The 54534-nt window shown below is 57.8% G+C and carries 58 protein-coding genes and 1 tRNA gene (1 of these 59 only partly in view); 25 read left to right on the top strand and 34 right to left on the bottom strand.

The features are described from left to right. From ychF to ACJSDX_RS14040, 8 genes are all read right to left on the bottom strand, one after another. Positions 1–203 carry the 5' portion of a redox-regulated ATPase YchF gene (gene ychF, locus ACJSDX_RS14075; protein ID WP_407995224.1) on the bottom strand. 883 nt of this gene lie to the left of the window's left edge, so 203 of the gene's 1086 nt are visible here — the first part of the coding sequence; it begins with the start codon at positions 201–203; its stop codon lies beyond the left edge, outside the window. A 27-nt stretch (positions 204–230) separates the two neighbouring features. Next, positions 231–815 (bottom strand): aminoacyl-tRNA hydrolase, encoded by a 585-nt coding sequence (gene pth, locus ACJSDX_RS14070; RefSeq protein WP_407995223.1) that lies wholly within the window; start codon positions 813–815, stop codon positions 231–233. Positions 816–892: 77 nt separating this feature from the next. After that, positions 893–1516, bottom strand: a complete 624-nt coding sequence (locus ACJSDX_RS14065; RefSeq protein WP_407995222.1) for a 50S ribosomal protein L25/general stress protein Ctc — start codon at positions 1514–1516, stop codon at positions 893–895. 108 nt (positions 1517–1624) lie between these two features. Next, positions 1625–2560, bottom strand: coding sequence for a ribose-phosphate pyrophosphokinase (locus tag ACJSDX_RS14060; protein ID WP_309565115.1), 936 nt, complete (start codon positions 2558–2560; stop codon positions 1625–1627). A 141-nt stretch (positions 2561–2701) separates the two neighbouring features. Further along, positions 2702–2778, bottom strand: a tRNA-Gln gene (locus tag ACJSDX_RS14055). Positions 2779–2795: 17 nt separating this feature from the next. After that, positions 2796–3665, bottom strand: coding sequence for a 4-(cytidine 5'-diphospho)-2-C-methyl-D-erythritol kinase (ispE, locus tag ACJSDX_RS14050; RefSeq protein WP_407995228.1), 870 nt, complete (start codon positions 3663–3665; stop codon positions 2796–2798). Between the two features lie 20 nt (positions 3666–3685). Beyond that, entirely contained in the window at positions 3686–4294 is a 609-nt protein-coding gene (gene lolB, locus ACJSDX_RS14045) for a lipoprotein insertase outer membrane protein LolB (protein WP_407995221.1), read from the bottom strand. A gap of 1 nt (position 4295) precedes the next feature. Next, entirely contained in the window at positions 4296–5984 is a 1689-nt protein-coding gene (locus tag ACJSDX_RS14040) for a tetratricopeptide repeat protein (protein ID WP_407995220.1), read from the bottom strand. A gap of 355 nt (positions 5985–6339) precedes the next feature. On the opposite strand from ACJSDX_RS14040, the gene ACJSDX_RS14035 reads away from it, so the two are divergent. From ACJSDX_RS14035 to ACJSDX_RS13980, 12 genes are all read left to right on the top strand, one after another. Beyond that, on the top strand, positions 6340–7275 hold the full coding sequence (locus tag ACJSDX_RS14035) for an ABC transporter ATP-binding protein (protein ID WP_309564619.1): 936 nt from the start codon (positions 6340–6342) through the stop codon (positions 7273–7275). A gap of 31 nt (positions 7276–7306) precedes the next feature. Further along, positions 7307–8053 carry an ABC transporter permease subunit gene (locus ACJSDX_RS14030; protein WP_407995219.1) on the top strand — a complete coding sequence of 249 codons (747 nt, stop codon included), beginning with the start codon at positions 7307–7309 and terminating at the stop codon, positions 8051–8053. Positions 8054–8065: 12 nt separating this feature from the next. Further along, positions 8066–9439: a GldG family protein gene (locus tag ACJSDX_RS14025; RefSeq protein WP_309564621.1), complete on the top strand. Its 1374-nt coding sequence runs from the start codon at positions 8066–8068 to the stop codon at positions 9437–9439. Further along, a complete protein-coding gene (locus tag ACJSDX_RS14020; protein ID WP_407995218.1) occupies positions 9436–10317 on the top strand; it encodes a DUF4340 domain-containing protein in 882 nt (293 codons plus the stop codon). The genes ACJSDX_RS14025 and ACJSDX_RS14020 overlap by 4 nt, the downstream gene beginning before the upstream one ends. Positions 10318–10328: 11 nt before the next feature. Continuing rightward, complete coding sequence (mutM, locus tag ACJSDX_RS14015) at positions 10329–11141, top strand: bifunctional DNA-formamidopyrimidine glycosylase/DNA-(apurinic or apyrimidinic site) lyase (RefSeq protein ID WP_407995217.1); 813 nt, start codon at positions 10329–10331, stop codon at positions 11139–11141. 109 nt (positions 11142–11250) lie between these two features. Then, positions 11251–11841, top strand: coding sequence for a PEP-CTERM sorting domain-containing protein (locus tag ACJSDX_RS14010; RefSeq protein ID WP_407995216.1), 591 nt, complete (start codon positions 11251–11253; stop codon positions 11839–11841). A 264-nt stretch (positions 11842–12105) separates the two neighbouring features. Continuing rightward, positions 12106–13137 carry an AAA family ATPase gene (locus ACJSDX_RS14005; RefSeq protein WP_309564625.1) on the top strand — a complete coding sequence of 344 codons (1032 nt, stop codon included), beginning with the start codon at positions 12106–12108 and terminating at the stop codon, positions 13135–13137. A gap of 16 nt (positions 13138–13153) precedes the next feature. Next, a complete protein-coding gene (locus tag ACJSDX_RS14000) occupies positions 13154–14017 on the top strand; it encodes a DUF58 domain-containing protein (RefSeq protein ID WP_407995215.1) in 864 nt (287 codons plus the stop codon). Next, on the top strand, positions 14014–14913 hold the full coding sequence (locus ACJSDX_RS13995) for a nonribosomal peptide synthetase MxaA (protein WP_407995214.1): 900 nt from the start codon (positions 14014–14016) through the stop codon (positions 14911–14913). Before ACJSDX_RS14000 ends, ACJSDX_RS13995 begins: the two co-directional genes overlap by 4 nt. Continuing rightward, complete coding sequence (locus tag ACJSDX_RS13990; protein WP_407995213.1) at positions 14910–15890, top strand: vWA domain-containing protein; 981 nt, start codon at positions 14910–14912, stop codon at positions 15888–15890. Before ACJSDX_RS13995 ends, ACJSDX_RS13990 begins: the two co-directional genes overlap by 4 nt. Then, entirely contained in the window at positions 15875–16411 is a 537-nt protein-coding gene (locus ACJSDX_RS13985; RefSeq protein ID WP_407995212.1) for a hypothetical protein, read from the top strand. The genes ACJSDX_RS13990 and ACJSDX_RS13985 overlap by 16 nt, the downstream gene beginning before the upstream one ends. Next, positions 16408–17382 (top strand): vWA domain-containing protein, encoded by a 975-nt coding sequence (locus ACJSDX_RS13980; protein WP_407995211.1) that lies wholly within the window; start codon positions 16408–16410, stop codon positions 17380–17382. Before ACJSDX_RS13985 ends, ACJSDX_RS13980 begins: the two co-directional genes overlap by 4 nt. A gap of 102 nt (positions 17383–17484) precedes the next feature. On the opposite strand, the gene ACJSDX_RS13975 is transcribed toward ACJSDX_RS13980, so the two are convergent. Continuing rightward, positions 17485–17949 (bottom strand): Cd(II)/Pb(II)-responsive transcriptional regulator, encoded by a 465-nt coding sequence (locus ACJSDX_RS13975; protein WP_407995210.1) that lies wholly within the window; start codon positions 17947–17949, stop codon positions 17485–17487. 94 nt (positions 17950–18043) lie between these two features. On the opposite strand from ACJSDX_RS13975, the gene ACJSDX_RS13970 reads away from it, so the two are divergent. Then, positions 18044–18874, top strand: a complete 831-nt coding sequence (locus tag ACJSDX_RS13970; protein ID WP_510355941.1) for a cation efflux transmembrane domain-containing protein — start codon at positions 18044–18046, stop codon at positions 18872–18874. Positions 18875–18909: 35 nt separating this feature from the next. Here ACJSDX_RS13970 and ACJSDX_RS13965 read toward each other — a convergent pair whose 3' ends face one another. The 5 genes from ACJSDX_RS13965 to ACJSDX_RS13945 all read right to left on the bottom strand — a co-directional run bounded on the left by ACJSDX_RS13965 (position 18910) and on the right by ACJSDX_RS13945 (position 23836). Next, the gene (locus ACJSDX_RS13965) at positions 18910–20385 is read right to left on the bottom strand and encodes a high affinity choline transporter 1 (RefSeq protein ID WP_407995209.1); all 1476 of its coding nucleotides are present in this window, start codon (positions 20383–20385) and stop codon (positions 18910–18912) included. 142 nt (positions 20386–20527) lie between these two features. Continuing rightward, on the bottom strand, positions 20528–22072 hold the full coding sequence (gene ubiB / locus ACJSDX_RS13960; protein WP_407995208.1) for a ubiquinone biosynthesis regulatory protein kinase UbiB: 1545 nt from the start codon (positions 22070–22072) through the stop codon (positions 20528–20530). An 11-nt stretch (positions 22073–22083) separates the two neighbouring features. Then, the gene (locus ACJSDX_RS13955; RefSeq protein ID WP_407995207.1) at positions 22084–22671 is read right to left on the bottom strand and encodes a ubiquinone biosynthesis accessory factor UbiJ; all 588 of its coding nucleotides are present in this window, start codon (positions 22669–22671) and stop codon (positions 22084–22086) included. A 34-nt stretch (positions 22672–22705) separates the two neighbouring features. Continuing rightward, the gene (ubiE, locus tag ACJSDX_RS13950) at positions 22706–23446 is read right to left on the bottom strand and encodes a bifunctional demethylmenaquinone methyltransferase/2-methoxy-6-polyprenyl-1,4-benzoquinol methylase UbiE (protein WP_407995206.1); all 741 of its coding nucleotides are present in this window, start codon (positions 23444–23446) and stop codon (positions 22706–22708) included. Between the two features lie 15 nt (positions 23447–23461). Continuing rightward, positions 23462–23836, bottom strand: coding sequence for a gamma-butyrobetaine hydroxylase family protein (locus tag ACJSDX_RS13945; protein WP_407995205.1), 375 nt, complete (start codon positions 23834–23836; stop codon positions 23462–23464). A gap of 192 nt (positions 23837–24028) precedes the next feature. Between ACJSDX_RS13945 and ACJSDX_RS13940 the strand changes: the two genes are divergently transcribed. From ACJSDX_RS13940 to ACJSDX_RS13930, 3 genes are read left to right on the top strand one after another with little or no spacing between them, the layout of a single operon-like run. Next, positions 24029–25990, top strand: a complete 1962-nt coding sequence (locus ACJSDX_RS13940; protein ID WP_407995204.1) for a dynamin family protein — start codon at positions 24029–24031, stop codon at positions 25988–25990. Beyond that, the gene (gene ccoS / locus ACJSDX_RS13935; RefSeq protein WP_309564637.1) at positions 25987–26193 is read left to right on the top strand and encodes a cbb3-type cytochrome oxidase assembly protein CcoS; all 207 of its coding nucleotides are present in this window, start codon (positions 25987–25989) and stop codon (positions 26191–26193) included. The genes ACJSDX_RS13940 and ccoS overlap by 4 nt, the downstream gene beginning before the upstream one ends. A 17-nt stretch (positions 26194–26210) precedes the next feature. Further along, entirely contained in the window at positions 26211–26342 is a 132-nt protein-coding gene (locus ACJSDX_RS13930; RefSeq protein ID WP_407995203.1) for a hypothetical protein, read from the top strand. A gap of 61 nt (positions 26343–26403) precedes the next feature. Here ACJSDX_RS13930 and rpoH read toward each other — a convergent pair whose 3' ends face one another. The 7 genes from rpoH to ACJSDX_RS13895 all read right to left on the bottom strand — a co-directional run bounded on the left by rpoH (position 26404) and on the right by ACJSDX_RS13895 (position 33633). Further along, positions 26404–27261 (bottom strand): RNA polymerase sigma factor RpoH, encoded by an 858-nt coding sequence (gene rpoH / locus ACJSDX_RS13925; RefSeq protein ID WP_309565117.1) that lies wholly within the window; start codon positions 27259–27261, stop codon positions 26404–26406. Positions 27262–27422: 161 nt separating this feature from the next. Beyond that, on the bottom strand, positions 27423–28037 hold the full coding sequence (locus tag ACJSDX_RS13920; RefSeq protein ID WP_407995202.1) for a DUF3299 domain-containing protein: 615 nt from the start codon (positions 28035–28037) through the stop codon (positions 27423–27425). A gap of 34 nt (positions 28038–28071) precedes the next feature. Continuing rightward, positions 28072–29346: an ABC transporter permease gene (locus ACJSDX_RS13915; RefSeq protein WP_407995201.1), complete on the bottom strand. Its 1275-nt coding sequence runs from the start codon at positions 29344–29346 to the stop codon at positions 28072–28074. Continuing rightward, positions 29343–30041 carry an ATP-binding cassette domain-containing protein gene (locus tag ACJSDX_RS13910; protein ID WP_407995200.1) on the bottom strand — a complete coding sequence of 233 codons (699 nt, stop codon included), beginning with the start codon at positions 30039–30041 and terminating at the stop codon, positions 29343–29345. Before ACJSDX_RS13910 ends, ACJSDX_RS13915 begins: the two co-directional genes overlap by 4 nt. 2 nt (positions 30042–30043) lie before the next feature. Further along, on the bottom strand, positions 30044–30574 hold the full coding sequence (locus tag ACJSDX_RS13905; protein WP_407995199.1) for a DUF2796 domain-containing protein: 531 nt from the start codon (positions 30572–30574) through the stop codon (positions 30044–30046). 38 nt (positions 30575–30612) lie between these two features. Next, the gene (locus ACJSDX_RS13900) at positions 30613–31359 is read right to left on the bottom strand and encodes a ZIP family metal transporter (RefSeq protein WP_407995198.1); all 747 of its coding nucleotides are present in this window, start codon (positions 31357–31359) and stop codon (positions 30613–30615) included. Positions 31360–31440: 81 nt separating this feature from the next. Beyond that, on the bottom strand, positions 31441–33633 hold the full coding sequence (locus tag ACJSDX_RS13895) for a TonB-dependent receptor (protein ID WP_407995197.1): 2193 nt from the start codon (positions 33631–33633) through the stop codon (positions 31441–31443). A gap of 156 nt (positions 33634–33789) precedes the next feature. On the opposite strand from ACJSDX_RS13895, the gene ACJSDX_RS13890 reads away from it, so the two are divergent. From ACJSDX_RS13890 to ACJSDX_RS13880, 3 genes are all read left to right on the top strand, one after another. Then, positions 33790–34551 carry a PEP-CTERM sorting domain-containing protein gene (locus ACJSDX_RS13890; protein ID WP_407995196.1) on the top strand — a complete coding sequence of 254 codons (762 nt, stop codon included), beginning with the start codon at positions 33790–33792 and terminating at the stop codon, positions 34549–34551. 61 nt (positions 34552–34612) lie between these two features. Next, positions 34613–35434 carry a PEP-CTERM sorting domain-containing protein gene (locus tag ACJSDX_RS13885; protein WP_407995195.1) on the top strand — a complete coding sequence of 274 codons (822 nt, stop codon included), beginning with the start codon at positions 34613–34615 and terminating at the stop codon, positions 35432–35434. Between the two features lie 348 nt (positions 35435–35782). Then, complete coding sequence (locus tag ACJSDX_RS13880; RefSeq protein WP_309564647.1) at positions 35783–36055, top strand: hypothetical protein; 273 nt, start codon at positions 35783–35785, stop codon at positions 36053–36055. A 428-nt stretch (positions 36056–36483) separates the two neighbouring features. Here the strand turns inward: ACJSDX_RS13880 and ACJSDX_RS13875 are convergent, their stop codons facing one another. After that, positions 36484–36696: a DUF3820 family protein gene (locus ACJSDX_RS13875; protein WP_407995194.1), complete on the bottom strand. Its 213-nt coding sequence runs from the start codon at positions 36694–36696 to the stop codon at positions 36484–36486. 3 nt (positions 36697–36699) lie between these two features. Next, complete coding sequence (locus tag ACJSDX_RS13870) at positions 36700–37086, bottom strand: DUF4144 family protein (protein WP_407995193.1); 387 nt, start codon at positions 37084–37086, stop codon at positions 36700–36702. 119 nt (positions 37087–37205) lie between these two features. On the opposite strand from ACJSDX_RS13870, the gene ACJSDX_RS13865 reads away from it, so the two are divergent. Next, entirely contained in the window at positions 37206–37535 is a 330-nt protein-coding gene (locus ACJSDX_RS13865) for a cupin domain-containing protein (protein ID WP_407995192.1), read from the top strand. Positions 37536–37571: 36 nt separating this feature from the next. On the opposite strand, the gene ACJSDX_RS13860 is transcribed toward ACJSDX_RS13865, so the two are convergent. Both ACJSDX_RS13860 and ACJSDX_RS13855 read right to left on the bottom strand, forming a co-directional pair. Then, positions 37572–38756 carry an MFS transporter gene (locus ACJSDX_RS13860; protein ID WP_407995191.1) on the bottom strand — a complete coding sequence of 395 codons (1185 nt, stop codon included), beginning with the start codon at positions 38754–38756 and terminating at the stop codon, positions 37572–37574. After that, positions 38753–39259, bottom strand: coding sequence for a MarR family winged helix-turn-helix transcriptional regulator (locus ACJSDX_RS13855; protein WP_407995190.1), 507 nt, complete (start codon positions 39257–39259; stop codon positions 38753–38755). Before ACJSDX_RS13855 ends, ACJSDX_RS13860 begins: the two co-directional genes overlap by 4 nt. A 167-nt stretch (positions 39260–39426) precedes the next feature. Between ACJSDX_RS13855 and ACJSDX_RS13850 the strand changes: the two genes are divergently transcribed. After that, a complete protein-coding gene (locus ACJSDX_RS13850; protein ID WP_309564653.1) occupies positions 39427–39738 on the top strand; it encodes a hypothetical protein in 312 nt (103 codons plus the stop codon). 1 nt (position 39739) lies between these two features. Here ACJSDX_RS13850 and ACJSDX_RS13845 read toward each other — a convergent pair whose 3' ends face one another. Both ACJSDX_RS13845 and ACJSDX_RS13840 read right to left on the bottom strand, forming a co-directional pair. Then, positions 39740–41080 carry a sensor histidine kinase gene (locus tag ACJSDX_RS13845; RefSeq protein WP_407995189.1) on the bottom strand — a complete coding sequence of 447 codons (1341 nt, stop codon included), beginning with the start codon at positions 41078–41080 and terminating at the stop codon, positions 39740–39742. An 18-nt stretch (positions 41081–41098) separates the two neighbouring features. Then, on the bottom strand, positions 41099–41797 hold the full coding sequence (locus ACJSDX_RS13840) for a response regulator transcription factor (protein ID WP_287112190.1): 699 nt from the start codon (positions 41795–41797) through the stop codon (positions 41099–41101). Between the two features lie 195 nt (positions 41798–41992). Here ACJSDX_RS13840 and ACJSDX_RS13835 point away from each other — a divergent pair, with 195 nt between their 5' ends. Beyond that, positions 41993–42490, top strand: a complete 498-nt coding sequence (locus ACJSDX_RS13835; protein WP_287112032.1) for a Spy/CpxP family protein refolding chaperone — start codon at positions 41993–41995, stop codon at positions 42488–42490. A gap of 207 nt (positions 42491–42697) precedes the next feature. Here ACJSDX_RS13835 and ACJSDX_RS13830 read toward each other — a convergent pair whose 3' ends face one another. The 6 genes from ACJSDX_RS13830 to ACJSDX_RS13805 form a co-directional block, all read right to left on the bottom strand. After that, positions 42698–42919, bottom strand: a complete 222-nt coding sequence (locus ACJSDX_RS13830; RefSeq protein WP_405029480.1) for a formate dehydrogenase subunit delta — start codon at positions 42917–42919, stop codon at positions 42698–42700. After that, positions 42916–43752, bottom strand: coding sequence for a formate dehydrogenase accessory sulfurtransferase FdhD (gene fdhD, locus ACJSDX_RS13825; RefSeq protein WP_407995188.1), 837 nt, complete (start codon positions 43750–43752; stop codon positions 42916–42918). Before fdhD ends, ACJSDX_RS13830 begins: the two co-directional genes overlap by 4 nt. Positions 43753–43754: 2 nt before the next feature. Continuing rightward, the gene (gene fdhF / locus ACJSDX_RS13820; RefSeq protein WP_287112034.1) at positions 43755–46604 is read right to left on the bottom strand and encodes a formate dehydrogenase subunit alpha; all 2850 of its coding nucleotides are present in this window, start codon (positions 46602–46604) and stop codon (positions 43755–43757) included. Between the two features lie 81 nt (positions 46605–46685). Continuing rightward, a complete protein-coding gene (locus tag ACJSDX_RS13815; RefSeq protein WP_407995187.1) occupies positions 46686–48236 on the bottom strand; it encodes a formate dehydrogenase beta subunit in 1551 nt (516 codons plus the stop codon). Next, complete coding sequence (locus ACJSDX_RS13810) at positions 48233–48703, bottom strand: formate dehydrogenase subunit gamma (RefSeq protein ID WP_309564657.1); 471 nt, start codon at positions 48701–48703, stop codon at positions 48233–48235. Before ACJSDX_RS13810 ends, ACJSDX_RS13815 begins: the two co-directional genes overlap by 4 nt. 555 nt (positions 48704–49258) lie before the next feature. Next, positions 49259–49702: a winged helix-turn-helix transcriptional regulator gene (locus tag ACJSDX_RS13805; RefSeq protein ID WP_407995186.1), complete on the bottom strand. Its 444-nt coding sequence runs from the start codon at positions 49700–49702 to the stop codon at positions 49259–49261. A gap of 97 nt (positions 49703–49799) precedes the next feature. Here ACJSDX_RS13805 and ACJSDX_RS13800 point away from each other — a divergent pair, with 97 nt between their 5' ends. Beyond that, a complete protein-coding gene (locus ACJSDX_RS13800) occupies positions 49800–51083 on the top strand; it encodes an MFS transporter (protein ID WP_407995185.1) in 1284 nt (427 codons plus the stop codon). On the opposite strand, the gene ACJSDX_RS13795 is transcribed toward ACJSDX_RS13800, so the two are convergent. After that, complete coding sequence (locus ACJSDX_RS13795; RefSeq protein ID WP_407995184.1) at positions 51052–52461, bottom strand: D-2-hydroxyglutarate dehydrogenase; 1410 nt, start codon at positions 52459–52461, stop codon at positions 51052–51054. The genes ACJSDX_RS13800 and ACJSDX_RS13795 overlap by 32 nt on opposite strands. 233 nt (positions 52462–52694) lie before the next feature. Here ACJSDX_RS13795 and serA point away from each other — a divergent pair, with 233 nt between their 5' ends. Together serA and ACJSDX_RS13785 are read left to right on the top strand one after the other, a co-directional pair. Then, the gene (gene serA, locus ACJSDX_RS13790) at positions 52695–53927 is read left to right on the top strand and encodes a phosphoglycerate dehydrogenase (protein WP_407995183.1); all 1233 of its coding nucleotides are present in this window, start codon (positions 52695–52697) and stop codon (positions 53925–53927) included. Positions 53928–54297: 370 nt separating this feature from the next. After that, positions 54298–54534: hypothetical protein (locus ACJSDX_RS13785; protein WP_407995182.1), on the top strand; the 237-nt coding region annotated here is incomplete at its 3' end.

Raw genomic sequence — 54534 nt, 5'->3', positions numbered from 1 at the left:
AACTCGACGATCGCGGGCTGGATTTTCTGCGGGTTGACGATCTCGATCAGCGGCTTGAGGCGCGGGTCGGGAACTTCAACGATGCCGACATTGGGTTCTATGGTGCAGAACGGGTAATTGGCGGCTTCGATGCCTGCGCGGGTAATCGCATTGAAGAGGGTGGATTTTCCTACGTTGGGTAGGCCAACAATTCCGCATTTCATGGTGATCTGCCTGTTCTTGGTTAAAGGTTAATTCTGCTTGGTTTTGGTGTGCAGCTTGAGCATGGCTTCCTCGAACTTGCCTTCGAGCAGTTGCGGCAATACGAGCGTACTGTCGTCCATGGCATATTCTATCTGCTGCAATTCGTCGCGCAGCGGCGCGTGCAGCACATAATTGACCACCGCGCTGCGGTCGCCTGGATGGCCGATGCCCAGGCGCAGGCGCCAGAAGTCATTGGTGCCCAGTTGCGCGGCGATGTCCTTGAGGCCGTTATGGCCGCCGTGGCCGCCGCCTTTCTTGAGGCGGGCAGCGCCGGGGGGCAAATCCAATTCGTCATGGATGACCAGGATTTGCTCGGCCGGAATCTTGTAAAAACGCGCCAGTGCCGCCACGGCGCGGCCGCTGGCATTCATGAAGGTAGTCGGCTTGAGCAGCCAGGTGTCGGCATGGCCGTTGAGCCGGCCGCTGAGGCCGAAGAATTTGGCTTCCAAAGCGGTTTTGCTGGAAGTCTGCGCGCAGACCTGGTCTATCCACCAGAAGCCTGCATTGTGGCGGGTGTCTTCATATTGGGCGCCGGGATTGCCGAGGCCAACAAAAAGGCGGATACCGTTCATTATGATGATGTGACTCTTTAAAATGAATACGCGCGCCCCGGTCGCCCGGAGCGCGCGTTCAAGCATTGACGCCGGTATTACTCGGCTGCAGCTTCGCCTTCAGCATCCGCTTCGCCTTCAGCAGCAGCGCCGCCGCGTGGCTTGGCGATCGATGCGACAGCCGAGTCGTTGTCATGTGCCAGCTGGACGAACTCAACGCCCTTGGGCAGCTTGATTTCGGACAGGTGGATAGAGTGGCCGGCTTCCAGCTTGCCCAGGTCCACTTCGATGAACTCCGGCAGGTCCTTAGGCAGGCAGCTCACGTCCGCTTCTGTCAGGATGTGGGTCACAATGCCGCCGCCCAGCTTCACGCCAGGTGCAACGTCGGCGTTGATGAAGTGCAGAGGCACCTTCACGTGCACCTTCTCGCTCGCGCTGACGCGCTGGAAGTCGATGTGCTGAATGGTGTTGCGGACCGGGTGCAGTTGGTAGTCACGCAGAACGACTTGTTCCTTCTTGCCGTCCACTTCCAGGTTCAGGATGGAAGCGTGGAATGTTTCATGACGGAATTCGAGGAACAGTTCCTTGTGGTTGAACTCAAGGCTGACAGCCTCCTTGTCGCCACCGTAAACAACACCTGGAACGTTGCCAGCGCGACGGAGACGGCGGCTCGCACCCGTACCTTTGCCTTCGCGTTTGGCTGCTTTGATTGTAATTGCCATTTTACTACTCCTAAAAAAGGCCTGTCGGCCTTGGGTTTGCCTGTTATCCGCGACCAGATAACAGAAAGGGCGGGTGGGCATGCCCATCCGCCGGAACCGTGCTCCCGCCTAATCTACGAACAGGGAGCTCACTGAATCTTCATTGCTGATGCGGCGTATGGTTTCCGCAAACAGCTCGCCCGCGCTGACCACGCGTATCTTCGGCGATTGCTGCGCATTCGGGCGCAATGGAATCGTGTTGGTGACCACCAGTTCGTCCAGTTCGGAATTGGTGATGCGCGATACCGCCTCGCCGGAAAGCACAGGGTGGGTACAGTAGGCCACGACTTTCTTGGCGCCTTGCTGCTTCAACGCAATCGCGGCCTCGCACAAGGTATTGGCGGTATCCACCATGTCATCCATCAATACGCAGGTGCGGCCGGAAACATCGCCGATGATATTCATCACCTTGGCCACGTTGGGCTTTGGGCGGCGCTTGTCGATAATCGCCAGGTCGACGTTGAGGTGCTTGGCCGCAGCGCGGGCGCGTACCACGCCGCCGACGTCGGGCGATACCACCACCAGGTCGTCATGCTTCTGCTGGGTCAAGTCATGAAGCAGGATAGGGGTGGCGTAGATGTTATCCACTGGAATATCGAAAAAGCCCTGGATCTGGTCGGAATGCAAATCCATGGTCAGCAGGCGGTTGACGCCTACCGTCGTGAGCATGTTGGCGATCACCTTGGCGGTGATTGCGACCCGTGCGGAACGCGGGCGCCTGTCCTGGCGTGCATAGCCGAAATAAGGAATCGCTGCGGTGATACGCGCGGCGGAGGAGCGGCGCAGGGCGTCGACCATGACCATCACTTCCATGAGGTGGTCGTTGGTCGGCATGCAGGTGGATTGCAGGATGAACACGTCCTTGCCGCGGACATTGTCCAGCAGCTCGATCATCACTTCGCCGTCGCTGAAGCGGTCAACGGTGGCCCTGCCCAGCTCTATGCCCAGGTGGCTCACTACCTCTTCGGCAAGCGCACGGTTGGCGTTGCCGGTAAATACCATCATGTCGCCCTTGGCCACAGTTGGAATCCTTATCTCTAACATAAACCGCGAGAAGTCGCTTCTATAAAAACCGCGAGATATCGCTTGTATAAATCGCGTGCAAAAAACAAAAGCGTGTAATTTTTAAGTTACACGCTTTTATTCTGGCTGGGGAGGAAGGATTCGAACCTTCGCATGCCGGAATCAAAATCCGGTGCCTTAACCAGCTTGGCGACTCCCCATTTGATCGTTGTTTCCATCAGGCTGCAAAACTGCGCAGGGGATGTTGATCCAGCCCTTTTGCATGGAATCCTGAAACTTCGCAACCCGCATATTGTTGCAATTCGCGCGTTTCATTCATTCTTGCCAGCACAGCTTCCGCAGCTTCCTGGTCGTCGAATGCTGCGAATACCGAAGCGCCAGAACCGCTCATGCGAGCCTTGGAGAATTGAGACAGCCATTGCAGGCATTTTTCAACTTCCGGGTACTGCCGTCTAACTACGGTTTCGAGATCGTTGTGAACCAAGTCCCTCAGAAAGGCCGCTATTGTCGTGGGATTCGTGTCCCTTGTCAATTGCTTCGATGCAAAAATTTCTGCGGTCGAAATATGGACGCGCGGGGTGATGACCAGATAATGGGTTTGAGGCAATTGAATTGATTGCAGTTTTTCGCCAACTCCCTCCACCCAGGCGTTTTCTCCGAAAATGAAGAAGGGGACGTCCGCTCCCAGTTTCAGGCCCAGGGAGATAAGCTCTTCGCGGCGCAAACCGAGACTCCACGATCGGTTGAGGGCCAGCAAAACGCTGGCAGCGTCGGAACTGCCTCCGCCCAGCCCGCCCCCCATAGGGGTGCGCTTGGTGACGTAGATATCGGCTCCCAGCTTGCAACCCGCATGCTGTTGCAGCAATTTCGCCGCGCGGATGCACAAATCGCTTTCTTCAGGTACGCCGGGCGTATTTTCCGTGCGCCGGATGGTATGGTCGGTTCGTGGCCTGATATGCACGGTATCGCCAAAATCCAGCAGGCGGAACACGCTTTGCAGCAGGTGGTAGCCGTCAGGCCGGCGGCCTGTGATATGCAGGAACAGGTTGATTTTGGCCGGTGCGGGGTAAGCGTGGAAATCTTGCATGGTCTTGAGGAGGCTGTTGCTTAACGCGATGGCAACTGCCATTGCTGCACGATCAGCTTGAGCGTGAGCCTGCTGGCATTGCGCAGGGTGATGCGCATAGGGAGCTGGTAATGGTTGACGGTAGCATATTGGCCGTACTCGATATCCCAGCCGTCCTGCCTGAGCTTGACCAGGCGCCCGGCATCGTCCCATTGGGCGGCTTCTACCGGCTCTTTGCCTGGGCGTCCCAGCACCCAGTCCGACAGCCCGTTCATGGGCAGGCGCCAGCCCAGGTTCTGCTCGGTCAGGGTTTCGGCGTCCATGGCTTCGTAGCGTTTGTTGTCATTGGTCACCAGGCTGACATTCCCGCTGGTGCGCTCAATGGCGGCGACCTGGCTGCCCAGCGGAGAAAACAGCGAAATAGTGTCCTGCCGGGGAGTATGCTGCCACTGCGTCGAACCGGAAAAGCCCTTGGCTTCGGTCTGTACGCCGATACGCCCGTTCAGGCTGAACTGGTCGATCCCGGCAACGTTAGCCAGGTGTTGCTGATGAACCTCGGGCGCGCTCGGGACGGTGGCGGGGGGAATGCTGGCGCAGCCCGGGACTGCCAATATGGCGCCCAGCAGCAGCCAGCGCTGTGCAGCTTGCATCTTAACGATTGAATTTCCTGTTGGTGCTAATCAGGACTTCGTTTTCAGGAAAGGCTGAAAGCGCTGCCTCCCAGGTCTTGACCGCCTCGTCGTGCTTGCCTTGCTTCCACAGCACCTCGCCCAGGTGGGCGGCGATTTCCGGATCCGGTTGCTGCGAATAGGCGCGGCGCAAGTATTCCAGGGCCTTGTCCAGGTTGCCCAGGCGGTAGTGTACCCAGCCTAGGCTGTCGAGTATGTAGTGGTCCTCGGGGCTTAGCTCGTGCGCTTTTTCAATCATCACCCTGGCTTCCTCGAGGCGGACATTGCGGTCCGCCAGCGAATAGCCCAGCGCGTTATACGCCTGCGCAAATTCAGGCTGTATCTTGATCAGCTTGCGCAGCTCGCGCTCCATCACGTCCACCTTGTTGACGCGTTCCGCCGCCATGGCAAAGTCGTAGACCAGTTCGGGCGAGTTGGGCAGGGTGTTGATGGCGTTTTCCAGGCGCGAGTAGGCTTCCTGGTGGCGCTTGGCCTGGGTCAGGACGTTGGCTTGCGCGTGCACGACCGCTGCGCGCTGCGCATCGGTCAGGTCCGGCAAATTCTCCAGCGATTGGATGGCGGCGTCGATGCCTTCCCGGCGCGAAATGACGTTGGCAACGCCGAGCTGCGCGTCGACATAGCGCACTTCTCCAGGGGCGACCTTGCTATACCATTGCAACGCTTCGTCGTCGTTGCGCTTCTTCTCGGCAATCTGGCCGAGATAGATGTAAATCTGGTCCTTGTCCTTGAATCCCTTGCCCAGGGCGTCCTTGAAATATTTTTCGGCATCGGGCAGTTCGTTCGCCTGCAGCGAGAGCAGGCCCACCACCACCAGGATTTCCGGGTTGCCGTTGGAGGCCTCGATCAGCTTGATGAACTCGTTCTTGGCTTCGTCGAATTTCTTTTGTCCGGCCAATATCCGGGCCAGGGCTAGGCGCACTTCATTGGCATCCGCGTGCGTGGAAAGGAAGTCGCGGTAAAAATCCACGGCCTGTTCCGGAGACTTGCCCAGCAGCACCTGGCCTTGCATCAGCGCGGCCATTTCCCAGCCCGGGCGCAGCTTGTTCGCCTGGTTGAGTTCATTAAGGGAAAGCTCGGTATTGCCTGCGTTCCAGGCGGCATGCGCGATTGCGAAATGCGCTTCGGGAAGGTCCGGGTAATCGCGCGCGAGTTCCTGTACCAGGCTCAGCACCGCGACCTTGTTCTGTTGGCGGGAAAGCAGGTTGTTGAGGAACATGAAGCCGCTGGCGCGGCCTTCTTCATTGGCAAGCAAGGCTTTGAGGTGCGGCTTGGCCTCGTTCAGCTTGCCGGTGTTGATCAGCATCTGGGTCAGGGCCTGGTGTGCCTCCGTGGAACCGGGGTCAAGCTGCGACCAGAGGTTAGCCGCATCGATCGCGGTACGTCCGTCGTTGCCCATCACGGCGGTCTTGGCTGCACGCTCCGCAAGGCGCGAGTCCTGGTTGGTCTGGGCCAGGTCGAGGAACAAGGCGCTTGCCAGGTCGAATTGGCCGCGTTGCCCGGCAATTTCCCCGATCAGATATTTATAGACGAATTCGCCCGTGAGCGCAGGCGAGGGGCTTTCTGCCTTGTTTGCCGCAGTGGCGGCATTCCCCATGCCCAGCGTCATTGCTGCGCAGGCAACTGCAATTGCGATCTTTTTGCTAATAAGCATTTTCAAGGAAATCTCGTAGCGGGTTGATAATTAGCATATTGAGGCCTGCTGAGCTTGTTTTCAATGGGGTAGGCGCAAGTTTTGCACGATTTTGCACCGTCTTTCTTAGTCCGTGACAGTGTGCACAAGTTCACCCATAATGCGCGATGCTATCAACCGGATGCCGTATGGTTTACGTACCTGTATGCTTTAGGGCGCGGCCTCATGTCCGGCTATAGCGGTTTTAAACATGATAATTCAACAGCGTCGGGCTTGTTCTTGCGTTTTCGCGATGCCGAAAAGGCGAGACAAACTTGACAGGCGAGTGATGTTTTTCTAACTTAGCACCCCTTAAAACCGGATAATTCACTCATATATGACGACTATTACCGTAGAGGCTTCAGAGTTAACCCGTAAATATGGCAGCCGTGCAGCGGTCAACGACGTCAGTTTTACCCTGAACAAGGGAGAAGTGCTGGGTTTCCTCGGGCCGAATGGCGCAGGCAAGTCCACCACCATGAAGATGCTGACAGGCAATCTTGCGCCTAGCAACGGTTCGGTGAAGATTTGCGGTATCGACATGATGGAGCGTCCCAAGGATGCCAAGGCATTGATCGGCTACCTGCCCGAGCAGCCTCCTTTGTACCGTGAATTGACCGTGGACGAGTTCCTTACGATTGCGGCCCGCCTGCATCGCGTCAGCCGCCAGCATATCAGGAAGGCGGTCGACATTGCCAAGCAGCGCTGCGGCCTGACCGAAATGGGCAAGCGCCTGATCGAGAACCTCTCCAAGGGTTACCAGCAGCGTGTGGGTATCGCCCAGGCCATCATCCACAACCCGATGGTGGTGATCCTGGACGAGCCGACCGTGGGGCTGGACCCGATCCAGATCCGCGACATCCGCGCCTTGATCAAGGAGCTGGGCGGCGAGCACAGCGTGATTCTTTCCACCCATATCCTGCCGGAAGTCGAAATGGTCTGTGACCGCGTGCAGATCATCCACAAGGGCAGCCTGGTGTTCAATGGCGGCATCGATGTCCTCAAGCAGCAGCGCCACGGCAACCGCCTGCTTCTCGGGCTCAGGCAGCCGCCCCCCCATGAGGCATTGCTGGGCATTCCCGGCGTGGAGTCGGTCGAGGCGCTGGAAGGTAACCTGCTGCGCATCCGGCATACGCCGGGCGAGGCGCCGTCCGAGGCGCTGGTGCAGGCCGCCGTCAGCCAGAACTGGGGCCTGTTCCAGATCAATCCTGACCAAACCTCTCTGGAAGAGGTCTTCGTCCAGCTTACATTCCAGGAAGCTGCCGCTGCCTGATGGCAGGCAGCCTGAGTTTTAAGGACTTCTTATGATCGTCAATATCGCCAGAAAAGAATTGAAGGGCCTGTTTTCCTCGCCCATGGGCTGGGTGATCCTCGCCCTGCTGCAATTCGTCTTTGCTACCTTCTACTTGATGGGGGTCGACCAGTACTTCCTCACCATGTCGGGCGCCATGCGGCCGGATCAGCGCATGGGCGTGACCGAGTTCGTCGGCGGCAGCGTGTTCGGCATTGCGCCTTTCATCATGCTGTTCGCCGTGCCTTTGCTCTCGATGCGCCTGATCAGCGAGGAGCGCCGCCAGCAAACATTGCCTTTCCTGTTCAGCGCGCCCTTGTCGCTGACCGAGATCGTCCTGGGCAAGTTCGTCGGCTTGCTGTCGTTCCTGTCCCTGAGCGTATTGCTGATCGGCGCCATGGTGTTCTCGCTCAACTTGTGGGCGGATATCGATTTTGGTTATTTGCTCGCCAATCTGCTGGGCCTGTTCCTGCTGGTGGCAAGCTACTGCGCGTTGGGGACTTATGTATCCAGCACCACGCAGCAGCCGGTGGTCGCCGCGATCATTACCTTCGTCGCATTGCTGGCCTTGCAGTTGATCGAGTATTTCCTCGCGGGCGATCCGAGCAATACGATCGCCAACCTGTCCCTGATGCGCCACTTCGAGCCTTTCTCGCGCGGCATGCTGGATACCCGCGACATTGCCTATTTCCTGTTGTTTATCATTGCCTTTCTGACCCTGACTGTTCGTAGGCTGGATGCAGATCGCTTGCGTGGCTGATCGAGAGACTTTATGAAAACCAATCGCAAACTACGCTTTCAATTATTCGTGCAGAACAGCTTCTTTGTGGTGCTGTTCCTGGTGCTGGTGTTCCTGCTCGGTTTCCTGACGTATCAATACCACGTCAGCCGCGACGTGACGCAGGGCGGCCGCAATACCCTGACCGAGGGCAGCGTCAATGTCCTCAAGGAGATGGAAGGGCCGATCAATATCACGGCCTACGTCGTCAAGGATAACGACACGCGCAAGTACATCAACAAGTTCGTCGAGCGCTACCAGCGCGTCAAGCCGGATATTACCCTGAGTTTCGTCAGCCCGACCGAGGAGCCCAAGGCGACGCAGGAAGCCGGGGTCAAGGCAGAGATCGAGCTGGTGGTGGAGTACAACCAGCGCACCGAGCACATCGTGCCGCCGCAAGCATTCATCGAGCAGGACATGACCAACCTGCTGGTGCGCCTGTCCCGCACCAACCAGAACGCCGTGATGTTCCTGGACGGGCACGGCGAGCGCAGCCTGATCGGCGTCAAGAACCACGACCTGGGCGACTTTGGCCGGCACCTGGAAAAGAAGGGCTTTAAGCTGTCCAATCCCGACCTGCTGATCGCGCAGGAAGTGCCGAGCAACGGCGCCATGCTGGTGATCGCGAGTCCGGAGGTGGACGTGACCGAGGTCGAGGTGCAGAAGATCAAGCAATACCTGGAAAAGGGCGGCAACCTGCTGTGGCTGATCGACGACGAGGTCAACCTGCACGGCTTGCAGCCGATTGCCGAGTATCTGGGGCTGCAACTGACGCCGGGCATGGTGGTGGACTTGTCCGCGACCCGCTACGGCGCGGATGCCAAGGTGGCATTCGCCAACCAGTACGGGGTGCATGCGATCACCAAGAACTTCATGCTGCGCACCTTGTTCCCCGAAGCGCGCATGATCCATGCCGAGGATTCCTTCGAGAACGGCTGGCGTTCGTCCAACCTGGTGGAAGTGGCGCCCAATGGCTGGCTCGAGACCGGCAAGGTGGACGACAACGTCAGTTTCGACAGCAAGAAGGACTTGCCTGGACCGATCAATATCGCGGTGGCGCTGGAGCGCAAGTACGGCGAAAAAGGCCAGCGCGTGGTGGTGGTGGGTAACGGCAACTTCCTTGCCAATACTTTCCTCTCCAATGGCGGCAACCTCGACCTGGGCCTGAACATCGTCAACTGGCTGGCGGGCGATGACAGGCTGATCACCATCCAGCCCAAGCCGCGCAAGGACGTGAATATCGTGATTCCTTCCGAGGGCTGGGCCAACCTGCTGGCGCAGTTCGTCTTCATCGGCTTCAGCCGCATCCTGCCGCTGGGCTTGATCGTGATCGGCGTGGTGATCTGGTGGAGGCGTCGCAAGGCATGAGGTCGAGATGGATCGTAAACCTGGTGCTGCTGTTGCTGGTGGCGGGAATCGTGGCGTTTCTCTACCTCAAGCCGCAGGACCAGGAAGAGCAGGCGGCCACCTATGAGGTGTCCAGCCTCAAATTGTCGGATTTCGACAAGCTGAGCATCGAGTTTCCCGCCAAGGCGCCGGTGGTGTTCGAAAAGACCGACGGCTTCTGGTACCTGGCCCAGCCATATGCCGCCCGGGCCGACCAGGTGACTGTGCAGCGGATCGTTTCGATCGTGGCCGGCACCAGCCGCGAGAAGTTTTCCGCCGAGGATCCCGCGCGCTTCGGCCTGGACAACCCCAGGCTGAGAATCAGGCTCAATGACGAGGAATTCATTTTCGGCCTCTATAACCCGGTGACCGCCGAGCAATATGTGGCCTACAAGGATTCCGTGTACCTGTTGTCCGGCTTGTATTCGGAAACGGCGGCGACCCAGTTGCTGGAAATGCTGGACAAGAGCCCGCTCAAACCCAAGGAGGAGATTGCAGGGTTCGACTTCTCGCGCCTGGAGCAATGGGAAGAGGTTCGCCTGCAGCTCGACCGCGATGCCGATGGCAAATGGCAGGTGTCCGTGCCTAATGCCAAGCCCAAGCAGGAAGAGCTTAACGAATGGTTCGACGAGTTCTGGACAAAAATCCGCGCATCTTCTGTCGAGCCATACACTCCCGACCGCAAGAGTCGCTATCCTTCGTTCTCGGTCAAACTCAAGGATGGCAAGCAAGTGCATTTTGAGAGGCTGCAGGAATCTCCACAGCTGATATTGGGACGGCCTGATGAAGGGATGCGCTACTATTTCCCGCCTGATATCGGTTTTACCATGCTCAACCCGCCCGTGGGCCTGGGCAAGTAGCTCGTGAGCTGATGCCGGAATTACCAGAAGTCGAGGTCACGCGTCGCGGCTTGGAACCCTTGGTCGGCGCCACTGTGACGCAAGCCGTGATTCGCCAGCCTGCCATGCGCTGGCCCATTCCTGCCCATTTGCCGCAGACTTTGCATGGCTCCAGGCTGTTGGAGCTGACGCGCCGCGGCAAATACATTATTGCCCGTTTTGAAAGCGGCTGCCTGATCCTGCACCTGGGTATGTCCGGGCGGCTTTGCCTGCTGGAGCGGGATACGTCGCCTGAGAAGCATGACCACTTCGACCTGCATTTTGCCGATGGCCGCGTGATGCGCTTGCGTGATCCGCGCCGTTTTGGCGCGGTTTTGTGGGCGGGTGAACACCCGGAAGCGCATAGCCTGCTCAGTGTGCTGGGGCCCGAGCCGCTTGATGAGTCTTTCAATGGTGAGTTTCTTCACCGGGCCATACGCACTCGATCATCTCCGATCAAGATCGTGATTATGGACAGCCACTTGGTGGTGGGCGTGGGCAATATTTACGCAAGCGAGTCTTTGTTCCGTGCCGGCATTCATCCGCAGACACCGGCTCGGGCGCTTAGCCTGGCGCAGTGCGAACGGCTGGTGCAGGAAATCAAGGCTACCTTGCACGATGCCCTGCAGGCCGGGGGCAGCAGTTTGCGCGACTTTTTCGGGGCAGATGGCAACCCTGGCTATTTCCAGCAAACCTATTTCGTCTATGCCCGTACTGGCGAACGTTGCCGGGTATGCGAGAAGCCAGTTGAAACGTTGCGCCTGGGACAGCGTTCCACCTTTTACTGCCCCTCTTGCCAAAAATAATATTGATATAATTAATTTAATATTTCAATAAAATATAGTCTATCTGGACTATATTTGAATATATCTTTATTGCCTATGATGGAAATCCATTTATCAATAGGAAGTCATCATGAGAGCAATGATCGCGATATTGGTACCTCTTCTTGTCGTAGCGGGGATGGCAGCGCCTTCGGCGCAAGCGGCAGAGCCGGCATTGGCCGAGATATTGCAGGGAGTTGAGGCGACCAGTTGGACCCAGATAGATTACGCTGATTTCATCGGTGGCGGCTGGAACCAGATCGGCCAGCAGCTGACTTTCACCTTTGTGGCAGAGCATACTGCCCATGCGGCAACCCAGGAATTCTGGCTGGACGCAACCTTTACGCCAGATCCTTATGGATATTCCTCGGTGATTTTCAGTGGCGTGGATGTTCCTGGCGCCACGTTGACCGTGACGCTGGAAGGCGTAGCCAGCCGAATTCTGTTTAATTCCAGCATCAATGCTGATCAATTGGCTCCGGGAGGAGCTGCTGGCGATTTGCAGGTTTGGTTGAGTGCTAGCGGCACTTATGCATTGGCCTATGAAGATTGGATTTACGATGGGGCTGACTATAACGATTTTGTCGTGACGGTCTCCGCGGTGCCTGAACCAGAAAACCTTGCAATGCTATTGGCAGGGCTGGGATTGCTGGGGGTTGCCGCAAGGCGCAAACGCAATTAATCTGGATCAATCTGCGTGAATAAAAAAGGCTCGAAAGAGCCTTTTTTATTGGATGTCGCTGCGCTTGCAGTTTGGCGTTTTAATAGTGACTTGGCCGGTTATATGCCTTTTTACTTCAGTTCCTTAACGGTATTTTCTGGACGGAAACGCTGAGATGTTTTGGGCATGGATGCCGGGAGTTTTTCTAAAAACCATTGCCAAAAGTTAATTTAATCCTCAGAATATACAGATCTGTATATTTATTGACGCGGGTTGAGGATGGATATGGCAAGTACAGCAACGGATGGCCAGTTAGCGGACTGGAGAATGCGCGCCTTGAGGCTCGAGGAAGAGGTCAAGAGCGTGATTGTAGGCCAGGATGCGGCCATACGCTTGATCAACATCGCGATCTTCGCGCGCGGGCATGTCATGCTGGAAGGCGGTGTCGGCGTCGGCAAGACCACATTACTGCAATCGGTGGCGCGCGGCATTGGCGGCGCATATGAACGGATAGAGGGCACGGTGGACCTGATGCCCAACGACCTGGTCTACCATACGTTCCTCGGGCCTGAAGGCCGCCCGCAGATAGACGAGGGGCCCTTGCTGCGGGCAGGGGAGAACCTCTCGGTGTTCTTCTTCAACGAGATCAACCGCGCCCGTCCGCAGGTGCATGCGCTGATGCTGCGCGTGATGGCGGAGCGCCATCTGCATGCCTTCAAGCGCGAATACCGCCTGCCGCACATGGTGGTGTTTGCCGACCGCAACCAGGTGGAGAAGAACGAAACCTTCGAGATTCCTGCCGCCGCACGTGACCGTTTCATGATGGAGATCCCGATCCATGTGCCGGAAGACAAGACCCTGCGTAAATCGCTGGTGTTCGACACGCGCTTCCAGCATGCGGAGCAGCTGACGCGCCGCGTGGAGTCGGGTTTGCTGCCGTTCAATATGCTCAATGACTTCTCCGACGTGGTGCAGAACCATGTGCAGTCTTCCCAGGCGCTGGAAGATTACGTGATCGACCTCTGGGATGCCACGCAAAAGCCGCAGGATTTCGGCATCACGCTCGAAGGCGTGGATATGCAGCGCCTGATCCAGGCCGGTGCGAGCCCGCGCGGCATGGGCATGCTGCTCAAGGCCGCCCGCGTGCATGCCTGGCTCATGGACCGGGAGTATGTCTACCCTGAGGATATCCATGCCGTGTTCCATGAAGTGATTGCACACCGCCTGGTGTTCAACTCCATGTATGAAAGCCGCCGCACCGTGCTCGCACGCGAGCTGACGGCAAAAATCCTGCAAACGGTGGCTGTGCCGGCTTAGGAGCATGCTTTAAACCATGCTGCCGTCCTATATCAAGCCGTTCTCCTACCAGATTCCGTGGAAATCCTCCAGCGTGCACGCAGGAGACCACCTTGGCGTGCAACGCGGGCTGGGATTCGAGTACAAAGGCAATACTTCGCTGATCGATTACCCCGACCTGCGCCGCATGGATTTGCGCCAGAGCCTGCGCGATCCCTACGAGCAGGTACAAGTGCGCCTGTTCTACCATGACTCGATCACGCCGGTGTATGCCGTATGCGACCTCTCAAGCTCCATGCAATACAAGGGCGCGCGCCGCAAGATCGAACTGGTGCAGGAGGTGGCCGCGTCGATCGCGTATTCGGTATCGGCCGAGAACGACGTATTCAGCCTGATCGGCTACGACCAGCATGTACTCGATGACTACGTGCTGCCGCTTGGCTACCAAGTGCATGAAGCGCTGGAACGCATCGATGCCTTTACCGGCATAGACGCGCTCGGGCGGGGCTCGACCGGCATCCTGGAGGTAGGTCCCCTGTTGAGCCAAAACAAGGGGCTGGTGTTCTGGATATCGGATTTCCACATGCCGTTCGACACCATCATCCAGGCCATGAACATGCTTTCCCGTCACCAAGTGGTGCCGGTCGTGCTGTGGGAAGAAGAGGAGTACCGGCGCTTGCCGCGCTTCGGCCTGGGCACGATGCTGGACCCAGAGACCGGGCGCGACCGCACGATTTTCTTCCGCGAGTCGGTGCGTGCCAAATTCATTAGCGCATTCGAGCAGCGCCGGGCGGCGCTGGAAGACCTGTTCCTGGCTTTCGAGAGCCCGCCGCATTTCGTCAGCGGGGTATTCGAGGCCGAGGCAATGACGCATTATTTTGAGAAATACCTGACAGCATGAAAAAACTGACGACCTTGTTTTCCATCTGCCTGCTTCCTATCGGCCTTTGCGCGGGAGCTATGGCACATGCAGCGGAAGCCGCCCTGGTCAGCCTGGACAATCCGCGCATTGCGACAGGCATCACGATCGGCGACGTACTCGAGCGCAGGCTGGTGATCGAGGCCAACCCTCCCTACGAGTTGCCCAAGTCTGCCCTGCCGCTCAAGGGTGAGCGCGTCGACGGCATAGAGCTGGTGGGCGTCGCGCTGCAGGGAGAAAAAGCGGCAGGCAGCCAGCGCTATGAAGTCAAGCTCAGCTACCAGATGTTCGCCGCGACAAGCAAGCCCAGCGTCATGCGTTTGCCAGCTTTAACGTTGGCGCTCGGCGGCGGCGATACGCCAGCGGAGGTGAATGTGCCTGCCTGGCATTTCTGGAGCTCGCCGCTGGCGGCGGGCAATATCCATACCGCGCGCAGCAATGCGCAGCCGCAACGCAAGCCGGCCTTGCTCGATACCGGGCCGGAGCGGCTGGCGCTTGCGTTGGCTGTGTTCCTGATGGGCGTTGTCGGGCTGGTCTATATCAATGCCGACCGTCGCTGGCTACCGTGGATGGGCGGCAGCTTCGCCCAGGCTTATCGCAAGCTGCGCAAGACGCCTGCGCAAACTGGGCACCAGGCGCTTGGCTACGTACACCAGGCATTCAACCAAGTGCATGGAAGCACCTTGTTCCGGCCGCAATTGGGCGAGTTCTTCGCGCAGCATCCGCAGTACCAGCCGCTCGCAAAAGATATCGACAGCTTTTTCCAGCGCTCCGAGACTCTGCTGTTCACCCGCGAGAACGCAGACAGTCCAGCCCTGGTCAAGGAGCTGCAGCAGCTTTGCCGCCGCCTGAGGGATTGTGAACGGGGAATCGCATGAGTTTGCTCAATCCCTGGGCCTTGCTGCTATTGCCGCTCGCACTGGCGCCTTTCTGGCTCAGGGGCCTGCAGGGGCAGCGTTACTCCTGGCTGGAGATGGTGCCGGAAGACCCGTTCTCGGACAATATCGTGCTGCTGCTCAAGGTGGTGACGGCCATCATTATCGCTAGCCTTGTGCTGGCCCTGGCAGCCCCGCAAGGAAGCGACAAGGTCGTGAACCGCGTCGGCAAGGGCGCGCAGACTGTGATGGTGATCGATCGCAGCGTGAGCATGGATCATCCCTTCGCCGGCGACGCCACCAGCGGCCGCGCCGGAGAAATCAAGTCCGGCGCCGCACGCCGGCTGATCACGCAATTCATCGACTCCAGGCCGGACGACATGATGGGCGTGGTGGCGTTTACCAATTCCGCCTTGTATGGCGTCAAGATCACGGCCAACCGCGATGCGATCCATGCCGCGATCAACGCCGCGACCAGCGCTGGCATCAACCAGACCAATATAGGCGCGGGCATCACCCAGGCGGCCAGCCTGTTCGACAGCATCCAGAGCTCGGGCTCGCGCGCCATCATCCTGTTGTCCGACGGCGCGGGCAAGTTGAGCCCCCGCGTCAAGGCGCGCATCATGGAAGAGCTAAAGGACAAGGATATCAAGCTCTATTGGATCGTGTTGCGCGAACCGGACGACGTGAGCATATTCGGCGACCGCGTGTTCGAAGAGGACAGGGGGCCTGCGGCGATCCAGCTCGACCGTTTCTTCAAGTCGCTCAAGATCACCTACAAGGCTTACGAGGCGGATAATCCCGTCGCGCTGCAGATGGCGATCCAGGATATCGACAGCCGCGAGAAGAATACAATCCAGTATGCCATCACCGTGCCAGGGCGCGATTACGCGCGCGACTTGATTGTAGTGGCCCTGGTGCTGAGCCTGGGCATGTTCGTCATTAAAAATTTCAGGGTAAAAGCATGGGAATCCGCATAAAAGGCCTCAACCTGCTGTTTGGACTGCTGGCAGCTGCCGGGTTGGCAGGCAGCGTCTATGAAGGCAATGCGCTGGTGCAGCGTCATGATGCCAACCGGCAGATCCAGGCCGGGGCATTGGTCGCTCACGACGGCTTTGGTTTCGAACAGAAGTTCATGGCGGCTTACAAGCTGGGAGAGTCCGGGGATTACAAGCACGCGGTGCAAAGCTACAGCCAGCTGCTCGAAACCGGCTTGAGCCAGCCGCAGCAGGCGCTGGTGCAGTACAACATCGGCAACAACCTCCTGCAGTCCGGTTTGAAGCGCCGCCTCAATGACGACGGCAGCCTCAAGGACGAGGCGAAATACGACTTGTCCCAGGCACAGATCGCCTATGAGCAAGCCTTGCGGCTAGACCCCGCATTCAGGCAGGCAAAGTTCAACCTCAGCCTGATGCTGCTGGTGCAGCCTAATGGCATCGATGGGTTGAAAAAGGAACAGGAAGGCATGGAGCTCAGCAACATTCCGGTGGGCCTGCCATGAAGTGGCAGTTGAGGCTGCGCCATGGCTGGCGCTGGGCCAGGGATCATTACGAGTCCGGGTTGTACCTGTTGGTGGTCGTGTTGCTGCTGCTGGCGATCTTTAAGCCGGAAATACAGCTCAAGCAGCGCGTGCATAACTACCTCTTGCTCGCCGATGTTTCGCAAAGCATGAACGCAGAGGACGTCAGCCTCAACGGCAAGCCGGTGAGCCGCATGGCCTACACGCGCCACCTCATGCGCAAGCTGGTGGAGAATTCGCCCTGCGGCACTTACTTCAGCCTGGGCGTGTTTGCCGCGGAAGACGTCGCGCTGCTGTTCACGCCGCTGGAAACCTGCGCCAACTACGACATCATCGTCGATGCGATCGAGCACCTGGAGTGGCGCATGTCCTGGCGCGGCAACAGCCGCATCAGTTTTGGCGTCAAGGGAGCGGCCAAGGCCTTCGACTCGCTCAATGCGCCTGCGCGCCTGCTGTTCTTCACCGACGGCGACGAGGCGCCCAAGGTGAACGCGATCAACAAGCTCAAGCTCGATGACGTGCAGATCGGCGAGAATATCGTCTTCGTCGGCGTCGGCGGCAGCGAGGACGTGCCGATTCCGCGTTACAACTCCAGCAACAAATGGGTGGGCTATTGGTCCTCCGATGCCAAGGAGAACTCCGCCGGCGCGGTCGGCGTCACCTACAACGATACCAGCCGCGACGATCCTGACCCGGTGGTGGCTTCTGCCGACTACGACCGCTATCTTTCCAAGCTGGAAGAGGCATATTTGAAGGAACTGGCCGAGGAGATCAATGCCCAGTACGTGCTGGCTCAGGACAAGCCCGATTTCTACACCTTCGTGCAGAAGCAGAAGCCGGTCGCCAGCTTTGTCACCGCCTATTCATTGCGCTGGATCTATCTCTTGCTGGCGCTGGCATTGATTCTCGCCAGCTATTGGCCGTATGTCCGCCAGAGGGTGAAGGATATTTGACTCTGTGGTCAACTGTTCTCACGCCACGCGGTTCATGAGTGTGATGATGGTGTGCGATAAATGCCTTGCCTGCGATGACCTCCGTTAAAAAGCAGATGTTTTTTAATTTTTGTGGCGTTTGGCCTGGGACGTGGCGTCTTCATGGGGGATTGCAGTGGATATGTCCGCTGTTGCTGCGGTTCTGCGTAGCGACTCCAGGGCCCCGCATTCTCCAATGCATACGCCACCGGTACAGGTGCTGCGGATGGCGCGAAGCTGTGCATGCAAGGTACTCAGTTCCATCAGCCGCTGATCGATAGCTCGCAGCTGCTCGTCAAGCAGAGTATTCACAGCATCGCATAGTCGGTCTGGATCATCCTGAAGGCATAGTAATGCACGGATCTCGGCATGCGGCATATCCAGTGACCGGCATCGCAGCACGAACAGCAGTCGAGCGACATGCTCATCCCCATAGTTCCGGTAATTGTTGGTTTCGCGGAGGGGTGCTTGCAACAGGCCTTCTGCCTCAAAGAAGCGAATGGTAGGCACTGGACAGCCTGTCAATGCACTGAGTTGACCAATTTTCATTTTTTCTCCGGACTTGACCCTCTAGTAACTTGAGGGTTTTTAATTCACGCATGAGTAATTGTCAAAAAAAAGTTGCACTGGAGATTGTAGTATCTTGCCAGCTGCCGGATCTTATGCGCAGATGCATGCAACGATGAGTATTTTTTGCATTCCCAAGATGGATTGCCCGTCAGAAGAAAACCTCATCCGTATGGCATTGGACGACCTACCTGAAATCCGCGAGCTCCTATTCGATTTTCAGGCGAGAGAGCTCAAGGTTTTTCACCACGGAAACCCAGCCACAGTGCTGGATCGGCTTACTCCCTTAAATCTGGGAGCAAGGTTGCTGGAGTCTACGCAAATCACTGCTTCCAATATGATGGGGGCTGCCACCGGTAGTGATGCTGAAGAGGCGCGTACGCTCAAGCTATTGCTTGCCATTAATGGCGCAATGTTTCTGTTTGAAATAGCGGCTGGCATCATCGCACAGTCGGCCGGGCTCATTGCAGACTCTTTGGACATGTTTGCCGATGCAGCAGTTTATAGCCTTGCGTTGTATGCGGTTGGACGTTCTACGAACATGAAAGTGCATGCCGCTCATTGTGCGGGATGGTTGCAGATGGCGCTGGCAATGGGGGCGTTATTCGAGGTTGGCAGGCGGTTCTTGTTTGGTAGCGAACCGCAATCGATGCTTATGATGGGTATTGGTTTCATTGCATTGGCTGCGAATGTTGTTTGTCTGTACGTTATTGCCAAGAAGCGTGATCGCGGCGCCCATATGACCGCGAGTTACATTTTTTCTGCCAATGATGTTGTTGCCAATACTGGGGTTATCGTTGCTGGAGCGCTTGTCGCGTGGATGAATTCTCCATATCCCGATCTTGTCATTGGCACTATCATCGGTTTGATTGTTCTCCATGGTGCCCGGCGTATCTTGGCTTTGTAAACATGAAATGCGTAATTTTCTGAGTGTTATGTATTTTATTTATACGGCCTATGGAGATGCGCCGCATGGCCATGCAGGTAGCTCGGTTGCTCATGGCGGCGCTGAGGGGCGATCTTCTGCGGCAATAGCGACCCCGCCACCATGCCGATGATGCTGACGCCCAGCCCCAGCAATTGAGGCGGGATCAGCCCTTCCTCGCCCACCAACACCTCCACCAATACCCAGGTGCTGATGCCGCCGATGATAGCGGCCAATGCGCCCTGGTTGGTGGCGCGTTTCCAGAACACGCCGAAGAACAGCGGCACGAAAGCGCCAGCGAGCGTAATCTTGTAGGCGGATTCCACCATACGGAAGATGGACAGCTCGGTGTTCAATGCATAGACCAGCACGCAGCTGGCGAAGCCCACCAGGCAGATGCGCATGATCTTGAGGAAGCCGCGGTCGTTCAAGTGCGGGAAATAGCCGCGGACGATATTCTCGGCGAACGAGATGGAAGGCGCGAGCAAGGTGGCGGACGAACAGCTCATGATCGCCGACAGCACGGCGCCGAAGAAAATCACCTGCGCAGCGATCGGCATATGCTGCAACACTAGCGTAGGCAATACGCGCTGCGAGTCCTGGTCGATCAGGGTGTTGAAGAAACCTGGGTCGATCAAGGTGGCCGAGTAGGCGATGAACATGGGCACGAAGGTGAAGCAGAAGTAGACCGATGCGCCCAGGACGGAGCCCCAGATGGCGACCTTGGCGCTCTTGGCCGAGGTGATGCGCTGGAACACGTCCTGCTGCGGGATGGAGCCCAGCATCATGGTCATCCAGGCGCCGATGAAGGTGACCCAGAGCCAGGGGTCGGCTGGCGGAAAGAAGTCCAGCTTGCCGGCCAGACGCGCATGCTCGATGACGGGCGCAACGCCGCCGGTCATGCCGGAGACCATGTAGGCGATATAGAGCATGCCACCGATGATCACGCTCATCTGCACGAAATCCAGGATGGCGACCGAGAGCATGCCGCCCAGCGTGGTGTAGGTGAGCACGATGGCCGTGCCGAGGATCATGCCGGCTTCCTCGCTCACCGCGCCGTCGGTGATGATGTGGAAGATCAGGCCCAGCGCCTTGATCTGCGCGGCAACCCAGCCCAAGTAGGAAATGACGATGGCAATCGTGGTGAGCACTTCCACGGTGCGGTTGTAGCGCATGCGGTAGAAGTCGCCCAGGGTGATGATATTGAGCTTGTAGAGCTTGGTCGCGAAGAAGAAGCCTGCGATGACCAGGCACATGCTGGAGCCGAACGGGTCGGCGACGATGCCGTTGAGGCCATCCTTGACGAAGGTGGCGGAGACGCCGAACACGGCTTCCGCGCCGAACCAGGTGGCGAATACGGTCGCCATCACTACCGGCAAGGGCAGGTGGCGTCCGGCTACAGCGTAATCCTTGGTGGTCTTGACCCGGGTGGCGGCAAACAGGCCGATGCTGATGGAAACCAGGACGTAGAGAATGACAAACCAGATCAGCACTAAACCAGCCCTTTGCTATGAGGTTGAAATTGGATAAAAGTGGTGCCTTTTCAAAGGAAGGCAGATTTTAGCAAAAACTTGTCCTGAAAGTAGGCTTTATCTCTGAAAATCAATGGCTTTGCAGAAATAGTCCGGGCTCGTATCAATGGCGGGCTAGCCACCAGAACAGGATAGCCGTGCTTTGCAGCAGCACGAGCAAGATCAATGCCATGGTGATGAGGCGCAGCCAGCGGGTCTGGCGCTGGTGGTCCTCAAGCATGCGTTGCAGTTCGGCATTGGTGGGAGGAAGTTGCAGGCCGCGCTCCAGCTGCTGGTGAATCAGGCGCGGCATTTGGGGAAGAATTTTGCCCCAGTAGGGCAGCTCGGCTTTCAGGTTGTCCAGCGCGCTACGCCAGCCGACCTGCTCCGACATCCAGCGCTCCAAATAAGGGCGCGCGGTCTTCCAGAGGTCGAGATTGGGGTCGAGGTCGCGCCCCAGGCCCTCGACGTTGAGCAGGGTCTTCTGCAGCATGGCGAGCTGGGGCTGGATTTCGACGCCGAAGCGGCGCGAGGTCTGGAACAGGCGCAGCAACACCTTGCCGAACGAGATTTCCTTGAGCGGCTTGTCGAAAATGGGTTCGCACACGGCGCGGATCGCGGTCTCGAATTCGTCGAGCGGCGTATCCTTGGGCGCCCAGCCGGATTCGATATGCGCGCGCGCGACTTCGCGGTAGTCGCGGCGGAAGAATGCGAGGAAGTTGCGTGCCAGGTATTGCTTGTCCTCGTCGTTGAGGGTGCCCATGATGCCGAAATCCAATGCGACATAACGGCCGTCGTCCGCTACCTGCACATTGCCTGGGTGCATGTCGGCATGGAAGAAGCCGTCGCGGAACACCTGGGTGAAGAAGATTTCCACGCCGTCGCGCGCAAGCTTGGGAATGTCGACGCCGATTTCGCGCAGGTAGGCCACCTGGCTGACCGGCGTGCCGTTCATGCGCTCCATCACCATTACTTGCTCGTGGCACCAGTCCCAATAAACTTCGGGAACCAGCAGCAGGCGCTTGTCGGCAAAGTTGCGGCCTAGCAGGCTGCAGTTGGCTGCTTCCAGCATGAGGTCGAGCTCGCTGTGGATATGGCGCGCGAATTCGGCCACCACTTCCCGCGGCTTCAGGCGCTTGCCGTCCGAGGAGAGCGTCTGCAGCAGCCATGCCGCGCCATCCAGCAGCTTGAGGTCCTTCTCTATGACCTTGCTGATGCCGGGCCGTAGGATCTTGACCGCCACCGGCCTGCCGTCGGGCAACTGGGCGAAATGCACCTGGGCCACCGAGGCGCTGGCGATCGGCTCGACGTCGAAGCTCTGGAATACTTCCAGCACCGGCTTGCCGTAGGCTTGCCTGAGGATGGTTTCAACGTCATCGTAGCCAAAGGCCGGCACTCGGTCCTGCAGTTTCGCCAGCTCGTCGGCGAGGTCCAGCGGAATCAGGTCGCGCCGCGTGGAGAGCATCTGGCCGAACTTGACGAAGATGGGGCCCAGCGACTCGAGCGCCAGGCGCAGCCGTTCGCCGCGCGGGTGGGACGTGTCGCGCCAGAACAGGAGGATGCGCACCGGACGCTGCAATGGGCGCAGGCTGGTGTGTCCGAGGACAAACTCGTCCAAGCCGAAGCGCAGCGTGACGAAGATGATGTTGAGCAGGCGCAGCCAACGCATTGGAATTCTTTCTAGTGGTCCGCCTGCAGGCGGGATTTCAGCTTGTCGATGCGCTTTTGCAAACGCTCGGTGTCCTCGCGCAACGTATCCACGTCGCGCACGAATTGTTCGATATGGCGTTTCTTGGCAATCAGCGGTTGCTCCTCCTGCCAATATTCCGCCAGCATGCCGGCCACATTCGCAGTCTGGCGTTTTGCCTGCGAAACGGCGGCACGGCCTAGCTTGACGGCTTCATGGGCCGGAATGTCGCCGATCACCCGGCTCAAGTCCTCTTCATATTCCCATGAGATGCCTTGCAATACCCTTGCCAAAGCCGCAGCGAACTCGGTATCGCCCGAGACGGACGCGGCAGCGCCGGCCGATTCGTCACCGGCCAGGATACGCAGTGCCACGGAAGGCGGCACTGTGATGATGGCGTCGGTATTGGCGGTTTCGCCCGCGATCGCCAGGCCGCCATCCTCAAGCACGGCCAGCGTGGCGCTGAACGGGGGCAGGATCAGGCGGGCGTGCTTGCCGCCGAAGGGTTGTAACTGGCCGGCAGTCCAGCTGTTCTGGGCCAATAGGTGATTGAGCAGGCGGGTGAGGAGCGGCTTCAGCATGGTGGTTCGGTTCCAGCGCGTTAAGCAAGGGCGGTCAGGTTTTCCAGCCTTTGTGCAGGGCGACGACACCGGCTGCCAGGTTGTAGTAGTCGACCTTGCCGAGGCCGGCATCCAGCATCATCTGTTTCAAGGTTTCCTGGTCGGGATGCATGCGGATGGATTCGGCCAGGTAGCGATAGCTGTCCGCGTCCTTCGCAAATAGCTTGCCCATGATGGGCAGCAGCTTGAATGAATAGGCATCGTAAATCGGCGCCAACGGCTTCCATACCTGGGAGAATTCCAGCACCAGCAGGCGGCCGCCTGGCTTGAGCACGCGCTGCATCTCGGCCAGCGCCTTGTCCTTGTGCGTCATGTTGCGCAGGCCGAACGCGACGATGACGCAGTCGAAATATTCCTCGGGGAACGGCAGCTGCTCAGCGTCGCATTGCAGCGCGGGAACAGCCTTGCCGTCGTCGATCAGGCGGTCGCGTCCCACGGCCAGCATCGAGGCGTTGATGTCGGTGAGGATGACCTGGCCTGTCGGGCCGACCTTGTTGGAGAACAGGCGGGACAGGTCGCCGCTGCCGCCGGCCACATCCAACACGCGGTCGCCGGGCCTGACGCCGCTGACCTCGACGGTGAAACGTTTCCATGCACGGTGCAGGCCCGCGGACATGACGTCGTTCATGAGGTCGTATTTGCGTGCCACCGAGTGGAATACTTCACCGACCTTGCGGGCTTTCTCGCGTTCATCCACAGTCTGGAAGCCGAAGTGCGTCTTGGCGTTGTCGCTCATGGTGTTTGCCTTAAATCAATTGTCAGCGTCGCGGCTGGCGCCTGCGTCCGCGAGCCGGTCGAGGTATTGTTGCCACAGTGCGTCGTGCCGCTGCAGCAATTCATAAAGATAATCCCAGGAGTAAAGGCCGGTGTCGTGGCCATCGCTGAACACCAGCTTCACGGCGTAATGGCCCACCGGTTCTATGCCGGTGATGTTCACGTCCCGCTTGCCGGTTTGCAGCACCGGGTTGCCATGCCCTTGCACTTCTGCAGAAGGGGAATACACGCGCAGGAACTCGCACGGCAGCATGCCGCTGACGCCGTTGTCGAAGGTGATTTCCAATGCGCGCGAAACCTGGTGCAAGCGGATATCGGTAGGGCGTGGAATCTCTGGGCTCAAGCCGCTCATCTGCCAAATGCCGGAATTTACTCAAAAGGCGATGATAGCAGAATGTATTCGCGCGCTTCAAAATACCGTCACGCTGATGATGCATGATAGGTGGCGGCAAGGTTCAGAAAAGGGATTTAGGCGGCTGATTCATTTGTGAATTTACATAAGCATGCTAGAGTAGCGCTTAAATAATAAGCATCGGGGGGTGCTATGGCCGACAACAAGCTTGAACGTCACTTTCAGGCATATTCCGAGTGGCGTAAAGCCTTGGTGGAAACAATCTGCGACTACCGCAACTGGTTGAACGAGCAAGAGCTCAACGATGCACAGATAGACCTACGGCTGCAGCAGTTGCTGGAGCGCCTGCGCGAGGACAAGCTCAACGTGGCGTTCGTGGCGGAGTTTTCCCGCGGCAAGTCCGAGCTGATCAACGCCATCTTCTTCTCGGCTTACGGCCAGCGATTGCTGCCCTCGAGCGCGGGCCGCACCACCATGTGCCCTACCGAACTGCTGTACGACCCTTCCAAGCCCACCTCCCTGCAGCTCCTCGCGGTGGAAACCCGCACCTCGGACGCCACCACTACCGAATACAAGCGCTATCCCGAGGAGTGGACCGTCCTGCCGTTTGACGTGAGCGACAGCGATAACATGGTGGAGGTGTTCAAGGAAGTCAGCCGCACCAAGCGCGTGACCGTGGAAGAGGCCGAGCGTTACGGCCTGTTCGATCCCAATAGTGCCGACGATGCCTTGGCGGTCAACGCGGACGGCACCGTGGACATTCCCTGCTGGCGCTATGCCGTGATCAACTTTCCGCATCCGCTGCTGGAGCAGGGATTGGTGATCCTCGATACGCCGGGGCTCAACGCCATCGGCACCGAGCCGGAACTGACCCTCAACATGCTGCCGAATGCGCATGCCGTATTGTTCATCCTGTCGGCAGACACCGGCGTGACCAAATCCGAGATCGATGTCTGGCGCCAGTACATCAGCGGCACGCGCTGGAAGCAGAAGGGCAGGCTGGCGGTGCTGAACAAGATCGACGGCCTGTGGGACGAGTTGCGCAACGAGACCGAAATCAGCCGCGAAATTGCCAAGCAGATCGCGTCCAGCGCGGAGCTGCTGGGGCTGGAGCAAGGCCAGATCTTCCCGATTTCGGCCCAGAAGGGTTTGCTGGCGAAGATTGCAGGGGACGACGCCCTGTTGGAGCGCAGCGGGCTATCCACCCTGGAAAGGGCGTTGTCCGAGGAGTTGATCCCCTCCAAGCGCGAGATCGTGCGCGACAATACCATCGGCGAAATCGACGACTTGGTGAAGAACTCCAACATCCTGCTCGATGCCCGCTTGTCCAGCCTCAATGAGCAATTGGACGAGCTGCGCGGCTTGCGCGGCAAGAATGAAGACGTCATCGAGCACATGATGAACAAGGTCAAGGTGGACAAGGAAATCTTCGAGAAGGGGCTGCAACGCTTCCAGGCCCTGCGCAGCGTGTTCTCGCAGCAAACCAACAAGCTGTTCACCTTGCTCGGCATGGAAGCCCTGCGCGTGCAGGTGACCAATACCCGCAGCACCATGGTCAACGCCAGTTTCACCAAGAGCATACGCAGCGCGATGGACGGCTTCTTTGCCGACCTGCGCGACCGCTTGCTGAAATCCGAAGCGCAGATCGACGAAATCAAACGCATGATGGACGCCATGTATGAGAAATTCGCGCAGGACCACGGTTTGCGCAAGGCTGAGCCGCCAGCGTTCTCCACACTGCGCTACCAGAAGGAGCTCGGCAAGCTGGAGCGCGCGTACCGCGAGCAGTTCAATACGACATTGAACATGCTGACGAACGAAAAGATGACATTGACGTCTAAGTTTTTCGAGACATTAGCCAGCCGCGTGATCCATGTATACGAAGTCGCCAACCATGATGTCGAGAACTGGCTGAAGGCGGTAATCGCCCCGATGGAATCCCAGGTGCGTGAGCACCAGCTGCAACTGCGACGGCGCCTGGAAAGCATTAAGCGCATCTACAAGGCGACTGATACGTTGGAAGACCGCATCGGCGAACTGGAGGCTATCGAAAAAAACATCCTGGCACAGATGGCCGATCTCAAGATATTGCGCCAGCACATGCACAATGCGCTGATATTCGACAACAGGATAGTAGAGGAAGAAGCGGCATGAATCTGACCAGCCTGCTGCTGCAACTTGGCCTGACATTCGTGTTCATCGGCTTTGCCGCAGTGGGGATTCTATGGGCGATCAAGAGCGGTCAGTATGACGACCTGGAAGGCCCTGCGCAGCGTATCCTGATGGACGACGACGACCCCCTGATTCCATTTAACCACTTGAAGACTGGGGCTAATCAGAATAAAATCAAGAAATAACTTGCTGGGGAATTTGAATGGCTACTACCAATAAAGCGGACGAAGGTTTCAGGTCCTATTTCACTTTCGAGAATCTGCCGCTCACTATCACGATCGCCCTCATCGCCGTTTCGTGGCTGAGCGCGTTGTCGGTGATACTGTTCGGTTAAGAACGGATTCAATAAAAAAGGCTGCAATTGCAGCCTTTTTTATTTGGGTGTCGCATTGAGGTTAGGCAGAAGCCAGGAAGCCCTTCATTTGCTTCATGGCTTTTTGCTCGATCTGGCGGATACGCTCGGCAGATACGCCAAACTCTTCGGCCAGGTCATGCAAGGTGGCGCTATTGCCTTCTTGCAGCCAGCGGGCTTCCACAATGCGGCGGCTACGATCGTCCAGCTTGGCCAGGGCGGTTGAAAGCCCCGTCGTATGCAGTTGCTCGACTTCCTGCTCTTCCAGGATTTCGGAAGGCTCGGCATGGGTCGCCTGCAGGTAGGAGATGGGGCTGAATACATCCTCGTTCTCATCGTCCGCATTGCCTTCAAGCGCAATCTCGTGCCCGGACATCCGGGCCTCCATCTCCAGCACCTCTTCAGGCTTCACGTTCAGCTCGCGCGCAATATGCGCCACTTCGTCCGAATGCAGGCTGGCGGATTGTCCTTTTTTCATGCTGCGCAGGTTGAAGAACAGCTTGCGCTGGGCCTTGGTCGTGGCTACTTTCACCAGGCGCCAGTTGCGCACGATGTATTCATGGATCTCTGCCTTGATCCAGTGCATGGCAAACGACACCAGGCGCACGCCGCGCTCCGGGTCGAAGCGGCGCACCGCCTTCATCAGGCCGATGTTGCCTTCCTGGATCAGGTCGGACTGCGGCAGGCCGTAGCCCGAATAGTTGCGGGCAATGCTTGCCACCAGGCGCAAGTGGGACACTACCAGGGTTTTGGCAGCCTCAAGGTCGTTTTCCTTTTGAAGGCGGGTTGCCAGCTTCAATTCCTCTTCGGCGCTGAGCACGGGAAAGCTCTTGATGGCACGCATGTACTGATCAAGGCTGTCGAAAGATGAAATTGCAGGTAATGTCATGCTGTTGGTCATATTTGAAACCTCCGTCATGGAAACGATTCTAGCACTCACTGTTTGAGAGTGCTAGTGGTGAAAAGTTTCGCGTTGAGAGGGAAGAATATTCCATCGCACATTTCTTCGGCGTGATGACAATTCTTCTCCCCAGCAGTGACTTGCTTCTTTCCTATGACGTCTTAGTTTGTTTTTAGTTTATACGGCATGAGGCGCTCGGCCTTGATGCGGTACCCGGCGAAGCCCATCGCGGTATTGCTGGCGACGGTCTCCATCAAGCCGCTGACGGAGACTGGGCCATATTGTTGCGCCGCCTGGTTCAATGTTTTCTGTTGGTCCTTGGGCAGGCTCTTGGGCAGGACGATATGGATCACCTGGTTGTTGGGCGGCGGCGGCACATGGATGCATGCGCCGAAATAAGGCACCAGCAGGAATTCGCGCACCTGCGTTCCGTTCATGTCCAAGGGCACGACGAATCCCGGAATCTGCACGTGCTGCTTGTCCAGCTTTTGTACGATGGGAGCGTCGTTCCAGGCGCTGCGCATCTGTTCCAGCGCCTCGATCGCGCGCGGATCAGCGTCATCCAGCTTTTCCAGGTCCAGCCCCTTGAGCGATTTCATCGGGTCCCAGTCCGCGGGCATCATGTCGTCCCAGTCCAGGGTCTTATAGGCCGGGTTCGCTTTCGAAAGGGCCTTGGCCTCGCCAATGCGCTCGCCCACCTTGTAGTCGGCGGCCAGCGACGGGGTGTGGCTGATGATGGTGGCAATCATGCCCAGCATCCAAAAAGTTGCTTTCATCCTCTTACTCCGATTGATTGATCCTGCTGTGCGTTTACAGCCTGGGCGTGAGGCCGTCCGCCAGCGAGAGCCTGTAGGCCATCCAGGCCGGGAACAGGCTCGCCAACAGGCCGACCAGGGCCATGGCGGCAAGCAGGCGAAGTTCTTCCAGGCTGGGCCAGCCGGCCGTCATGCTGATGCCGAAATGGGATTGCATGATGGGGGCTGCGCATAGGGTGGCGATAGTCAGGAAGAGCAGGCCGGTCACGATGCTGACCAGGATGACGAATATCCCTTCATACATCAACAGCAGCAAGATTTCCCTAGGTTGCGCGCCGACCGCCCGCAGGATGGCGAGCTCGCGGCGCCGCTCGTTCAGGCCGGCCATGATGACGGCGACCAAGCCGCTCAGGCTCACTACGACCACGATGGCGGATACCGCCATCAGGCTCTTTTCCGCCACGCCGACCACCTGCCATAGTTGCTCCAGCGCCAGGCCGGGCATGACGGCAAGCAAGGGCTCGTCCTTGCTTTCATTCACCATCCGTTGCACGCGGAACACGGCCGCCCGGCTTTTCAGGCCGATCAGCACGGCGGTGACGTCCTTGGGCTGCAGGTCGAATTTCTGCACGTATTGCGGCGGAATCTGGAAGCCGGGAGTCGGCGCGCCGCCCACCCAATCCAGGTGGATCGCACTGATGGCTTCCAGGCTGACATGGACGGTACGGTCGACCGGCGTGCCTGTGGGCTTGAGGATGCCGATGACGACAAATGGCTTGTCGCCGTGTTCCGCCAGGCTGTTTGTGCTGTTGCCCATGCCGTGGCTCAGGGTGATGCGGCTGCCCACCTCGTAACCGAGTTGCTTGGCGACATCGGCGCCCAGCACGGCGTCAAAGGTGGCATTGAAAGGCTTGCCCGAGGCAAACTCCAGGGCCAGGCGGTCGCCGTAACGGTAATGCCTGAAATAATCCTGATTGGTGCCCAGCACGGCGAAGCCGAGATGCGAATCCCCCAGCGAAATGGGTATGCTCCAGGCCACTATGGGATGCTGTTTCAGTTTCTCGTAGCTGGCCCAGCTGATGTTGTTGGTGGCTTCGCCGATGCGAAACACCGAATACAGCATGAGCTGTACCGGGCTGGTACGCGCGCCCACCACCAGGTCGGTGCCGGACACGGACAGGCCAAACCCCTGGTGCGCCTGATCGCGCAGGCGCTCGACCCCGAGCAGCAGAGTAACGCTCAGGGCAATTGCCATCACGGTCATGCCTAGCGTCAGCTTGCGGTTCCAGGCGCTGTGCAGCGCCAGTTTCAGCAGGTATTGCATATTCATGCCGTCACCTGCGGGACAACGCGATTGAGTTCGGCGAGCGCAATGCTGCGGTTGAAGCTGGCGGCCAGCCGGTGGTCGTGGCTGACGAATATGAGGGCGGTGGCAGAGGCAAGGCATTCCTGCATCAGCAGGTCGATGAATGCCACTTGATGCTCCGCGTCGAGCGCGGAAGTGGGTTCGTCGGCGATGATGATTTCCGGCCTGCCGATCAATGCCCTGGCTGCGGCAACGCGCTGCTGCTGGCCAATGCTCAAGGCCGTGACCTTGCGGGACCAGAGCGCGGCATCGATACGGAGCGCTGCAAGCAGGCGCTGCGCTTCCTGAACCATGTCGCCAGCAATGTTGTTGCGCCGGTATGGCGAAAAGCGGCAGGGCAGCAAGACGTTGTCCAGCACCGAGAGATAGGGAATCAGGTTGAATTGCTGGAACAGGAAGCCGATATGGTCGGCGCGGAAACGGTCCCGTCCAGCGCCGTTCAGCGCGTCCAGCCGTTGGCCGAGGATGGTGACGGCGCCAGCTTGAGGGAGATGCACCCCGCCGAGCAAACCCAAGAGCGTGCTTTTACCGCCGCCGCTTGGCCCGTGCAGGAAAATATGCTCCCCCGGCGCGATGATCAGGGACGGGATATCCAGGCAAGGTTGCCCTGGCGACCATTCAAATTGCAGGTTCTCGATCTCGATGACCGGAGAAATCATGCCTACCATGCGACCTGGTTTTGCCCTGGGGTGAGTCTGGTAATTTTCTGGATTTGCCCGGCCACGATCTGGACGTCGATCTTGTGCAGGTGGGGAAACCGCTCGAACAACTGCACGCTCAGCCTTTTCAATTGGCCTGGCTGTTTGCATTCATAGGCAAACTCGGCATCCAGGTCGGCATGATGGCTATCATGCTGGTGGATGTCATGTTCGAACAACGGGGACTCCAGGTCGATTGCAGTGTTTTCGCATTCTGCCTTGGCCGGCAACTCGAACAACTGGGCAGGTTTGGAAAGCTGTTTTTTTAACGCATCCACCGCTGCCTGCTCTTGCGAGTTGCGGGGGGCATGTTCAAAGCCCAGCAAGCTTTCCATAGGACTTTCCAGTGCAAGAATCAATGACCTGCCCTCAATGGCGATGTTCAATTTGGCGGCGCCGTGCACATGTGCATGCTGCTCGTGCGCGTGCGCAGGCGTTGTGATGAGCAACAGGCTGCCGACGCCATATATGAATAATCTGAAGTATGAATGCATAGGGCTCCTTCTTGATCCTGTCCACGCCAATAACGTGGTTAGTGGTGGTGAAGATGCTGGGTTGCCAACGACACTGCAACGCCGCCGATTATCAATGCAATCTGGACTGCGCCATCCTTCAATGAACGTTTACGCTGCAATTCCGGCACCAGGTCCGCGACGGCGATATAAACAAAGCTCGATGCCGCGATGACTAACATCACAGGAATTGCGGTTTGCATGGTACCCAATGACAGCCAGCCGAGAAAGCCGCCCAGCACCATGGCCGCGCCCGACAAGGCATTGAGCAATAGGGCACGGCTTTTTGACAGGCCGGCATTCAGCAATACCATGAAATCCGATACTTCCTGCGGTATCTCATGCATCATGACCGTCACCGCCATCGTCCAGCCCAACGCGGGATCTGTCAAAAACGCGGCGGCGATCAGCATGCCATCGACAAAGTTGTGCAATCCGTCCCCGATCACGATCATGGACACCGTTTGATCAAGGATGACCGCGCCATGCGCATGCTGATGGTCGTGTCGCCATAATGCCATTTTTTCCAGCAAGAAGAACGCCAAGATGCCAGCCATCAATATCCAGCCGGCATCATCGGGCGATAAGCCCGATTCGATCGCCTCGGGCAAGATGTCGGTCAAGGCAAAGGCCAGCAATATCCCGACGGCGAATGCCACCATCTTGTCCGCGACCCGAGCCAGGACGGTGAGCGAGACGATAGATGAAATCAGGACTGAAACGACGCCACCCAATAGCGTGGCAATGAAGATGGAGAGCAGAAGCATTGAGTGACGGAGCTGATTAAAGTGTAGAGAATGAGATTGAGTGTTCGTTGCCTTGGTTCGTGCGATGTTTTGGGCAGGCCGTCAAAGGTCGATCCGCATGCCGATCTCGATATTGCGGCCCAGTTCCGGCGTGTAATAGCGCAGGAACGAGGTGCTGTTGCGGATTTCCGCATTGGTGATATTGCGCATGTTGATGAACAGGTCGCCGGTGAACCAGTTGGATACTTCAATACTACGGCGTAGCGCGATATCGACCTTGTTGTAACTGTCGGTGCCGGGTTCCGGCATCATTTCGTCGCCTTCGCCTGTTGGCATCGTGCCAGTGCGCGTCTGCGCGCGAACATGGGTCAGGCGGATATCGCCATCCCATTTCCCTATGCCTGCCTGTATCAGCAAGCCATGGCGGGCAGGCGTGAGGCGCGGCACGTGGGTGTTGTCGTCCAGCATGCCGCGCACCTGATCGGCAAACACGCTGGCGCGGAATTTGCGCATGCCGGGGATCTGCAGGGGTAAGCCAACTTCAGCCTCGTAACCGTAAAAGCGCGCATCCTGCTGTTCGTATCGCATATTAAACATGCAAGAACCATCACACTTTGCTCTCCCTGTTTTCGGATAGTAGAATCCGCTCTCCATCAGAATCATAAACCCATAATTCTGTTGGTAAATATAATTCTCAGCAGAGTATTTGAACAGGTTGAGGTTGGTATCCAACTTACCGAGTTTTTGCTGCAGGCGTATATCCCAGCCATTCAGGGTTTCTGTTTCTAAATATCCGTTACCCACATCATATGTTTTAGTCGCCAGATGTGGCCCAAATGCCGCAAGCTCCTGGATATCAGGCGCCCGTCTGGCGATCCACCGGTTGATGGTGATGCTGCCGGTTTTATAGGTACGCTTCAATGCCAATGTATAGCTTTCGGGACTGAATTCCTTCTTTATTGCAGGGTTAGTTCTTGGAATAGTGCCAATATGAACAGGCTGGACATCGGCATTGATCTTACTTTTCTCTTTGCGAAAACCAAACTCCAATTGCCAGGGATTGAAATCGAGCGTTTCAATTAGGTAAAAACCTTTGGTATCTATCTTCGACTCCGGTACAAATGCTTCCACACCCAAGGCCGAGAAATCGCGATTGATGCCATGGAAGCCTAACGTACCGGTGAGGTTTGGGAACAAGCGGTGGTTGAATTCCAGCCGATGTTCAATGACATCATTGTTGAAGCGGGTCTGTGCTATGCCGCTGCTGAGCTCATCGTGATGGTAGCGGGATTTGCCGATGCGCAACGCAATGCTTTCCAGCCACTCATATGGCAAAAATAACTCGCCTTTGAGATCGATGCGCTCCTGCTCCATGTCGATGCGTACGCGTTCCGCATCGACAACCGGAGCGCCGGGGTGGCTATGAGGGAGGCCCATGGGGATGCCATAGTTGTTGGCATAGTGGCTGAGCGAAACGCCCATGTAGCCCATCTCGCCAAAGATACTGGCACCGACACTGCCCCCCTTGCTGCGGGCATTGGTATTGCCTGTGTATCCATGAGTATTTTTGTCGCCTGGAGGTTCCATCCACATATAGGCGAGTGCAGCTTCATCAATGGCCATGCCTGGCACGTGAATATCGTTGCTCTCCCGCCCGTGCACATCGGCATGGAAAGCCACCTGGCCTGCCTTGGTGAGCAGTTCGGTCGCCATGATGCGCTCGTCATGGTTGGTATTGAAGCGCAACTGCGTAGTGACCTTGGTCTTGGCCGGCAAGCGCTCGGGAATGCGCCCGTCCGTGATTTCCACCGCGCCGCCGATGGCGCCGCCGCCGTTGCGTATCGTGGCCGGACCGCGCAATACCTTGATTTCCTTTGCCAACAGGGATTCCACCGTGGTGCCGTGGTCCGGGCTCATGGCGGAGGCGTCATGCGTGCCTACGCCGTTGACCATGACCCGGGTGCGCGGGCCATGCTGCCCGCGGATCAGCGGCAGGCCCACGTTCGGGCCGAATGTGGCGTTGGCCACGCCCAGTTCGTCCTGCAGGGTGGCCCCCAGCGTCGCCGCGCTTTTCAGCATCAGCTCCTTGCCGGAAAGCGTGCTAGACGGATCCAGCGAGTTGGTCAGTTCTTCCGGCGCAGCCTGTACTTCAATGGCGTCCAGCACAATGGAAGGGCCTTCTTCGCTTGCCTTTTCTGCCGCGAATGCCAGTACCGATAGAAAAGCGCCGGGAAAAGCCAGGGAAACCAGTGCGGCAAGGCGGCAGGAGCGTGAGGGGTCGACAGGGGGACGCACATCTAAACCAATAAATTATCTGAAGTTTTCATGATTGCAATCATTGTAATGCTACCAAGTTGCATTGTGCAACAGTGTTGTATATCATGGATTACGGTTCAGATAGTGTATCTGGATGGGAATTTATATCTTCTTGTTTATAAAGGGAGTAATACCATGCGTCATTTGATCGCAACTATGTTTGTAAGCGCGAGCTTGTTCAGCGGGGCTGTATTTGCAGAGGACCTGCATGCAGGTGATATCATCGTGACACTGAACAATGGCCAGTTCGAGGTGGGTAGCGCTGACTCAGGGCTGCACTATCAGGAAGGCACCGGCTATGCCATTTTCGAGGGCGATTTCCGCGATTTTGCCCGCGGTCCTTACGCGACAAGCAATCCTGGCTTTGATAGCCCCACCAATAGTTTCGCCCCTGATACCATCATTGGTTATCAGGCCATTGGCAACTTGTGGTCTTGGACTGGCGATGTTTGGACCAATGTGGTCAACAATGGTGAAAGCATCAGCGTTGCAGGTGCCTATGGCGAAACCACCACATGGGATGTGAATGGTATCAATGGTGATACTTTTGGCCTGATTGGCCAAGCCGGTTCCACAGGCAAGATTCACTCTCATCTCGACTTTAGTATCAGTTCAGCTTCAGGTTCTCCAACTGATGGCATTTACTTCATTACCCTGCAATTGGTTGAGCTCGAGTTGCAAGGCAACCAGTTGGTGCTTTCCGATAACGGCTATCTATCTTCCAATCCCTTCTATCTCGTGCTTAACAACGGCTTGAGCGCCAGCGATGCCCACCATGCGCTCCACGACCTGCAAGATAACCTGGTTGTGGCTGTGCCGGAGCCAAGCACTTATGCCATGTTCCTCGCCGGTCTGGGCTTGATGGGTTGGCAATTGCGTCGTCGTCAACAGGCTTGAATCCTGTGAGAAAAGCACCCCCAGGGGTGCTTTTCTTTAAGTCATGATTGGGGAGTAAGCAATGATCAAATCTTCTATATTGGCACTCGCCATGTTGGGCTATGCCACCTTTGCCCAGGCTGTGCATTATGATGTGCGGGTCGATACCAGCAACGGTCCGGTTGCCGGCAGCAAAATCGACATCGATTTTTATGGTGATTTCGACCTAGCGGGCAAATTACCTGTCGATACCCAAACCGGTTACAAGATTTTCCCGGGATATTTTGACGATCTGGAAGGCGGGCCACGACTGACTGACGACCCGGGGTTCCAATCCTTTGCCAATACTTTTAAGTATGGTGAAGAGGTGCATTTCAGGGCGCTCGGAACCCTTTCATACTGGGATCCGAGCACCGGGCTCTGGGGCGATGCTGCCAGCGGCGCAACGGTGACGCTTTATGGTGCCATTCCAGCAGATGTTTTTGTCAATTACATGTTGAACCCACGTAATCCCACTTATGCGGCACAGTACAACTACTATGCAGGAGGCACTGTTTACAGTGCCGACGGCATCAGTGGGCCGCAAACGGCTGCGATCGATGCCGCCAGCCAGAATGGGACTTTCCATTCCCATCTGGATTGGGCGCTATCCAGTTCCGCACCGGCAGGGGCTTACCTTCTGACGCTGCAGATATGGTCGCCGGCCATGGAAAACGGCGAGCAGAAATACATAGACTCGGACCCTTTCCATGTATTGTTCAAGTCTGCCGGCATTACGCAGGCGCAATATGATGAAGCCTTCAACCTGCGCATTGCGGCGGCGGTGCCTGAGGCTGATACCTGGGCGATGCTATTAGTCGGCTTGATGCTGATGGTCGGCTGGCGCCTGAAATTAAAGCGGTAGCCGGTTTGCCTGTTGAGCCCCACACCTGATCTTGGGTGTGGGTTTTAATATAGATACCTTTAGTTATGTCCTAGTCTAGGGTATTACCATTCCAGGTTTCCTAAACTCCTTTCATTCGGCTCATCCACTGCAATAAATTTGCAGTTCCTACATCAAGCCCGGATTTGCTGCGTTGCTTTCATGCAACTGGCGGGCATTGCTTCAATTTGCCCGGTTTTACACTGCGTGCAGAAGCGTATCGGACTAGTTCTTGTGACATATTATTGTCATGTAGATGACATCAAGCTAGGTTAACTTCCTTGTTTCAGGCTCAACGATGAGCTTCGGTTTTTGCAAAGGAGATTGATCATGAGAGCTTATACATACCAGGCAGAGTATTTCACCAAGGCATCGGAGCTGAGCGACAAAAAGGCGGAGCGCCTGTTGTCCCGCATGAGCGTGCACCTGCATTCCCAGTTGGTGCGGGAGGGCTATTCGCGCCAGGAGATACTGGCGATCCAGCTGCAGATCGAGGACGATCAATTGCGGGACTGGCGAGAACGTGTTGCACAAGTGCGCCGGCAGGATCAGCTATGGCTGGAGCAAAACGCGCATTTGGCTAATAGGGCGTCTCTCAACTGAGTTCATTTCTGCTGCTGATGCTGTTGAATAAACATCATAAAATATATGTTTCAATTCGGCGTCATGTCGACGTCTCTTTTTAGAGACAGAGTTTTATTGTTAAAAAACATGCGTTTAGATTTATATTATAAAGCGTAGTAGGTAGATTGCGTCTCTTTTTGGAGACATGTCGCCAGTGGGCAGGTTGGGGCAAATAATATTTATTATTATTTTAATCAATGAGTTATTAAGTTTGGCATGGAAAGTGCTTACTGATGAAGTGAAGTACCAGCCCGTTCATAGGGCTATCTAGAGTCCAAGCCATCCCCCCCTGGCGGAAGACTCAAAATCCAACGCCGGGCTTTTTGCCCGGCGTTTTCATTTCATATGATCGACATCATTCCGGTTGCATGCTTGGGATAAGCGGCTTGGAAAGCCTGGCAAGCGGATTATGGCGAGCGCAAAGGCGTGAGCAGGCCGGAGAGGCCGTTGTGGTCCAGCTCTTGCATCAAGGCCAATAGGCGTCCAATTTCACCAGGGGGGAAGCCTTCGCGGGCAAACCAGTTGAGGTAGTTCCCGGGCAGGTCGGCAATCAACCGTCCTTTGTATTTGCCGAAAGGCATGGTGCGGGTGACCAGCAACTCTAAGTCGCGAGTGTCCATCGATTACGCTTTCACCAGGCTGGAGAGGAGGGCGATGGCCGAGGGGATGTCAGGCGCGCCGAGTTTTGGCGTGCAGCAAATACCTTCCAGCGAGGCGTGGGCGCGGATCAACATCAGGACTTCCGCCAACGAGGCGGAGCCTGCCGCAGTTAGGCGCTTGTTCCTATCCAGATCAAAAATCTTCCCTTCCGCATCGATGAGCTTTGCTGATGTGGAGCCTGTTTGCCATGCCTCGAACGTACCCGCATCAGGAATGAACTCAAGCTCGGCATCGCCATGATGCTGGACCAATGCCGGCCATACGGGCGGTTGTGCAGTCGCAAGCGTCATCAGGCGTTCTTCAGTATTGATCGGCCCGCCGCGGGCAGGAAATTGGGAACTTGCTGGCATTGTGAAGGCATGGGCGTTACCATAACGGCTTTTTGCTCCTGTTATCCAGGAACATGATTTTAAAACGCCTCTTTCAATATTGGAACAATATTGAAAGGGGCAACACTGAAAGTATATCAATGAGCAAGATCGTGATTGAAAGCAAGCCGTCCGCCGCCCGCCTGGAGCAACTGGGAGTCAGCAAGTGGCCGACCTGGTCCAAGGAAGTCTCGACATTCCCATGGGTGTTCCCCGAACAGGAAATTGCCTATGTGCTTGATGGGGAAGTGGTGATTACGCCTAACGATGGTGGCGCACCCGTGACTTTCCGCAAGGGTGACCTGGTCACTTTCCCTGCAGGCCTGCGCTGCACATGGGAAGTCAAGCAGCCCCTGCGCAAGCATTACCAGCTGGACGGCACCCTCATCGGTCGCATTTACCGCCGCATCAAGCTGTTCTTCACACGTTAAGTGTCACGCCGGCCTGTGGATTCCATGCAGGCCGGCCTACCCCTGGCACTCATTTTTCATTCCCTGCCAATGCACGCGGTATCGTGCATAGTGCTTGGGATCGAATCCCACGGCCAGCCAGATTGCCACGGCAAAGACGGCTGCCAAGCCTATCCAGACTAGCCCGAAATGATGCATGGTGTCCCTCATGACGCCTGCCAGCATGGGCAATATCCCGGCGATCAGGTAGCCAACCCCTTGCACGCGAGCGGTGACGATGCCGGCTGCTTGTGCGTCCTCCAGGTGATCCATGCAGATGATCAGGCTGAGCGGGAACAACGCGCCGACGCCAACACCCGCTAGGACAACGCCGAGCCATGCGGCATTTGGCCCTGCGTTCAGGCAGAGCATTCCCGCGATCGCCAGCAGCAATGCCAGGATGACCCAGGGACGCCTATCTGCCGACCTTGCCGCCAGTTGCGACAGCACCAACCCCGAGACGACTTCAGTGGCGCTCAGCAGGGCGAGCGCCAGCCCGGCTTGGGTGGGAGGATAGCCGAGGTCGAGGAAATGCGGCGGCAGCCACGCCAGCATGCAGGTAAAGCCGGAGGTGCCCAGGCCGAAGAAAACCGCCAGGCGCCAGAAACGCCCGGGCGTTAGCGATGACGTATCGGCAACGGCGCCTTGCGGCGGGATGACGGGAACCAGCCGAAGGAACATCAATAGGGCGGGGGCGGCCAACCATCCCCAGCTGCCCAGCGCCAACGCGGCACCGGCATGCTCGAGCAATATGGGAGCGCCTGCGGCCGAGATGGCCGCCCCTGCCATGATGGCGGAGACGTAGATGCCCATGAATGAGGCGGTATGCCCAGGCCACTGCCGTTTGATGACAATCGGTAGGAAAGCCTGCGCCAGCGCGATGCCTAGGCCCGCCATGACGGCAGAGGCGATCATGGTTGCCGGGCTGTGGTCTATCAGCCTGCATAGGGTGCTGATGCCCAGGATGAGCAGTGCGAATGAGATCAGCCGCCGTAAGTCTGCAAGTCGCAAAAGCCGATGGCTCGTGAGCGCTCCCAGCCCCATCATGATGATCGGCACACCGTTCAGTAACGAGATCCAGCCATAGGATAGCTGCCACTGGTGGAGTAGGTAATCGGTCAGAGGCCCTATGGTGGCCATGATGGGGCGCAGGTTGATCCCCAGCACTACCAACATCACGACGATGAGCACATTGCGCCTCATTGCGATTGCTCCAAATGCAGTAGTAATTGGCGCAGGCCTTGATTGATAGCCTCCCTTTCATGTTCCTGAACCGGACTCAGGGCGGAAGATAGCTTGGCAAGATAGCGTTCGAGCAATGGCTCGAATAGCATCCTGCCATCCGCCGTTAGTTTGACCACGGTGCTGCGCTTGTCTTGAGCGTCTGGCGTACGCTCCACCAATCCTTTGGATTCCAGGGTGTCCAGCCGGTTGGTCATGGCGCCCGAGGTAATCAGCAGACGCTGGTAAAGCGCGGTCGGGGACAGCGTCCCGCCGTTGCGGTAGAGCGTGGCGATGACATCGAACTCCCCTTGGTTCAACCCTACATCATTGATGACCGGCATGATGTCCTTCATGAGCAGGGTGACGGTGCGCAACAGCCGCGTCGCCAGCTCCATATCGCGATAGTCGCGCCCGGGGCTGATGTTTTCCCAATTCGCGATCAGCTGGTCGATATGGTCTTGGGCGGAGGATTGGCTTCCCATAATATCTCGATGTTAAGTTAATTTATCTTGATATTAAGATAAAATCTCCTGGCCAGCCTATCAGTATTCTCCTACGTCAACTTCAGGTGCTTCCTACTGCGCATCAGGTGCCGCTCAAGCATGATGGCGCCTCCTCAATCACATCAAGAATAAATCGGGAAGCTTGTATGGAACTGTTCAAGGTATGTGTTGCGTTTGACGACGGCGGGGATATCTACCTGAGTGATGCTTTCGAGCACCAGGATGATATTTGCCTGGCGCTCGACTGGCATATGGGGCCTGCGCGGGACAGGAATCATCCCGAGCGCGTAGTGCGCCTGCCCAAGGAGCAACTCAAGGCCACTACCGATTCACTGCATTATGAATACCTGCTGCCTAGGTCGCTGCCAGCGCAACTGCGAACCGCGAGGCATGCGGCAGAAGTGCCCGCTGGCTACGCGGTGGAATTCAGCCCCAATTACATTTTTACCCTGCAATAACTCACGAAGACGCGGTGATGGCTAATGGGAAGGTGCAGCGTACGCATAGACCGCCATCATCGCAATTGCTGAGCGAAATGCTCCCCTGATGGTGTTCGATGGCCCGCTTGGCAATCGCCAAGCCCAGGCCATAACCGATATGTCCTGCCTTGTCCGTGCCGCGCACGCGGTAGAAAGGCTGGAATACCGACTCCACTTCCGTTTCCGGCAAGCCTGGGCCATGGTCGCGCACTTCCACCGTCACGGAATGATGCTCCTGCCTGATGGATACCTCGATCGGTTCGCCGGCCTGGTTGTACTTGAGCGCATTGCGGATGATGTTCTCGAACGCGCGGCGCAGCAATTCGTAATGGCCGTGCAATATCACTTCGTTCGACGCATGGAACGCGATATTGCTGCCGACGGCTTGCGCCTCGAAATTGGCGTCCTGGACAATGGTGGCGAGCAGGTCATTGAGGTTGAGTTTCTCGCTGCTTTCGCTGCTGATGCCAGATTCCAGGCGCGAAAGCGTCAGCATCTGGCCGAGCAGTTCGTCCAGCCTCTCAGTTTCACGTTCGATGCGGCTCAGTGCCGAGGCCAGCTTGTCCGGCTGCTGCTGGGCCAGGCCCACCGCAAGCCGCATGCGGGCGACCGGCGAGCGCAGCTCATGCGAGACATCGTGCAACAGCAGGCGTTGGGCATCGAGCAGGGTTTGCAGCCGCGTTGCCATATAGTCGAAGTCTGCGCCCAGCTCTATCAGTTCATCGTTGCGATTGCCAAGCTCCGGACTCACCCGGGTGCTCAGGTCGCCCTCGGCAAGCCTGCGGCTGGCCTGGCGCAAGAGCTTGATTGGGCGGCTCAGGTAGAGCGCAAACCCCGCGCTGAACAGCAGGCTTGCAAGCAGGGCGATGAAAATCTGCAGCTGCAGGTTGTAGCGGGGCGGGCCTGCAGAGTCTGCGCTATCGGCCGGGATGAAGAGGATGTATTGCTTGCCGTCGCTGGACTGCACGCGCCGCACGCTGGGGATGGGCGGCGTTTGGTCCAGCGCATGGATGGCTTGCTGCAGGGTTTCGGGCCGGACCGTGCGGTTGAGGATATCCTCATGGTCCTGGCCTATCACCAGGACGGTCGGCACCTTGTGCCCGGGCCAGTTATCGAACAAGGCCTTGGCGCCCGCTTCCCCGCCGTATTGCAGGGCATTGGCGGTGATGCCGACAACGAAATCCGCCCTGCGGTCGCGCAGGAAGCCTTCTTCGCCGGAAGGGTTTCTTTCATTCAGGTAGATTGCACCGCCAACGCCTGCGACCGTTACCAGCAACGTCAGTGAGAATCCAAGAAATATTTTCCAGAATAGCTTGCCCATGGATATTGTCCGGTCAGGTTAACCCGCGATGAACTGGTAGCCGACGCCTCGCACGGTCTGGATCGGAGAGCGTCCGTCTTCCAGCAGGCCCAGTTTTTGGCGCAGGTTGCTGACGTGCACGTCTACGCTGCGGTCATAGCGGCTTTCCGGCCGCCCCAATGCCTGTGTGAAAAGGTCGGCTTTGCTGACGACGCGCCCGGCATGGCGGGCCAGGACTTCCAGCAGGGCGTATTCGCTGGTGGTGATGTCCAGCGGTTCGCCTTTCCACTCGATAATGCGCTCGGAAGGGTAGATGGCGATTTTGCCGACGCGAGTGATGTTGGGCGTGCTCTGGCTGTGCAGGGCTTCGTCACGCACAACGACGCGGCGCTGTATGGCGCGCAGGCGCGCCACGAGCTCGCGCGGATTGAATGGCTTGGACAAGTAGTCGTCCGCCCCCAGTTCCAGGCCCACGATACGGTCTATCTCGTCGCCCTTGGCCGTGAGCATGATGACCGGGATCTGGCTGCTGACGCGGATCAAGCGCAAGGTGTCGAAGCCGTTGAAGCGGGGCATCATCACATCCAGCACCACGAGATCGTATTCGCCGGAAAGGGCGAGGCGCGCACCTTCTTCCCCGTCATGGGCGATCGTCAATGTGAAGTCCTCGGCCCCCAGGTATTCTTCCATCATCTGGCAGAGTTCGACGTCATCATCGATGAGCAGGATACGTAGCACTGTGTTCACCTTTCACTTCTTTAACATTGCAAACGGCATTCTGCCGCAGGCTTTATAGCAGGAATCAGCATCTTACAAAGTTTTACGCACAATTACACCGATTTGACCAAAGGCAACAAACATTTAGCCGAGGTCTGGATCATAGTATGCAGACAAGGTTAATTGTCGTTCTTCACAACCAAAGGAGCATTCATCATGATCAAGCCACGCAAATTCCTGGTTCCATCCCTTATCCTCGCTTCCTCCCTGCTGGCAATGAATATTGCAGTGCATGCCGAGTCGGGGCATGGCGACAAGAAATGTGACAAGGATAAAAAGCATGCCGCGTTTGGCGAGCATCGCGGTTTTTCCGAAGGGCGTTTCCTGGAACGCAAGCTCAGCAAGCTGGACCTGAGCGGCGAGCAGCAAACCCAGGTGAAGCAGATCGTCGATAAGCAGAAGCCGGTGCTGGCTGAAAAGCGCCAAGCTTTGCACGCTTCATTCAAGGCCCTGGCTTCAGCTTCCGCGAATGATCAATACGATCAAAAGAAAGTGCAGGAGATCGCCAGCGAACAAGCCAAGCTGCAAGCGGATTTATTGGTGTTGCGCAGCAATACGCTGCATGAGGTTTACCAAGTGCTGACGCCCGAGCAAAAGCAGAAATGGGCCGAATTCCAATCTAAGGTACGCCCCAAGCATGATGAAAAGGCTTAAGAAGAGGTGGCAAGATAACACTCTTAAGCATCAATTCACTATGTAATAAAAATGCCCGGTCTGCGCCGGGCATTTTTATTGAGCAGGGCAACCTTGGAGCGGCTAACAGAACTCAGCGAAGCGATCCTGGCTAGGCGCTCTGCCGCAGTCAGTACAAGCAGTACGGTAAGGCAGGGCAACGGCGCGAGGAGAGTGTTGTTGGCGCTCTTAATGAAGATGTTCCCTGATGGCGCTTGATACCAGGGGATTGAGGCCGCTATCCGGATGCTCGCCGATATGCTGCAGGATCTGCTGGCGCATCTGGGGCGCCCAGAAACGCTGCAAATGGCTCGCAATATCCTTCTTCGCCTGTTCATGGTCAGGATAGGAACGGAAGAAATCCCCGATTTGGTTGGCCATCTTCACCAACTGCTCGATGTTCATGCTCATGCCAGCTCCTTGTGTAACAAACGTTCCGCGACGCTATAAACGACATGCTGCTCCTTGCGGGCGAATCCTACCAGGGTCAGGCCGCAGCCCTGGGCCATGCGGATCGCCAGCCCGGTGGGCGCGGAGATTGCCACCAGCATGGGAATATCTGCGCTGGCGGCTTTCTGCACCATTTCGTAGCTCGCTCGGCTGGAAGTCAGCACAAACCCCTCGCGGGACAACTGCCGTTCGGCGATGGCGCCAATCAGTTTGTCGAGGGCATTGTGCCGCCCGACATCTTCCCGCACCAGCAGCACCTTGCCTTCCCGGTCCGCCCAGGCCGACGCGTGGGTCGCACCTGTCCTGCCCTGCAATGCCTGCTGGGCCTGCAATTCGCGCTGGGCACGGTATATGGCTTCGGCATCGAAAGTGATATCCGCAGCCTGTATCCTGCGGGGCACCCTGATGGCCTGGTCCAGGCTTTCCGAACCGCAAAGGCCGCAGCCTGTGCGTCCTGCCATGCTGCGCCTGCGTTCCTTCAGGTGGACGAAATTCTCGCTGGCGATTTCCATCTGCAGCTCGATGCCATTGACGCGCTCGACGATGTCGATGCCGTACAGCTCTTTCGGGTCGGACAATATGCCCTCGCACAGCGAGAAGCCGAGCGCGAAATCGGTCAGGTCGTCCGGCGTGGCCAGCATGACGGCGTGCGATATGCCGTTGTAGATCATGGCGACCGGCACTTCCTCGGCGACCTGGTCCTGCAGTTCACGCAGTTCGCCATGCTCGTACTTGAGCACCGTCACACGGCTGTCGGTCGCTTCCGCTTCAATCAAGAACTCTGATGCATTCATCCTTATTCCACACGGGCTGTATCCCGTTGTTTGACCAGGGCAATCTGCTCGTCGCTGAATTCCTGGTAGTGGCGCTGCCAGTCTGACAGCTGCGACACACGGGTGACCTGCACCGCAGTGACCTTGAATTCAGGGCAATTGGTTGCCCAGTCCGAGTTATCGGTGGTAATGACGTTGGCGCCAGATTCCGGATGGTGGAAGGTGGTGTAGATCACGCCGGGCTGCACGCGCTCGGTAATCTTGGCATGCAGCACGGTGTTGCCCGCACGGCTGGTGATTCCCACCCAGTCGCCATCCTTGATGCCGCGGTCTTCCGCATCCTGGGGGTGGATTTCCACCACATCCTCGGGATGCCAGGCGACATTGTCGGTGCGGCGTGTCTGGGCGCCTACGTTGTATTGCGACAGTATACGCCCGGTGGTGAGGATGAGGGGGTACTTGCCGTTCACCTTTTCCGAGGTAGGCACGTACTCCGTGATCATGAAACGGCCTTTGCCGCGCACGAACTCATCCACGTGCATGATGGGCGTGCCGTCGGGATGCTCCTCGTTGCATGGCCATTGGACGCTGCCCATTTCGTCCAGTTTCTTGAAGCTGACGCCGTGGAAGGTCGGCGTGAGGCGCGCGATTTCGTCCAGGATTTCCGAGGCATGCTGGTAAGGCATCGGGTAGCCCAGCGCTTCGGAAAGCAGGGCGGTGATCTGCCAGTCCTCATAGCCGTTCTTCGGCGTCATCACGCGGCGCACGGGCGAGATGCGGCGCTCGGCATTGGTGAATGTGCCGCTCTTTTCCAGGAAGGAGCAGCCGGGTAGGAACACGTGGGCGTACATCGCGGTCTCGTTGAGGAACAGGTCCTGCACGATCACGCATTCCATGGAGGCAAGCGCATGGGTGACGTGCTGGGTGTTGGGGTCGGACTGGGCGATGTCCTCGCCTTCGCAATACAGCGCCTTGAAGCTGCCGTCGATCGCGAAATCGAGCATGTTGGGGATGCGCAGGCCGGGTTCGTTGTCGAGCGGCCTGCCCCAGGCGGCCTCGAACAAGGCGCGGGTAGCGTCGTCCGACACGTGGCGGTAGCCCGGGAACTCGTGCGGGAACGAGCCCATGTCGCAGGAGCCCTGCACGTTGTTCTGGCCGCGCAGCGGATTGACGCCCACGCCTTCGCGCCCGATGTTGCCTGTAGCCATCGCGAGGTTGGCGATGCCCATCACCATCGTCGAGCCCTGGCTGTGCTCGGTGACGCCCAGGCCGTAGTAGATCGCGGCATTGCCACCCGTCGCGAACAGGCGCGCGGCGGCGCGGATGTCGGCGGCGGGTACGCCGATGGCTTCCTGCATGGATTCCGGCGAATGTTCGGGCTGCGCGACGAATTCGCTCCAGTACTGGTAGGAATCCCACTCGCAACGCTCCCTGACGAAGGCTTCGTCGGCCAGGCCTTCGGTGACGACCACATGCGCCATGGCGGTGATCAGCGCGACATTTGTGCCTGGGCGTAGTTTCAGGTGGTAATCCGCCTTGACGTGCGGGCCGGATACCAGGTCGATCGCGCGCGGATCGGCGATGATGAGTTTTGCGCCCTCGCGCAGCCTGCGCTTCATCTGCGAACCGAATACCGGGTGGCCGTCGGTCGGGTTGGCGCCGATGACCATGATCACGTCGGATTTCATGATGGAGTCGAAAGTCTGCGTGCCGGCGGATTCGCCCAGGGTCTGCTTGAGGCCGTAGCCGGTAGGCGAGTGGCAGACGCGGGCGCAAGTATCGACGTTGTTGTTGCCGAAAGCGGCGCGCACCAGCTTCTGCACCAGGTAGGTTTCCTCGTTGGTGCAGCGCGAGGAGGTGATGGCGCCTATGGAATTGCGTCCATGCTTGGCCTGGATGCGCTTGAGCTCGCTGGCGGCGTAGCCGATCGCTTCCTCCCAGCTCACTTCCTGCCATGGGTCGTGGATGCTCTTGCGTATCATCGGCGTGGTGATGCGGTCGCGATGGGTGGCATAGCCCCAGGCGAAGCGGCCCTTGACACAGGAGTGGCCGTGGTTGGCGCCGCCGTTCTTGTCCGGCACCATGCGCACCACCTGCTCGCCCTTCATCTCGGCGCGGAACGAGCAGCCGACGCCGCAGTAGGCGCAGGTCGTGATGACGCTGTGCTCGGGCTGGCCGTGCTCGACCACGGTTTTTTCCATCAATGTCGCGGTGGGGCAGGCGGCGACGCAGGCGCCGCAGGAGACGCATTCCGAATCGAGGAAATTGTCGAAATTGCCTGCGGCAACCTTGGAGTCGAACCCGCGGCCCTGGATTGTGAGCGCGAAGGTGCCTTGCGTTTCCTCGCAGGCGCGCACGCAACGCGAGCAGACGATGCACTTGGAGGCGTCGAACTGGAAATAGGGGTTGCTGATATCCTTGCCGGCGGCCAGGTGGTTTTCGCCGTCATAGCCGTAGCGCACTTCGCGCAAGCCCACGGCGCCGGCCATGTCCTGCAGTTCGCAATCGCCGTTGGCGGAGCAGGTGAGGCAGTCCAATGGGTGGTCGGATATATAGAGTTCCATCACGCCGCGGCGGATGTCGGCCAACTTGGGCGTTTGCGTATGCACCTTCAGCCCTTCATCGACCGGGGTGGTGCAGGAGGCGGGATAGCCGCGCCTGCCTTCGATTTCCACCAGGCAGAGCCTGCAGGAGCCGAACGGCTCCAGGCTGTCCGTGGCGCAGAGCTTGGGAATGCTTACCCCTGCCTCCATCGCGGCGCGCATGATCGATGTGCCTTTGGCGACCGTCACTTGCATGCCGTCAATTTCCAGCGTGACTTGCTGCTCAGTTGTCCGGCTCGCTGGGGTGCCGTAATCCGCTTGCTTGTCCATCACTTTCTCCTCTTGACCACTTTGGCAAACCCCGGTTTTTATGTGGGGCAGGGTGGTTTGCCGGATGTTTGCTGCATTAACTCATGCCGCGCGTTCCTTCTTGCTCACGCCAAAATCCTCGGGAAAATGGTTGAGCGCGCTCAGAACCGGGTAGGGCGTCATGCCGCCAAGCGCGCAGAGCGACCCGTTCAGCATGGTATCGCTGAGGTCGCGCACCAATGCGATGTGCTTGGCGTGATCGGTGCCTGCCATGATCTTGTCCATGACTTCCACGCCGCGGGTGGAGCCGATGCGGCATGGGGTGCACTTGCCGCAGGATTCCACGGCGCAGAATTCAAAGGCATAACGCGCCATGTGCGCCATATCCACGGTATCGTCGAAGGCGACGATGCCGCCATGGCCCAGCACGGCCCACAGTTTGCCGAATTCCTCGTAATCCAGCGGGGTGTCGAATTGCGATTCCGGCAGGTAGGCGCCCAGCGGGCCGCCGACCTGCACGGCCTTGATCGGCCTGCCGCTGGCGGAGCCGCCGCCGTAGTCGTACAACAATTCGCGCAGGGTGACGCCAAAGGCTTTTTCCACCAGGCCGCCATGCTTGATATTGCCTGCGAGCTGGATCGGCAACGTGCCGCGGGAGCGGCCCATGCCGTAGTCGCGGTAATAGACGCTGCCCTTGTCGAGGATGATAGGCACGCTGGCGAGGGAGATGACGTTGTTGATGATGGTCGGCTTGCCGAACAGGCCGGAAATGGCGGGTAGCGGTGGCTTGAAACGCACTAGCCCGCGCTTGCCTTCCAGGCTTTCCAGCAAGGCGGTTTCCTCGCCGCAGACATAGGCGCCTGCGGCACGGCGTACTTCCAGGTAGAAATCATGCCGGCTGCCGAGAATGCCCCGCCCGAGATAACCTGATTCATAGGCGCTCTTGATCGCCAGGTTGAGCGCGGCGATCGAGTGCGGGTATTCCGAGCGCACATAGATATAACCTTGCGTGGCGCCGACGGCAATGCCTGCGATCGTCATGCCCTCGATCAAGACGAAAGGGTCGCCTTCCATGATCATGCGGTCGGAGAATGTCCCCGAGTCGCCTTCGTCTGCGTTGCACACAATGTATTTTTGCTCGGCTGGCGCTTCCAGCACCGTCTTCCACTTGATGCCGGTCGGGAAAGCGGCGCCGCCACGCCCGCGCAGGCCGGAATCGGTGACCTGCTGCACAATATCTTGCTGCGCCATGTCAATCGCGTTGCGCAGGCCTTTGTAGCCGTCATGGGCAATATAGTCCTGCAGCGACACCGGGTCGGTGATGCCGACGCGCGCAAAGGTCAGGCGCTCCTGGTGTTTCATCCAGGGCAGCTCCTCCGTTGGGCCCAGGCTCAGCGTGTGCTGTCCGCCATCAAGAAAGCCTGCGTCAAACAGGGATGCCACCTGGTCAGGCGTGACGGGGCCGTAGGCGATGCGCCCCGCACTCGTTGCTACTTCGACCAACGGCTCTAGCCAGAACATGCCGCGTGAGCCATTACGGATGATATTCAGGGGAATGTTGCGCGATTCGGCTTCCTTTGCGATGGCTGCGGCCACCAGGTTGGCGCCCAGCGAAAGCGCGCTGGAATCGCGGGGAATGTAGACGGTATTCATGGATTCTCCCTCCGTGCGTCGGCGAGAAGGGATTCGACTTGCTGGGGGCTGACGCGGCCGTAGATTTCGTCATCGAGCATGATGGCGGGAGAGCAGGCGCAGTTGCCGAGGCAGTAAACGGGTTCGAGCGTGATGCTGCCGTCGCTGGTGGTTTCATGGTAGTCGATGCCCAGCGAGGACTTCACATGGGTCTCCAGCGCGCCGCAACCCATGGCCTGGCATGACTCGGCGCGACATACCTGCAGGACATGCCTGCCTGGCGGCTTAGTGCGGAAATGGTGATAAAACGTCACCACGCCATGGACTTCCGCGACAGAGAGATTAAGCGCCTTGGCGATCAAGCCGTAGCACTCTTCCGGGATATAGCTTAAATCGTCCTGAATCGCATGCAACAAGGGCATTAACGCACCGGCCATGTGTTGATGCGATTCGATGTGCGATTTAATGCGTGCCATCTGGTCATGCATTACTTTCTCCTCGAATCCACCAGAACCTGTTCAAGGTCTTTTATCGGTACGCATGACTTCAAAACGCGTCCGATCAAGACGCAGTCCGCAGAGGATGCTTACTGCCCTCGTCAAGGACTGCAACGCAGAGCGGGCGCGTTTTCAAGCCATGCCCTGCGGGTTGATCCGGTAAGGCAGCCGCTGCTGCGTTGCAAATCCTCGCCGTGCTATCAGCACGCCTGTGGTTTGCGCCTTGCTTCGGCTGCCTTACCGGATCAACGTATCCCATAATAAAGACCTTGAACAGGTTCTAACTACGACTACGTTATTGTTATGCTTGCTTTGCTTATAGTACGAACTATATACCGAATTGTACACAGGAAGACAATAAAAACTACCATGCACAGTAGGGCTATTTTCAGCCGTAAATAACGGCTTTCAGGTCAATTATTGCGGTGGTTCCAGCGATATCTCGTGAAATCCATCCGCTGAGCCCGCTATACCCGACCGTGTAAAAATAAGACAGCAATATTCGGCAATGGTTTGAAATTGGCTTGCGTCAGTATGCTGATGCTGTCACAGCTTCTGCACTTCCGTTTCGCTCGGCATCAGGACATTGCCGTCACCGGCTTGCGGGACCATATAAGCGATAGGCTGCTTGGTTTTTCGGTCGATCAGCAGGGAGTGATGTTCTTCCTGGGTAAACAAATGGCGTTCTCCCCATTGCCGCAAGGCCACCATCACTGGAAACAGGCTTTCTCCCTTGGGCGTCAGTACATATTCCTGATAGGCAGTGCCATCTGAAGCCGGCCGGGTTTGCAGGATGCCTGCATCGACCAGCCGGCGCAGACGGTCGGACAGGATGTTGCGGGCCACGCCCATGCTGCGCTGGAAATCGCCGAAGCGGTGCATGCCGTCGAAAACGTCACGCACGATGAGCAGCGACCAGCGGTCGCCAACCACATCGACGGAGCGTGCTACGGGGCAGGTTTCAGGTTTTTTTGGCTTGCGGCGAGGCATGGTGTTCCCTTCGTCGGGATATCTGAATTCAAGTTGCATTTTAAAACTAGATTATCTACCATTCAATGAGTTTTATTTTGAAACTAGATTGATGGTAATGAAGCATCCCGTCTTAATTCCCGCATCGATGCGCCATGACAATCCGATGGAACCGCCAGCGCGCATGTCGTCGAGCATGGTCTTGCTATTCGCTATCGCCAGCGGGCTGAGCGTAGCCAATGTGTATTATGCCCAGCCGCTGCTGGATGCGCTGGCCCTGGAATTCGGCATCAGCCATGCGGCGGTCGGTGGCGTGGTCACCGCAACGCAAGTCGGCTGCGCCCTGGCTTTGCTGTTCCTCGTGCCGTTGGGCGACTGGGTGGATCGCCGCCGTCTCATGATCGTACAGTTGCTATTGCTGGTGGTGATGCTGGGCATGGTGGGGTTGGCGCAATCCGTCATCGTCCTGTTGGCGGGCATGCTTGGCGTCGGCTTGCTGGGCACGGCAATGACGCAAGGGCTGATTGCCTACGCGGCTTCTGCCTCCGCTTCACATGAGCAAGGGCGAGTGGTTGGCGCGGCGCAAAGCGGCGTATTCATCGGCCTGTTGCTGGCTCGCGTATTCGCTGGCGGTATCAGCGACCTGGCCGGTTGGCGAGGTGTGTATTTCTGTGCTGCGGCGTTGATGCTGGTTCTCGCATTGCCGTTATGGCGGGGGCTGCCAGCGCTGCCTGTTATCTCTGGTACCTTGAGCTACCCGCGCCTAATTGCTTCAATGCTGGTTTTGCTGCGGGATGAGCGGGTATTGCAGATTCGCGGCATGCTTGCGATGCTGATGTTTGCCGCCTTCAATATCTTCTGGGTTGCGCTGGTGCTGCCGTTGAGCGCGCCGCCTTATGGTTTTTCGCATACCGTGATCGGCGCTTTCGGGCTGGTAGGCGCAGCGGGCGCCCTGGCTGCTGCCCGTGCCGGCCAATGGGAAGACCGTGGATTCGGCCAGCGTACCACTGCCGCCGCGCTGGCGGTATTGCTGCTGGCATGGTGGCCGCTGTCGTTGATGGAGTGGTCTTTGTGGGCGCTGGTAACCGGCATTGTGCTGCTGGATATCGGCGGGCAGGCGCTGCATGTCACCAATCAGGGCATGATCCTGCGCACCCGCCCGGAGGCGCATGGCCGGCTGGTCGGGCTTTATATGCTGTTCTACGCGGTCGGCAGCGGGCTGGGGGCGATCGGCACGACCGCCATATATGCTTCTGCAGGCTGGCAAGGCGTGTGCATCCTCGGAGCCGGGGTCAGCTTGCTGGCGTTGGTGTTCTGGGCCGCAACGCGGCGCTACATGCCGGAGGCGCCCCGTGCTGAGCCGGGTTGCGCTACAGGTCGAAGATCTTGCCCGGATTCATGATTCCATTCGGGTCGAATACCTTCTTCAGTTCGCGCATATAGCCGATCTCGACCGGGTCGCGGGTGTATGCGAGGTAGTCTTTCTTGGTCATGCCCACGCCATGCTCGGCGGAAATCGAGCCGTTGTATTTCTGCACGGTCTCGAAGACGAACTGGTTGACCACCTTGCATTTCTCGAAGAACTCGTCCTTGGTCAGGTCGGCTGGCTTGAGGATGTTGAGGTGCAGGTTGCCGTCGCCGATATGCCCGAACCAGCAGACTTCGAAGTCCGGGTAGTTGTCGGCCACGATCGTGTCGATGTCGGCAATGAACGCGGGCACGTGGGTGATCAGCACCGAGATGTCGTTCTTGTACGGTGTGAACGGCGCAATAGTCTCGGAGATGCCTTCGCGTAAATGCCACAAGGCCTGGGCCTGGGCTTGCGACTGGCTCATGACGCCGTCGAGTATCCAGCCTTGTTCCATGCAGTGCTCGAATATCTGCATGGCGTCGTCGACCACGGCCTCGAAGCGGCCCTCGAATTCGAGCAGCACATATAGCGGGGATTCGGTTTCAAAAGGGCGCGCCGCGTGACCATGAGCGAGGACTTTCTCCAGCGCCACCTGGTTGAAGAACTCGAATGCGGTGAGGTCTATGCGCTGCTGGAACGCATGCAGGATAGGCATGACCGCTGCAAAGTCGGGCACGCTCAGTACCAGCACCTTAAGGTCCTGCGGCTGCCGCGTGAGCTTGATCTCGGCCTCGGTGACGATGCCCAGCGTGCCTTCGGAGCCGATGAACAATTGGTGCAGCGCGTAGCCGGTGGCGTTCTTGATCATGCCCTTGTTGAGGCGCAGGATGTCGCCCTTGCCGGTGACCACGGTCAGTCCCAGCACCCATTCGCGCGTCATGCCGTAGTGGATCACCTTGATGCCGCCGGCATTGGTACCGATGTTGCCGCCCATCTGGCTTGAGCCGGCAGCGGCGAAGTCCACGGGGTAGTAAAGGCCTTGTTGCTCGGCATATTGCTGCAATTGCTCGGTGACTACGCCTGCCTGTATGCGCACCAAACGGTCGGCATGCAGGAAGGACAAGACCTTGTTCATGCGGTCCAGGCTGATGACGATCTCGCCATTGGCGGCGACTGCCCCGGCAGAAAGCCCGGTACGGCCGCCGCTCGGGGTGACGGGAATATTGTATTGGTTGGCCAGCTTGATGATGGCTTGCACTTCCTCGGTGCTGCCGGGAAAGACGATGGCGGATGGACGGGGATCGAAATGCTTGGTCCAATCCACTCCCCAGCTTTTCAGGCTGTCTTCATCAGTCTTGACGCGTTGTTCGCCTACGATGGTCTGCAATTGTTCCAGAAGGGAGGAGGGAAGGCTGGCGGGTGCATTCATCAAACATTTACCTGTGAAAATGGCATTAAAAACGTCAATGTAAAATAGTCAACGGTCAAGCGACTTAAGCAGCTATTCTAGCAGTTTTATAATTGATATTGATTCCCGATCTCAGTTTTATCCGTGCTGCCTGCATTTGCGCTCGACGGGGCCGTATCCCTGATTTGATAGGGGTTTAATAAGTTTGCCGGTATGCTACGATCACTGATTTTTGGCCTTTTACCGGAGCCGTAATGACCCAACAACTTTCCCTGCCAAAAGACAAGATCCGCTTTTTGCTGCTTGAAGGCGTGCACCAGAACGCCGTGGACGTGTTGAACGCCGCGGGTTACCGCAATATCGATTACCGTAAGACCGCGCTGGACGAAGACGCGCTGATCGAGGCGATCAAGGATGTGCATTTCCTTGGCATTCGTTCCCGCACCCAGGTCACCGGCCGCGTGCTGGATGCCGCCAACAAGCTTACCGCCATCGGCTGCTTCTGCATCGGCACCAACCAAGTGGACCTGGACGGCGCGCTGGAGCGCGGCATCCCGGTATTCAACGCGCCTTACTCCAACACCCGTTCCGTAGCGGAGCTGGTGCTGGCGCAGACCATCCTGCTGCTGCGCGGCATTCCCGAGAAGAATGCGCTGGTGCACAAGGGCGGCTGGACCAAGTCGGCAGAAGGTTCGTTCGAGGCGCGCGGCAAGACATTGGGCATCGTGGGTTACGGTTCCATCGGTTCGCAATTGTCCGTGCTGGCGGAAAGCCTGGGCATGAAGGTGATCTACTTCGACGTGATCGCCAAGCTGCCATTAGGCAATGCACGCCAGGTCGGCACGATGGAAGAGCTGCTGTCGCAGGCGGATGTCGTCTCCCTGCACGTGCCGGAACTGCCTTCCACCATGAACATGATGCGCGCCGAGCAGTTCGCGCAGATGAAGAAGGGCGGCATCTTCATCAATGCGGCCCGTGGCACCTGCGTGGATATCGACGCGTTGGCAACGGTGATCGAATCCAAACACTTGGCAGGGGCGGCGATCGACGTGTTTCCCGTTGAGCCCAAGAGCAATGACGAAGAGTTCCTCTCCCCGCTGCGTCCGTTCGAGAACGTCATCCTCACCCCGCATATCGGCGGCTCGACCCAGGAAGCGCAAGCCAATATCGGCATCGAGGTCGGCGAGAAATTCGTGCGTTATTCCGACGCAGGCTCCACGATCACGGCCGTGAACTTCCCAGAAGTCTCCATCCCGCAACAGCCCGGCACCCATCGCCTGTTGCACATCCATCGCAACGTGCCGGGCGTGCTGTCGGCCGTGAACAGCCTGTTCGCGCGCAACAACATCAACATCGCGGCGCAGAGCATGATGACCAAGGGCGATATCGGCTACATGATCATGGATGTGGAGGCCTCGGCTTCCGATGCCGCGATCGAGGCGTTGCAGACGGTTGAGGGGACATTGCGGACTCGTGTACTCTATTAAAGCTGTGAAACAGCGCGCTTGAAGCGTGCAGGCACTTTGCGAACCCTTGGCTTTTGCCAGGGGTTTGTTGTTTATGGGGTTTTAGCTTGTTGTTCAGTGGAGTGCGCACCTCTTAAAACCAAGGGCGAGCGTAGCGAAGCCAAGTATGGGTTTGACGTTGTTCCCGTCTGGCTGCGCCGAGTAGCGGAAATCTGTCTGGAAAAAGAGCTTGCGTCTGTCTGAGCGCAGCGAGTTCAGCAAGCTCCCAGACAGATTGAGCAACGCAGGGAACCGGGAGCTTGCTCCCGGCGCAGACTCCGGGGTCGCCTTTTGTTTGGTTACTTTATTTTGGCGAAGCAAAATAAAGGGACTCGCTGACAAGCGAAAGGCAATGGGTCAATCACCTGCGATAGGAGTCAAGACCATTGTTCCTTCAACAACCCAAATCCAATCCCATCAAGCTCAACGATTTTCCGTCTTCATCAAAACTGCGATTGGCGCGAGGATGGGTTTCGCCCCGCCGGGCGAGTATCTTTCTTTTGTTTCGCCAAAAGAAAGATACGAAAGAAAAGGCGACCCGATTGTCTGCGACCCGGAACGTTGTTCCGGGCAACCTGCGTTGCTCGCT

Origin of the sequence: Methylobacillus draconifructus (assembly GCF_045984355.1) — a bacterium.
GTDB classification, from domain to species: domain Bacteria; phylum Pseudomonadota; class Gammaproteobacteria; order Burkholderiales; family Methylophilaceae; genus Methylobacillus; species Methylobacillus flagellatus_A.
This window is presented reverse-complemented; position numbering and strand designations above follow the sequence as displayed.

What these genes read in the sequence shown, in the direction of transcription:
- ACJSDX_RS13800 (WP_407995185.1), top strand. Translation starts at nt 49,800, where the DNA reads ATGAAGCATCCCGTCTTAATTCCCGCATCGATGCGCCATGACAATCCG.
- ACJSDX_RS13815 (WP_407995187.1), bottom strand. Translation starts at nt 48,236, where the DNA reads ATGAATACCGTCTACATTCCCCGCGATTCCAGCGCGCTTTCGCTGGGC.
- ACJSDX_RS13915 (WP_407995201.1), bottom strand. Translation starts at nt 29,346, where the DNA reads ATGAATATGCAATACCTGCTGAAACTGGCGCTGCACAGCGCCTGGAAC.
- ACJSDX_RS14025 (WP_309564621.1), top strand. Translation starts at nt 8,066, where the DNA reads ATGAAAACCAATCGCAAACTACGCTTTCAATTATTCGTGCAGAACAGC.
- ubiE (WP_407995206.1), bottom strand. Translation starts at nt 23,446, where the DNA reads ATGAGCGACAACGCCAAGACGCACTTCGGCTTCCAGACTGTGGATGAA.
- ACJSDX_RS13910 (WP_407995200.1), bottom strand. Translation starts at nt 30,041, where the DNA reads ATGATTTCTCCGGTCATCGAGATCGAGAACCTGCAATTTGAATGGTCG.
- ACJSDX_RS13990 (WP_407995213.1), top strand. Translation starts at nt 14,910, where the DNA reads ATGAGTTTGCTCAATCCCTGGGCCTTGCTGCTATTGCCGCTCGCACTG.
- ACJSDX_RS13865 (WP_407995192.1), top strand. Translation starts at nt 37,206, where the DNA reads ATGAGCAAGATCGTGATTGAAAGCAAGCCGTCCGCCGCCCGCCTGGAG.
- ubiB (WP_407995208.1), bottom strand. Translation starts at nt 22,072, where the DNA reads ATGCGTTGGCTGCGCCTGCTCAACATCATCTTCGTCACGCTGCGCTTC.
- ACJSDX_RS13885 (WP_407995195.1), top strand. Translation starts at nt 34,613, where the DNA reads ATGATCAAATCTTCTATATTGGCACTCGCCATGTTGGGCTATGCCACC.
- serA (WP_407995183.1), top strand. Translation starts at nt 52,695, where the DNA reads ATGACCCAACAACTTTCCCTGCCAAAAGACAAGATCCGCTTTTTGCTG.
- ACJSDX_RS14000 (WP_407995215.1), top strand. Translation starts at nt 13,154, where the DNA reads ATGCTGCCGTCCTATATCAAGCCGTTCTCCTACCAGATTCCGTGGAAA.
- ACJSDX_RS13880 (WP_309564647.1), top strand. Translation starts at nt 35,783, where the DNA reads ATGAGAGCTTATACATACCAGGCAGAGTATTTCACCAAGGCATCGGAG.
- ACJSDX_RS13805 (WP_407995186.1), bottom strand. Translation starts at nt 49,702, where the DNA reads ATGCCTCGCCGCAAGCCAAAAAAACCTGAAACCTGCCCCGTAGCACGC.
- ACJSDX_RS13930 (WP_407995203.1), top strand. Translation starts at nt 26,211, where the DNA reads ATGGCTACTACCAATAAAGCGGACGAAGGTTTCAGGTCCTATTTCACT.
- ACJSDX_RS13995 (WP_407995214.1), top strand. Translation starts at nt 14,014, where the DNA reads ATGAAAAAACTGACGACCTTGTTTTCCATCTGCCTGCTTCCTATCGGC.
- ACJSDX_RS13890 (WP_407995196.1), top strand. Translation starts at nt 33,790, where the DNA reads ATGCGTCATTTGATCGCAACTATGTTTGTAAGCGCGAGCTTGTTCAGC.
- ACJSDX_RS14060 (WP_309565115.1), bottom strand. Translation starts at nt 2,560, where the DNA reads ATGATGGTATTTACCGGCAACGCCAACCGTGCGCTTGCCGAAGAGGTA.
- ACJSDX_RS13795 (WP_407995184.1), bottom strand. Translation starts at nt 52,461, where the DNA reads ATGAATGCACCCGCCAGCCTTCCCTCCTCCCTTCTGGAACAATTGCAG.
- ACJSDX_RS13875 (WP_407995194.1), bottom strand. Translation starts at nt 36,696, where the DNA reads ATGGACACTCGCGACTTAGAGTTGCTGGTCACCCGCACCATGCCTTTC.
- ACJSDX_RS13900 (WP_407995198.1), bottom strand. Translation starts at nt 31,359, where the DNA reads ATGCTTCTGCTCTCCATCTTCATTGCCACGCTATTGGGTGGCGTCGTT.
- lolB (WP_407995221.1), bottom strand. Translation starts at nt 4,294, where the DNA reads ATGCAAGCTGCACAGCGCTGGCTGCTGCTGGGCGCCATATTGGCAGTC.
- pth (WP_407995223.1), bottom strand. Translation starts at nt 815, where the DNA reads ATGAACGGTATCCGCCTTTTTGTTGGCCTCGGCAATCCCGGCGCCCAA.
- rpoH (WP_309565117.1), bottom strand. Translation starts at nt 27,261, where the DNA reads ATGACCAACAGCATGACATTACCTGCAATTTCATCTTTCGACAGCCTT.
- ACJSDX_RS13905 (WP_407995199.1), bottom strand. Translation starts at nt 30,574, where the DNA reads ATGCATTCATACTTCAGATTATTCATATATGGCGTCGGCAGCCTGTTG.
- ACJSDX_RS14030 (WP_407995219.1), top strand. Translation starts at nt 7,307, where the DNA reads ATGATCGTCAATATCGCCAGAAAAGAATTGAAGGGCCTGTTTTCCTCG.
- ACJSDX_RS14005 (WP_309564625.1), top strand. Translation starts at nt 12,106, where the DNA reads ATGGCAAGTACAGCAACGGATGGCCAGTTAGCGGACTGGAGAATGCGC.
- ACJSDX_RS13980 (WP_407995211.1), top strand. Translation starts at nt 16,408, where the DNA reads ATGAAGTGGCAGTTGAGGCTGCGCCATGGCTGGCGCTGGGCCAGGGAT.
- ACJSDX_RS13985 (WP_407995212.1), top strand. Translation starts at nt 15,875, where the DNA reads ATGGGAATCCGCATAAAAGGCCTCAACCTGCTGTTTGGACTGCTGGCA.
- ccoS (WP_309564637.1), top strand. Translation starts at nt 25,987, where the DNA reads ATGAATCTGACCAGCCTGCTGCTGCAACTTGGCCTGACATTCGTGTTC.
- ACJSDX_RS14040 (WP_407995220.1), bottom strand. Translation starts at nt 5,984, where the DNA reads ATGCTTATTAGCAAAAAGATCGCAATTGCAGTTGCCTGCGCAGCAATG.
- ACJSDX_RS14010 (WP_407995216.1), top strand. Translation starts at nt 11,251, where the DNA reads ATGAGAGCAATGATCGCGATATTGGTACCTCTTCTTGTCGTAGCGGGG.
- ACJSDX_RS13850 (WP_309564653.1), top strand. Translation starts at nt 39,427, where the DNA reads ATGGAACTGTTCAAGGTATGTGTTGCGTTTGACGACGGCGGGGATATC.
- mutM (WP_407995217.1), top strand. Translation starts at nt 10,329, where the DNA reads ATGCCGGAATTACCAGAAGTCGAGGTCACGCGTCGCGGCTTGGAACCC.
- ACJSDX_RS13835 (WP_287112032.1), top strand. Translation starts at nt 41,993, where the DNA reads ATGATCAAGCCACGCAAATTCCTGGTTCCATCCCTTATCCTCGCTTCC.
- ACJSDX_RS13975 (WP_407995210.1), bottom strand. Translation starts at nt 17,949, where the DNA reads ATGAAAATTGGTCAACTCAGTGCATTGACAGGCTGTCCAGTGCCTACC.
- ACJSDX_RS13920 (WP_407995202.1), bottom strand. Translation starts at nt 28,037, where the DNA reads ATGAAAGCAACTTTTTGGATGCTGGGCATGATTGCCACCATCATCAGC.
- ACJSDX_RS13860 (WP_407995191.1), bottom strand. Translation starts at nt 38,756, where the DNA reads ATGAGGCGCAATGTGCTCATCGTCGTGATGTTGGTAGTGCTGGGGATC.
- ACJSDX_RS13870 (WP_407995193.1), bottom strand. Translation starts at nt 37,086, where the DNA reads ATGCCAGCAAGTTCCCAATTTCCTGCCCGCGGCGGGCCGATCAATACT.
- ACJSDX_RS13855 (WP_407995190.1), bottom strand. Translation starts at nt 39,259, where the DNA reads ATGGGAAGCCAATCCTCCGCCCAAGACCATATCGACCAGCTGATCGCG.
- ACJSDX_RS14065 (WP_407995222.1), bottom strand. Translation starts at nt 1,516, where the DNA reads ATGGCAATTACAATCAAAGCAGCCAAACGCGAAGGCAAAGGTACGGGT.
- ACJSDX_RS13830 (WP_405029480.1), bottom strand. Translation starts at nt 42,919, where the DNA reads ATGAGCATGAACATCGAGCAGTTGGTGAAGATGGCCAACCAAATCGGG.
- fdhF (WP_287112034.1), bottom strand. Translation starts at nt 46,604, where the DNA reads ATGGACAAGCAAGCGGATTACGGCACCCCAGCGAGCCGGACAACTGAG.
- ACJSDX_RS13845 (WP_407995189.1), bottom strand. Translation starts at nt 41,080, where the DNA reads ATGGGCAAGCTATTCTGGAAAATATTTCTTGGATTCTCACTGACGTTG.
- ACJSDX_RS13810 (WP_309564657.1), bottom strand. Translation starts at nt 48,703, where the DNA reads ATGCATGACCAGATGGCACGCATTAAATCGCACATCGAATCGCATCAA.
- ACJSDX_RS14035 (WP_309564619.1), top strand. Translation starts at nt 6,340, where the DNA reads ATGACGACTATTACCGTAGAGGCTTCAGAGTTAACCCGTAAATATGGC.
- ACJSDX_RS13955 (WP_407995207.1), bottom strand. Translation starts at nt 22,671, where the DNA reads ATGCTGAAGCCGCTCCTCACCCGCCTGCTCAATCACCTATTGGCCCAG.
- ACJSDX_RS13940 (WP_407995204.1), top strand. Translation starts at nt 24,029, where the DNA reads ATGGCCGACAACAAGCTTGAACGTCACTTTCAGGCATATTCCGAGTGG.
- fdhD (WP_407995188.1), bottom strand. Translation starts at nt 43,752, where the DNA reads ATGAATGCATCAGAGTTCTTGATTGAAGCGGAAGCGACCGACAGCCGT.
- ispE (WP_407995228.1), bottom strand. Translation starts at nt 3,665, where the DNA reads ATGCAAGATTTCCACGCTTACCCCGCACCGGCCAAAATCAACCTGTTC.
- ACJSDX_RS14020 (WP_407995218.1), top strand. Translation starts at nt 9,436, where the DNA reads ATGAGGTCGAGATGGATCGTAAACCTGGTGCTGCTGTTGCTGGTGGCG.
- ACJSDX_RS13945 (WP_407995205.1), bottom strand. Translation starts at nt 23,836, where the DNA reads ATGAGCGGCTTGAGCCCAGAGATTCCACGCCCTACCGATATCCGCTTG.